53 protein-coding genes, 1 tRNA gene and 7 pseudogenes (1 of these 61 only partly in view) are annotated in these 55743 nt (G+C 62.5%); 25 read left to right on the forward strand and 36 right to left on the reverse strand.

Annotated features, from left to right (window positions below; genetic code table 11):
- Window positions 1–149 carry the start of a VOC family protein gene (locus AC0L39_RS16390; protein WP_473259458.1) on the reverse strand. The gene continues 385 nt to the left of window position 1, outside the view, so only the first 149 of its 534 coding nucleotides appear in the window; its start codon is at window positions 147–149; its stop codon lies beyond the left edge, outside the window.
- Window positions 150–254: 105 nt separating this feature from the next.
- Here AC0L39_RS16390 and AC0L39_RS16395 point away from each other — a divergent pair, with 105 nt between their 5' ends.
- Complete coding sequence (locus AC0L39_RS16395) at window positions 255–1682, forward strand: aromatic ring-hydroxylating oxygenase subunit alpha (protein ID WP_473259459.1); 1428 nt, start codon at window positions 255–257, stop codon at window positions 1680–1682.
- A gap of 9 nt (window positions 1683–1691) precedes the next feature.
- Window positions 1692–2444: an SDR family NAD(P)-dependent oxidoreductase gene (locus AC0L39_RS16400; protein ID WP_473259460.1), complete on the forward strand. Its 753-nt coding sequence runs from the start codon at window positions 1692–1694 to the stop codon at window positions 2442–2444.
- A 168-nt stretch (window positions 2445–2612) separates the two neighbouring features.
- Here AC0L39_RS16400 and AC0L39_RS16405 read toward each other — a convergent pair whose 3' ends face one another.
- The 7 genes from AC0L39_RS16405 to AC0L39_RS16435 all read right to left on the reverse strand — a co-directional run bounded on the left by AC0L39_RS16405 (window position 2613) and on the right by AC0L39_RS16435 (window position 7322).
- Complete coding sequence (locus tag AC0L39_RS16405) at window positions 2613–3542, reverse strand: SDR family oxidoreductase (protein WP_473259462.1); 930 nt, start codon at window positions 3540–3542, stop codon at window positions 2613–2615.
- Window positions 3542–3868: a nuclear transport factor 2 family protein gene (locus AC0L39_RS16410; RefSeq protein ID WP_473259463.1), complete on the reverse strand. Its 327-nt coding sequence runs from the start codon at window positions 3866–3868 to the stop codon at window positions 3542–3544. Before AC0L39_RS16410 ends, AC0L39_RS16405 begins: the two co-directional genes overlap by 1 nt.
- A 211-nt stretch (window positions 3869–4079) precedes the next feature.
- Window positions 4080–4310: a biotin/lipoyl-containing protein gene (locus AC0L39_RS16415; RefSeq protein ID WP_473259464.1), complete on the reverse strand. Its 231-nt coding sequence runs from the start codon at window positions 4308–4310 to the stop codon at window positions 4080–4082.
- A gap of 4 nt (window positions 4311–4314) precedes the next feature.
- Window positions 4315–5301 (reverse strand): alpha-ketoacid dehydrogenase subunit beta, encoded by a 987-nt coding sequence (locus tag AC0L39_RS16420; protein WP_473259465.1) that lies wholly within the window; start codon window positions 5299–5301, stop codon window positions 4315–4317.
- A complete protein-coding gene (locus AC0L39_RS16425) occupies window positions 5301–6269 on the reverse strand; it encodes a thiamine pyrophosphate-dependent dehydrogenase E1 component subunit alpha (RefSeq protein WP_473259466.1) in 969 nt (322 codons plus the stop codon). Before AC0L39_RS16425 ends, AC0L39_RS16420 begins: the two co-directional genes overlap by 1 nt.
- Window positions 6270–6299: 30 nt before the next feature.
- Window positions 6300–7064 carry an SDR family NAD(P)-dependent oxidoreductase gene (locus AC0L39_RS16430; RefSeq protein WP_473259467.1) on the reverse strand — a complete coding sequence of 255 codons (765 nt, stop codon included), beginning with the start codon at window positions 7062–7064 and terminating at the stop codon, window positions 6300–6302.
- A gap of 183 nt (window positions 7065–7247) precedes the next feature.
- Window positions 7248–7322, reverse strand: a tRNA-Thr gene (locus AC0L39_RS16435).
- A 90-nt stretch (window positions 7323–7412) separates the two neighbouring features.
- On the opposite strand from AC0L39_RS16435, the gene AC0L39_RS16440 reads away from it, so the two are divergent.
- The 11 genes from AC0L39_RS16440 (at window position 7413) to AC0L39_RS16490 (ending at window position 16396) form a co-directional block, all read left to right on the forward strand.
- On the forward strand, window positions 7413–7562 hold the full coding sequence (locus tag AC0L39_RS16440) for a hypothetical protein (RefSeq protein WP_473259468.1): 150 nt from the start codon (window positions 7413–7415) through the stop codon (window positions 7560–7562).
- A 60-nt stretch (window positions 7563–7622) separates the two neighbouring features.
- The gene (gene gpmA / locus AC0L39_RS16445) at window positions 7623–8309 is read left to right on the forward strand and encodes a 2,3-diphosphoglycerate-dependent phosphoglycerate mutase (protein ID WP_473259470.1); all 687 of its coding nucleotides are present in this window, start codon (window positions 7623–7625) and stop codon (window positions 8307–8309) included.
- 14 nt (window positions 8310–8323) lie between these two features.
- On the forward strand, window positions 8324–8818 hold the full coding sequence (gene purE / locus AC0L39_RS16450; RefSeq protein ID WP_473259472.1) for a 5-(carboxyamino)imidazole ribonucleotide mutase: 495 nt from the start codon (window positions 8324–8326) through the stop codon (window positions 8816–8818).
- Window positions 8818–9897: a 5-(carboxyamino)imidazole ribonucleotide synthase gene (locus AC0L39_RS16455; RefSeq protein WP_473259474.1), complete on the forward strand. Its 1080-nt coding sequence runs from the start codon at window positions 8818–8820 to the stop codon at window positions 9895–9897. Before purE ends, AC0L39_RS16455 begins: the two co-directional genes overlap by 1 nt.
- Window positions 9894–10427: a dihydrofolate reductase gene (locus tag AC0L39_RS16460; RefSeq protein ID WP_473259476.1), complete on the forward strand. Its 534-nt coding sequence runs from the start codon at window positions 9894–9896 to the stop codon at window positions 10425–10427. Before AC0L39_RS16455 ends, AC0L39_RS16460 begins: the two co-directional genes overlap by 4 nt.
- On the forward strand, window positions 10427–11353 hold the full coding sequence (locus tag AC0L39_RS16465; RefSeq protein ID WP_473259478.1) for a bifunctional riboflavin kinase/FAD synthetase: 927 nt from the start codon (window positions 10427–10429) through the stop codon (window positions 11351–11353). Before AC0L39_RS16460 ends, AC0L39_RS16465 begins: the two co-directional genes overlap by 1 nt.
- The gene (locus AC0L39_RS16470; protein WP_473259480.1) at window positions 11350–12186 is read left to right on the forward strand and encodes a glycerophosphodiester phosphodiesterase family protein; all 837 of its coding nucleotides are present in this window, start codon (window positions 11350–11352) and stop codon (window positions 12184–12186) included. Before AC0L39_RS16465 ends, AC0L39_RS16470 begins: the two co-directional genes overlap by 4 nt.
- The gene (locus tag AC0L39_RS16475; protein WP_473259482.1) at window positions 12167–12400 is read left to right on the forward strand and encodes a hypothetical protein; all 234 of its coding nucleotides are present in this window, start codon (window positions 12167–12169) and stop codon (window positions 12398–12400) included. Before AC0L39_RS16470 ends, AC0L39_RS16475 begins: the two co-directional genes overlap by 20 nt.
- Before the next feature lie 69 nt (window positions 12401–12469).
- On the forward strand, window positions 12470–15460 hold the full coding sequence (ileS, locus tag AC0L39_RS16480; RefSeq protein ID WP_473259484.1) for an isoleucine--tRNA ligase: 2991 nt from the start codon (window positions 12470–12472) through the stop codon (window positions 15458–15460).
- Entirely contained in the window at window positions 15453–15983 is a 531-nt protein-coding gene (gene lspA, locus AC0L39_RS16485) for a signal peptidase II (protein WP_473259486.1), read from the forward strand. Before ileS ends, lspA begins: the two co-directional genes overlap by 8 nt.
- 2 nt (window positions 15984–15985) lie before the next feature.
- Window positions 15986–16396 (forward strand): DUF3035 domain-containing protein, encoded by a 411-nt coding sequence (locus tag AC0L39_RS16490; RefSeq protein ID WP_473259488.1) that lies wholly within the window; start codon window positions 15986–15988, stop codon window positions 16394–16396.
- Between the two features lie 15 nt (window positions 16397–16411).
- Here the strand turns inward: AC0L39_RS16490 and AC0L39_RS16495 are convergent.
- Window positions 16412–17711, reverse strand: a pseudogene (locus tag AC0L39_RS16495) (hemolysin family protein).
- 172 nt (window positions 17712–17883) lie between these two features.
- Here AC0L39_RS16495 and AC0L39_RS16500 point away from each other — a divergent pair.
- A pseudogene (locus tag AC0L39_RS16500) lies at window positions 17884–18583 on the forward strand (YiaD family glycine zipper/OmpA-like lipoprotein).
- Between the two features lie 65 nt (window positions 18584–18648).
- Here the strand turns inward: AC0L39_RS16500 and AC0L39_RS16505 are convergent.
- Window positions 18649–19425 (reverse strand): 3'(2'),5'-bisphosphate nucleotidase CysQ, encoded by a 777-nt coding sequence (locus tag AC0L39_RS16505; RefSeq protein WP_473259490.1) that lies wholly within the window; start codon window positions 19423–19425, stop codon window positions 18649–18651.
- A gap of 114 nt (window positions 19426–19539) precedes the next feature.
- On the opposite strand from AC0L39_RS16505, the gene sucC reads away from it, so the two are divergent.
- A complete protein-coding gene (gene sucC, locus AC0L39_RS16510; RefSeq protein WP_473259493.1) occupies window positions 19540–20739 on the forward strand; it encodes an ADP-forming succinate--CoA ligase subunit beta in 1200 nt (399 codons plus the stop codon).
- 25 nt (window positions 20740–20764) lie between these two features.
- On the opposite strand, the gene AC0L39_RS16515 is transcribed toward sucC, so the two are convergent.
- On the reverse strand, window positions 20765–21316 hold the full coding sequence (locus AC0L39_RS16515; RefSeq protein ID WP_473259495.1) for a DUF6265 family protein: 552 nt from the start codon (window positions 21314–21316) through the stop codon (window positions 20765–20767).
- A gap of 203 nt (window positions 21317–21519) precedes the next feature.
- Here AC0L39_RS16515 and AC0L39_RS16520 point away from each other — a divergent pair, with 203 nt between their 5' ends.
- The 3 genes from AC0L39_RS16520 to AC0L39_RS16530 all read left to right on the forward strand — a co-directional run bounded on the left by AC0L39_RS16520 (window position 21520) and on the right by AC0L39_RS16530 (window position 24210).
- Window positions 21520–22266 carry an electron transfer flavoprotein subunit beta/FixA family protein gene (locus tag AC0L39_RS16520; RefSeq protein WP_473259497.1) on the forward strand — a complete coding sequence of 249 codons (747 nt, stop codon included), beginning with the start codon at window positions 21520–21522 and terminating at the stop codon, window positions 22264–22266.
- A 33-nt stretch (window positions 22267–22299) separates the two neighbouring features.
- A complete protein-coding gene (locus AC0L39_RS16525; protein ID WP_473259499.1) occupies window positions 22300–23232 on the forward strand; it encodes an electron transfer flavoprotein subunit alpha/FixB family protein in 933 nt (310 codons plus the stop codon).
- A 78-nt stretch (window positions 23233–23310) separates the two neighbouring features.
- Entirely contained in the window at window positions 23311–24210 is a 900-nt protein-coding gene (locus AC0L39_RS16530) for a TonB family protein (RefSeq protein ID WP_473259501.1), read from the forward strand.
- A gap of 6 nt (window positions 24211–24216) precedes the next feature.
- On the opposite strand, the gene AC0L39_RS16535 is transcribed toward AC0L39_RS16530, so the two are convergent.
- The 8 genes and pseudogenes from AC0L39_RS16535 to AC0L39_RS16570 form a co-directional block, all read right to left on the reverse strand.
- Complete coding sequence (locus AC0L39_RS16535) at window positions 24217–24882, reverse strand: sigma factor (RefSeq protein ID WP_473259503.1); 666 nt, start codon at window positions 24880–24882, stop codon at window positions 24217–24219.
- A 70-nt stretch (window positions 24883–24952) separates the two neighbouring features.
- Window positions 24953–25435, reverse strand: coding sequence for a hypothetical protein (locus AC0L39_RS16540; RefSeq protein ID WP_473259506.1), 483 nt, complete (start codon window positions 25433–25435; stop codon window positions 24953–24955).
- Window positions 25436–25523: 88 nt separating this feature from the next.
- Window positions 25524–26786, reverse strand: a complete 1263-nt coding sequence (locus AC0L39_RS16545; RefSeq protein ID WP_473262432.1) for a DUF445 domain-containing protein — start codon at window positions 26784–26786, stop codon at window positions 25524–25526.
- Between the two features lie 74 nt (window positions 26787–26860).
- Window positions 26861–30412: an efflux RND transporter permease subunit gene (locus tag AC0L39_RS16550; protein ID WP_473259508.1), complete on the reverse strand. Its 3552-nt coding sequence runs from the start codon at window positions 30410–30412 to the stop codon at window positions 26861–26863.
- An 87-nt stretch (window positions 30413–30499) separates the two neighbouring features.
- Window positions 30500–31691, reverse strand: a pseudogene (locus tag AC0L39_RS16555) (efflux RND transporter periplasmic adaptor subunit).
- A 265-nt stretch (window positions 31692–31956) separates the two neighbouring features.
- On the reverse strand, window positions 31957–32223 hold the full coding sequence (locus tag AC0L39_RS16560; RefSeq protein ID WP_473259509.1) for a GlsB/YeaQ/YmgE family stress response membrane protein: 267 nt from the start codon (window positions 32221–32223) through the stop codon (window positions 31957–31959).
- 191 nt (window positions 32224–32414) lie between these two features.
- On the reverse strand, window positions 32415–32714 hold the full coding sequence (gene sciP, locus AC0L39_RS16565; RefSeq protein WP_473259511.1) for a CtrA inhibitor SciP: 300 nt from the start codon (window positions 32712–32714) through the stop codon (window positions 32415–32417).
- Window positions 32714–33082 (reverse strand): hypothetical protein, encoded by a 369-nt coding sequence (locus tag AC0L39_RS16570; protein WP_473259513.1) that lies wholly within the window; start codon window positions 33080–33082, stop codon window positions 32714–32716. Before AC0L39_RS16570 ends, sciP begins: the two co-directional genes overlap by 1 nt.
- 178 nt (window positions 33083–33260) lie before the next feature.
- On the opposite strand from AC0L39_RS16570, the pseudogene mnmA reads away from it, so the two are divergent.
- Together mnmA and fcl are read left to right on the forward strand one after the other, a co-directional pair.
- A pseudogene (mnmA, locus tag AC0L39_RS16575) lies at window positions 33261–34446 on the forward strand (tRNA 2-thiouridine(34) synthase MnmA).
- Between the two features lie 35 nt (window positions 34447–34481).
- Window positions 34482–35411 (forward strand): GDP-L-fucose synthase, encoded by a 930-nt coding sequence (gene fcl, locus AC0L39_RS16580; RefSeq protein WP_473259515.1) that lies wholly within the window; start codon window positions 34482–34484, stop codon window positions 35409–35411.
- Window positions 35412–35432: 21 nt separating this feature from the next.
- Here the strand turns inward: fcl and AC0L39_RS16585 are convergent, their stop codons facing one another.
- The gene (locus AC0L39_RS16585; protein ID WP_473259517.1) at window positions 35433–35774 is read right to left on the reverse strand and encodes a hypothetical protein; all 342 of its coding nucleotides are present in this window, start codon (window positions 35772–35774) and stop codon (window positions 35433–35435) included.
- Between the two features lie 35 nt (window positions 35775–35809).
- Here AC0L39_RS16585 and AC0L39_RS16590 point away from each other — a divergent pair, with 35 nt between their 5' ends.
- Both AC0L39_RS16590 and AC0L39_RS16595 read left to right on the forward strand, forming a co-directional pair.
- The gene (locus tag AC0L39_RS16590; protein ID WP_473259519.1) at window positions 35810–36457 is read left to right on the forward strand and encodes a serine hydrolase domain-containing protein; all 648 of its coding nucleotides are present in this window, start codon (window positions 35810–35812) and stop codon (window positions 36455–36457) included.
- Window positions 36339–36947, forward strand: coding sequence for a serine hydrolase domain-containing protein (locus AC0L39_RS16595; protein WP_473259522.1), 609 nt, complete (start codon window positions 36339–36341; stop codon window positions 36945–36947). Before AC0L39_RS16590 ends, AC0L39_RS16595 begins: the two co-directional genes overlap by 119 nt.
- On the opposite strand, the gene AC0L39_RS16600 is transcribed toward AC0L39_RS16595, so the two are convergent.
- Both AC0L39_RS16600 and pdxH read right to left on the reverse strand, forming a co-directional pair.
- On the reverse strand, window positions 36938–37732 hold the full coding sequence (locus AC0L39_RS16600) for a PhzF family phenazine biosynthesis protein (RefSeq protein WP_473259523.1): 795 nt from the start codon (window positions 37730–37732) through the stop codon (window positions 36938–36940). The two genes, AC0L39_RS16595 and AC0L39_RS16600, sit on opposite strands and share 10 nt — an antisense overlap.
- Before the next feature lie 10 nt (window positions 37733–37742).
- Window positions 37743–38396, reverse strand: coding sequence for a pyridoxamine 5'-phosphate oxidase (gene pdxH / locus AC0L39_RS16605; protein WP_473262433.1), 654 nt, complete (start codon window positions 38394–38396; stop codon window positions 37743–37745).
- 231 nt (window positions 38397–38627) lie between these two features.
- Between pdxH and AC0L39_RS16610 the strand changes: the two are divergent.
- The 3 genes and pseudogenes from AC0L39_RS16610 (at window position 38628) to fabI (ending at window position 41504) form a co-directional block, all read left to right on the forward strand.
- Window positions 38628–39616 (forward strand): annotated as a pseudogene (locus AC0L39_RS16610) (DnaJ C-terminal domain-containing protein).
- Window positions 39617–39624: 8 nt separating this feature from the next.
- Complete coding sequence (locus tag AC0L39_RS16615; protein ID WP_473259524.1) at window positions 39625–40683, forward strand: YihY/virulence factor BrkB family protein; 1059 nt, start codon at window positions 39625–39627, stop codon at window positions 40681–40683.
- Entirely contained in the window at window positions 40680–41504 is an 825-nt protein-coding gene (gene fabI / locus AC0L39_RS16620; RefSeq protein WP_473259525.1) for an enoyl-ACP reductase FabI, read from the forward strand. The genes AC0L39_RS16615 and fabI overlap by 4 nt, the downstream gene beginning before the upstream one ends.
- A 25-nt stretch (window positions 41505–41529) precedes the next feature.
- On the opposite strand, the gene AC0L39_RS16625 is transcribed toward fabI, so the two are convergent.
- From AC0L39_RS16625 to AC0L39_RS16690, 14 genes and pseudogenes are all read right to left on the reverse strand, one after another.
- Window positions 41530–42699 (reverse strand): hypothetical protein, encoded by a 1170-nt coding sequence (locus AC0L39_RS16625; RefSeq protein ID WP_473259526.1) that lies wholly within the window; start codon window positions 42697–42699, stop codon window positions 41530–41532.
- Between the two features lie 84 nt (window positions 42700–42783).
- Entirely contained in the window at window positions 42784–43668 is an 885-nt protein-coding gene (locus tag AC0L39_RS16630) for a CpsD/CapB family tyrosine-protein kinase (RefSeq protein ID WP_473262435.1), read from the reverse strand.
- Window positions 43646–44944: pseudogene (locus AC0L39_RS16635) on the reverse strand (GumC family protein); the annotation flags it as partial. The pseudogene AC0L39_RS16635 and the gene AC0L39_RS16630, both read right to left, overlap by 23 nt.
- An 8-nt stretch (window positions 44945–44952) precedes the next feature.
- Window positions 44953–45666 carry a polysaccharide biosynthesis/export family protein gene (locus AC0L39_RS16640; RefSeq protein ID WP_473259528.1) on the reverse strand — a complete coding sequence of 238 codons (714 nt, stop codon included), beginning with the start codon at window positions 45664–45666 and terminating at the stop codon, window positions 44953–44955.
- Window positions 45667–45742: 76 nt separating this feature from the next.
- A complete protein-coding gene (locus AC0L39_RS16645) occupies window positions 45743–47149 on the reverse strand; it encodes an O-antigen ligase family protein (RefSeq protein ID WP_473259530.1) in 1407 nt (468 codons plus the stop codon).
- A gap of 28 nt (window positions 47150–47177) precedes the next feature.
- Window positions 47178–48299: a GDP-mannose 4,6-dehydratase gene (gene gmd, locus AC0L39_RS16650; protein ID WP_473259532.1), complete on the reverse strand. Its 1122-nt coding sequence runs from the start codon at window positions 48297–48299 to the stop codon at window positions 47178–47180.
- Window positions 48296–49057, reverse strand: coding sequence for a glycosyltransferase family 2 protein (locus AC0L39_RS16655; RefSeq protein WP_473259534.1), 762 nt, complete (start codon window positions 49055–49057; stop codon window positions 48296–48298). Before AC0L39_RS16655 ends, gmd begins: the two co-directional genes overlap by 4 nt.
- A 33-nt stretch (window positions 49058–49090) precedes the next feature.
- Window positions 49091–50403: pseudogene (locus AC0L39_RS16660) on the reverse strand (UDP-glucose dehydrogenase family protein).
- A gap of 27 nt (window positions 50404–50430) precedes the next feature.
- Window positions 50431–51402, reverse strand: a complete 972-nt coding sequence (locus AC0L39_RS16665; RefSeq protein ID WP_473259536.1) for a UDP-glucuronic acid decarboxylase family protein — start codon at window positions 51400–51402, stop codon at window positions 50431–50433.
- 86 nt (window positions 51403–51488) lie between these two features.
- Window positions 51489–52454: a UDP-glucose 4-epimerase GalE gene (galE, locus tag AC0L39_RS16670; protein WP_473259537.1), complete on the reverse strand. Its 966-nt coding sequence runs from the start codon at window positions 52452–52454 to the stop codon at window positions 51489–51491.
- Between the two features lie 48 nt (window positions 52455–52502).
- Complete coding sequence (locus AC0L39_RS16675) at window positions 52503–53336, reverse strand: glycosyltransferase family 2 protein (RefSeq protein WP_473259539.1); 834 nt, start codon at window positions 53334–53336, stop codon at window positions 52503–52505.
- Window positions 53333–53884, reverse strand: coding sequence for an LbetaH domain-containing protein (locus tag AC0L39_RS16680; RefSeq protein WP_473259541.1), 552 nt, complete (start codon window positions 53882–53884; stop codon window positions 53333–53335). The genes AC0L39_RS16675 and AC0L39_RS16680 overlap by 4 nt, the downstream gene beginning before the upstream one ends.
- A 20-nt stretch (window positions 53885–53904) precedes the next feature.
- Entirely contained in the window at window positions 53905–55080 is a 1176-nt protein-coding gene (locus AC0L39_RS16685) for an acyltransferase family protein (protein ID WP_473259542.1), read from the reverse strand.
- A gap of 10 nt (window positions 55081–55090) precedes the next feature.
- Window positions 55091–55594, reverse strand: a complete 504-nt coding sequence (locus AC0L39_RS16690; RefSeq protein WP_473259544.1) for a glycosyltransferase — start codon at window positions 55592–55594, stop codon at window positions 55091–55093.
- Window positions 55595–55743 lie beyond the last annotated feature (149 nt).

The raw sequence follows: 55743 nt of genomic DNA on the forward strand, positions 1-55743 counted from the left end.
ATGCCGTCGAGGTGGATGCCTTCCATCAGGAAGAATGGCCCCACGCCCATCGTCTGGGTCCAGTGCTTCACCGCCGCATCGAAATCCTGCGGCACAAATGCGAGCTGCATCACCTCGCCGAGCTGTGAGATGCCTTTTTGATGCGCCATCGATCCTCTCCAATCCGATAGTGTGATCCGGGGGCGAACCTGTGTGATATTGTCCCTTGCGAACACTGCACAAAGTGCGAGGAAAGGGATCGAAAGAGGCCTCTCATGAACGAGATCAAGAACGTCAGCGCCGAAGACCGCTGCCCCGGCATGAGCTACACCGACATGCTGGAGGGCGACACGCGCACTCCGCCCGATTACCTGTTCGAAGAAACCGTCGCGGACATGCCCGACGATCCGCTGCCGGTCGAACCGTATATCAGTGAGGATTTCGCTCGGCTCGAGCGCGAGAAGCTGTGGCCCAATGTGTGGCTGTTCGCCGCGCGCGAAGATGAAATGCCCGATCCCGGCGACACGGTCGTGTTCGAGATTGCGGGCCAGAGCTTCCTGCTGGTCCGGCAAAAGGATGGCGAGGTCAAAGCGTTCTACAATGCGTGCCTCCACCGCGGTCGCAAGCTGCGCACCGACGGCGGAAATTCGATCCAGCTGCGCTGCCCGTTCCACGGTTTCACCTGGCGCAATGACGGCAGCCTGAAGGAAATTCCCTCCGAGTGGGACTTCAAGCATCTCAAGGGCAAGGAAATGTGCCTGCCCGAGGCTCGCGTCGAGCTGTGGCAGGGCTTTATCATGATCACCGAGAACCACGACCTGCCCGATTTCAAGACATGGCTCGGCCCGGCAGCGGAGCATTACGAGCGCTACGATTTCGAGAACCGCTATACCGGGATGTGGGTGCAGAAGAAAATCCCTGCCAACTGGAAAGCCACCGCAGAGGCCTTCATGGAGGCGTGGCATTCGATCACCACTCACCCGCAGCTGCTGCCGTTCCTCGGCGATGCAAACACGCGCTACGACCACATCGGCGATCACTTCAACCGCGCGATCACGCCGTCCGGCGTGCTCAGCCCGCATATGAAGGGCAAGAATTCGGACTACGTGCTGGAGAAGATGAACGAGTTTTCCGGCGGCGAAGACGCGGACACCAATCGCCGCTTTGCCGCAGGCGATGAACCGGCGGAGGGCTACGATTCCGCCGATCCGCTGGGTGCTCGCAAAGTGCTCGCCGAAGCGGGGCGAAAGGGTTTCGCCGAGCAATATGGCTATGATTATTCGGACGCCTCGGACAGCGAAATCCTCGACAACTTCACGTACAATATCTTCCCCAATTTCGCGCCGTGGATCGGTTTCCTCCCTACGCTGACCTATCGCTGGCTGCCCGGAGATACGCCAGACTGGTGCATCATGGAAATCCGCCTGCTGTTCCCCACACCCAAGGGCGAGGAGCGGCCTCGCGCTGTCGAGATGACGTACATCCCGGACGAGGAGCCGTTTGCCTGGGCCGCCGACATTATGGGCCCGCAGCTCGCCAATGTGTTCGATCAGGACATGTCGAACCTGCCGCATGTCCAGACCGGCATGAAATCGATGAAGGAAGGGATGATGGAACTTGGCCATTACCAGGACAGCCGGGTCCGCCATTTCCAGACGACCCTGCGTAAATATATCACGGGTGAGCTGCCGAAAACGGCGTAAGCTGATCGCATGACCATTTCAGTCGACCTCACGGGGCGCACCGCGCTTATTACCGGCGCGTCTTCCGGCCTTGGCTCGCGATTTGGCCGCATCCTCGCGGGCAGCGGCGCAAATGTCGCGCTCGGGGCACGGCGCAAGGACCGGCTTGAAGCGCTCGCATCCGAGATCGGGAGTAAGGCAGCGGCGATCGAGATGGACGTCGCGAGAGAGGCCGATATCATCGCCGGGTTCGATGCCGCCGAGGACGCTTTCGGGACGGTCGATACCGTGATCGCCAATGCAGGCGTCGATGGGGCCGGCATGATGTCCGATATCTCCGAAGACGAAATCGAGCGCACACTTTCGATCAACCTCAAAGGCGCGATCCTGACCGCGCGGGAAGGCGCGCGCCGCATGATTGCCGCAGGCTCACCGAAGGGCCGCATCGTCATGATTGCCTCCATCACCGCGTTCGAGCCCTCGCCCGGCCTCGTCGCCTATTCCGCCAGCAAGGCAGGCGTGGTGCAGGCCGCGCGCAGCATGGCCCGCGAATGGGCGCGCGCCGGGATCTGCGTCAACACGATCTCGCCCGGCTATATCCGCACCGCGATCAACGATGCGTGGTTCGATACCGATCCGGGCAAGAAGCAGATCGCCCGCTTTCCCAAACGGCGCCTGATGGGCGAGGAAGGGCTGGACGGGCCGCTGCTGTTCCTGTGTTCGGATGCAGCGGAGTTTGTGACGGGCAGCGATTTCGTCTTGGATGACGGGCAGACCCTGTAGGGAACGGGTGACAAATCCGGCAGGTTGTCATCCGTATCATACACATCAAGCCATTGAATTGCCTATAGTTTGGTGTGTAGGATACGGGTGACACTTCTCCAACATTTTCGCGAGTCCGGTTTTCAGAAAACCTGCGTCGCCGTCGCATTTCGGGCGCGTGTAGGAAAGCTAGTTCATTCCTTCCAGGCCCGCCGTCCAGTCCTTCGACTTCGCCCATTCCAGATGCGAAGTGTGCTCCATGCCCAGCAGGTCGCGCGCATCCTGCGGGTCGACCAGCAGCGGTGAGACGGCTTGCGAATTGTAGAATGCGTAGAACTTCGCCATGCCGTCATAAATGCTCAAGGGCGCAATTTCGCGCGATCCGGTGACAAGCTCGCTCATGCGGGCGGCGAATTCTTCCGGAGCGAGGCTCTGGAAACGCACCGGCTTGCCAATCGCTTGCGACAGGTTGGCGGCGACCTGGTCCCCGACCAGCGCCTCCGGCCCGCCCAGCGGCACATGCTGCCCATCGGCGGCATCGGTCTGAAGCGCGCGGCGCATCGCCTGCGCTACGTCTTCGAGGCACACCCAGTTGATCTGAAGGTCGGGCTTGGCCGGATAGGCGAACACCCCGTCGCGCATGATCAGGGGCCGGGTCCAGATGCGGTACTGGTTGTCCATGAACACGGTCGGCTCGATGAAAACGCACGGTATGCCGGTCTCTTCCAGCGCCCGCTCGATATCGCGCCTTCCATCATGCGCGGACAGATCGAGATCGTGATCCGCGACATAGCAGGCGGTGTTGAAGACGATCTTCTTCAGCCCTGCGCGCTTCGCCCCGGCGGCAATTTGCTGGCCGAAATGCGCCGCCTTCGCGCGGTCGAATTCGAACGGCAGGTGAAACGCGGCGGCATCCTGTCCGGCAAAGGCGTTCGCCATCGCATCGGCATCGGTGATGTCGGCATGGACCGTCGGCAGACCAGGCCACGGCGTGTCCGCCATCGCATTTTCGCGCCGGACACCGGCAGTGACGTCGAACCCGGCGCCAAGCAGTTCTGCGACCAGCGGCTGGCCCTGATCGGCGGGCGCGCCCAGCGCGCAAACCTTTTCGATTGCCATCAACTGTCCGCCTTGGCTGCAACTTCAGCGGCATCGAAATAATGGATGCGCAGGCTCTTCATCAGGCCCCCTTCGAATTCGCCCATTTCGCACACGGTCTGGCTGAAGGTCTCGCCCTCTCCCTTGGGAGTCATGGTCAGGGTCAGCACGGTCACGGCGTGGGTATCGCCGCCGGTGATGTCGTGAATATCGACCTTCGCCTCGGCCCAGGTGCCATACATCGCTGCCGCGCAGCGTTGCAGCGCATCCTTGCCGCGCCATTCCCCTGCAAACGGAAGACAGTCGGCCTCATACAGCACGAAATCGGGGTGGAGGAGCGATTCCACGGTGTCCCAATCGCGCGCTCCGGCTGCGGCATAGACAGCAGCCTGAATTTCGCGCGGTGTGAGTTCGTTTTGCCCTACCGCTTTGCTACTTGAGGGCGTCTTTTCTTGTCCTATCGCTTTGCTACTTGAGGGCGACTTTTCTTGCCCTACCGCTTTGCTACTTGAGGGCGTCTTTTCTTGTCCTATCGCTTTGCTACTTGAGGACATGCGGCTACCCGATCGTGCCGATAACGTCGCCGACCTTGTATTTTGTGCCCTCTTCACCGGTCGGATGGATCGTGCCGGCTGCCTGCGCTTCGATCTCGACGGTCGTCTTGTCGGTTTCGGCGGTGTAGATGATGTCGCCCTTCGCGACCTGCTCGCCCTCACCGAACATCCATTCGGACAGGGTGACCTCGGTGGCGCTCATGCCGAGTTTCGGGATGCGGATTTCTTCGGCCAAAGGTTTAGTCCTTTCCTACCGACGCTTTGATCTGCTCGGCGATATCGCTCTTTTGCGGGATCCATGCCTGCTCCAGATGAGTCGCGAACGGCACGGCGGAGAATGTGCCCCCGATCCGGCGCACCGGACCTTTCAGATTGTCCCAGCATTTTTCCTGGATGTTCGCAGCGATTTCCGCACCCACGCCGAAGGGCCGGACCGCTTCGTGCAGGGTCAGTGCGCGGCCCGTCTTGTTGACCGATGCGAGCACTGTTTCCTCGTCGTAGGGCGCAATGGTGCGCAGGTCGACGACCTCGACGCTGACGCCTTCCTTCTCCAGCTCGCCCGCGACCTCCATCGCGTCGAGCACGGTGCGGCCATAGGTGATGAGCGAGAGGTCGCTGCCTTCCTTCGCCACCGCCGCCTTACCCAGCGGCGCGCGGTACCCCTCGCCCGGATCTTCGGATTCGAGCCCGTAACACAGGATGTTCTCGATAAAGACGACCGGGTCATTGGCATCGATGGCAGAGCGCATCAGCCCGCGCGCATCGGCGGCGTTGGACGGGGTGACCACGTGCATCCCGGCGACATGGGCGAACCACGCCTCCAGCATGTCGGAGTGCTGCCCCCCAAAGCCAACGCCGACGCCGGTGGTGGTGCGGATCACGATCGGGCACGGCGTCTGGCCGCCCGACATGAAGCGCAGCTTGGCCGCGTGATTGACGATCTGGTCCATGCACACGCCGACGAAGTTCATCAGCATGATCTCGGCAATCGGGCGCTGCCCGGCGAGCGCTGCACCTACCGCTGCGCCAATGATGGCGGTTTCGGAGATCGGCGTCGCGCGGATGCGGTGCTCGCCGTATTTCTCGCTCAAACCCTGCGTGACCTTGAACACGCCGCCGCCCTGTTTGGCGGAGACGTCCTCGCCCAGGCAGAACACGCCGTCATCTTCGGCCATCGCTTCGTCGATGGCGAGGTTGAGCGCCTGCGTCATGGTTATCTTGCCCATCAGGCCGTCTCCTCAAGCACGTCTTTGTAGATCTCGTCCGTATCCGGCAGCGGCGCGTCGAGCGCATGCTGGACCGCTGCGTCGATCTCGGCGTCGATATCGGCGACGATCTTGTCCAGCTCCTCTTCGGTGAACTGCCGCTCGAGCATGACCTTGCGCAGTTTGGGCAGCGGGTCTTCAGCCTTCATTTCTTCAATGTGCTCGGGCGGCATGTAGGAGAAATCGGAGCCGAAGAAGTGGCCCATCATGCGGTAGCACATGGCCTCGACCAGCACCGGCCCCTTGCCGCTGCGCGCGTGCTCGACCGCCTCTTCCATAGCGGGGTAAACCTCGTTGACGTTGTTGCCGTCGACCTTGATCCCCTTCATCCCGTAGCCTTCGGCGCGGCTGGAAATATCCGGGCTGTCGGTGTGATCGGCATAGGCGGTGTGCTCACCATAGCGGTTGTTCTGGCACAGGAAGACGACCGGCAGCTTGTAGAGCTGGGCCATGTTCATCGCCTCGTGAAAGCCGCCGATATTGGCCGCACCGTCGCCAAAACTGACCAGCGTTACGCGTCCATCGCCATTGTTCTGGCTCGCCATGGCAAGCCCGTTGGCGATGGGAATGCCGCTGCCGACCACGCCGGTCGTGACCATGATGCCGGTGTCGGGATCGGTGATGTGCATCGTGCCGCCCTTGCCCTTGCAGGTGCCGGTCGCCTTGCCGAGGCATTCGCCCCACCATTTCTCGATCGGAATGCCCTTGGCGGTTTGTTCGCCCTGCCCGCGATAGGTGCATACGACGTAATCGTCTTTCTCCAGCGCAGCCATAGCAGCAGCGGAGACCAGCTCCTGCCCGCGCACGCAGTAATACATGACGGCAACCTTGCCCTGCATCAGCAGCTCGCGGAATTTTTCGTCGGTGCGGTTCACCTTCATCGTGCGGGTGTAGATGTCGAGCAACTTGTCGCGTTCTATCTCAGCCATGGGATCGGGCCTTCCTGTTTTGAGGTGTGCTTAGAACTGGACGCGCTGGGTAAACCCGCCATCGACCACGATGTTCGCGCCGGTCATGTACGGAACGGCGGGGCTGGCGGTGAAGACGATGGCGTTGGCAACCTCGGTATCGTTGCCGAACCGGCCCATCGGCATTTTCGCCAGCGTGCCCTGGAACAGCTCGGGCATGGCGCCTTCGATGACCTCCCAGTTGCCGCCGGGATAATAGATCGCGCCGGGCGACACGCAGTTCACTCGGATGCCCTGCGGCGCGAGCGCCTGCGACAGCTGCGAGCCATAAGTGATCAGCGCGGCTTTCAAGGCATTGAAGGCTTGCGGTGCGATGAAGGTCTCGAGCGCGGCGGTCGAAGACATGAAGACAATCGATCCGCTGTCCGACTTGTCGAGATGCGGGGTCAGCGCCTCGACCCCGTTGACCGCGCCCATGATGTCGAAATCGAGCGCGTTCTGCCAATCGCCGGTGCCGCCCGTGCCGGAGCTGGATGCGGTGTGGATGAAGATGTCGCACCCGCCCAGCTCGCCAGCGGCCTTTTCCAGCCATGCTTTGTAGGCATCGCCGCCATCGTTCATGTCGAACACTTCGGCAAAGACCTTGCCCGGACCGGCGGCGTCGATCGCTTTCTTGGCGGCTTCGATCTTGTCGTCCTTGCGACTGAAGAACGCGACGTCGGCGCCCTCGGCTGCAAACAGTTTGAGCGAGGCAAGGCCCAGCCCGTGCGCGCCGCCGTTCATGATGACTTTCTTGCCCTTGAGTCCCAGATCCATCGCAAGCTCTCCCAATGCGTCCTGTGTGAAGGACAAGGGATAGCGGAGCGCAGCGGCAAAGCGCACTCGTCAAAAGTGGGGGTAGTGGAGGGAGAACGACTTGGAATGGTGCGAGCCGCAGGCCAATCCAAGCGGGCCGGATGGCTCGCGCCCGGCGTCTGAGGGTCAACAAATAAGGGAGAATGGTGCCACGAGAGAGAATTGAACTCTCGGCCTCGTCATTACCAATGACGCGCTCTACCACTGAGCTACCGCGGCACTCTCAAACAGGCGCGCGCTATTGTCGCGTCGGCCCGCAATGTCAAGCATGGCTTGAAGCCTGCCGCCGATAACGGCAAGGCATTTCGCATGAGTGAAGACAAGAGCAAGAATCTGTCGCGTGAAGAGCGTCTCGCAGCAAAACTGCGCGAGAACCTGCGCCGCCGTAAAGCGCAAGGGCGCGCATTGAGCAGCGAATCGGACGCGAGCGGGGTTTCCAAGGATGGCGACCAGGGCTAGTGGATCGGGCAGATGATCTTCTAGAAACCAATGCCCGAAGCTAAACAATTCGGAGAGCAAATGCCCAAACTGATCCTCGTGCGCCACGGGCAGAGCCAGTGGAACCTCGAAAACCGCTTCACCGGCTGGTGGGACGTCGACCTCACCGAAAAGGGCGTGGCCGAGGCCAAGGCGGCGGGCACGCTGATGAAGGAGAAGGGCGTCCTGCCCACCATCGCCTTCACCTCCTACCAGACCCGCGCGATCAAGACGCTCAATCTCGCGCTGGAAGAGATGGACCGGCTGTGGCTGCCGGTGATCAAGGACTGGCGCCTTAACGAACGTCATTATGGCGGGCTGACCGGGCTCAACAAGCAGGAAACGCGCGACAAGCACGGTGATGAACAGGTGCATATCTGGCGGCGCAGCTTCGACACCCCGCCCCCTCCGATGGAGCCGGGCAGCAAATACGATCCCGGTGCCGATCCGCGCTATGATGGCATCGCCGTCCCGAACACCGAAAGCCTGAAGCTCACGATCGAGCGCGTCCTGCCCTATTGGGAAAGCGACATCCTGCCGGTCCTGCGCAGCGGCGAGACGGTCATCATCTCCGCGCATGGCAACAGCCTGCGCGCGCTGGTCAAGCACCTGTCGAACATCTCCGACGAGGACATAACGGGGCTGGAGATTCCCACAGGCCAGCCGATCATCTATGACTTCGATAACGATATGGTGCCGGGCGAACGGTACTACCTGAAAGACAGCTGAGGATCGCACCGCTCATGGGGGCAGAAAACAAGGGACGGGTCGCAATCGTCATGGGCAGCCAATCGGACTGGCCGACGATGAAATGCGCCGCCGAAGTGCTGGGCGAACTGGAAGTCGAGCACGAGGCGCGGATCGTCTCCGCCCACCGCACGCCTGACCGCATGAGCGCCTTTGCAAAAGGCGCCGAAGGCGAAGGCTTCGACGTGATTATCGCAGGCGCAGGCGGAGCGGCGCACCTGCCCGGCATGATCGCGGCGATGACCCATCTGCCTGTCCTTGGCGTGCCCGTGCAGTCAAAGGCACTGTCGGGCTGGGACAGCCTGCTCTCCATCGTGCAGATGCCCGCCGGAATTCCTGTCGGCACTCTGGCCATCGGTGAAGCAGGTGCAAGGAATGCCGGCCTGATGGCGGCCGCGATCCTTGGCTTGTCAGATGAAGAGCTGTCCGAGCGGCTTCAGGATTGGCGCGCATCGCGCACCGCAGATGTCGGCGAGGCACCGGTAGACTGATGGCCAGCACACCACTTGCCCCCGGATCGACCATCGGCATCCTTGGCGGAGGTCAGCTTGGCCGGATGATGGCGATGTCCGCCGCGCAGCTCGGGTATCGCACCATCGGCTACGCCCCGCCGGGCGATAACATCGCGGCCTCTGCCTGCGCCGATTTCTTCGAAAATGGCTGGGGCGAGCGCGATGCGATTGCGGCGTTTGCTTCGCAGTGCGACATCGTCACGTGGGAATTCGAGAACGTCCCGCTATCCGCGGTCGAGGTCGTTCCGGAAACCATGCTCGCTCCGCATCCAAAGGCGCTGGGCATCGCGCAGGACCGGTTGCAGGAAAAGCAGTTCGTCGAGCAGCTCGGTGCCAGATGCGCGCCCTACATGCGGGTGGAAAGCGATGACGATTTCGCCCGCGCGGTCGAGCAGATCGGCGCGCCCGGCATCCTCAAGACCGCGCGCGATGGTTATGATGGCAAGGGCCAGTGGCGCATCGGCAATGCGCATGATGCACAGGGCGTCCGCTTTCCGGGTCGGCCCTGCATCTATGAAGGCATGGTCGCGTTCGAGACCGAATTCTCGGTCATCCTCGTGCGCGGACGGGATGGCGAAGTGCGCTTCTGGGATTCGACCGCGAACACACACCAGGGCGGCATGCTGGTCCATTGCGTACTGCCAGCAGGCGATCTGGTCGAAAGCCAGGTCGAGGCGGCGCGCAATATCGCCTCCAAGACCGCCGAAGCGCTCGATTATGTCGGCGTGCTGACGCTCGAATTCTTCGCCACGAAAAGCGGGCCGGTGTTCAACGAAATGGCACCGCGCGTGCACAATTCCGGGCACTGGACCATCGAAGGGGCTGCGACGAGCCAGTTCGAGAACCACATCCGCGCCATATGCGGCCTGCCGCTGGGCGAAACCGCCACCCGCTTTGCCAGCGTGGACATGCGCAATATCGTCGGCGAGGATGCGCTCACCGCGCACTCCATCCTCGCCGAGAGCGGCGAGCCGCACCTGCATCTCTACGGCAAGCGCGAGGCACGCTCCGGGCGCAAGATGGGCCATGTCACGCGAGTGAGCCACAACCTGCCGTGAACGCCCCTGCCGAGCCTGAAATCGTCCTCATTTACGCCCGCGCCGCCAACGGCGCGATCGGCTATGAAGGACGCCTGCCGTGGCACCTGCCCGACGATCTCAAGCGGTTCAAGGCGCTCACCATGGGCAAGCCCATGATCATGGGCCGCAAGACGTTCGAGAGCCTGCCCGGCCTGCTTCCCGGTCGCCGCCACATCGTGCTGTCGCGCCGCGACCATTGGGACAGCGAAGGGGCTGAGATCGCGCATTCGGTTGCCGAAGCGCTGGTGCTTGCACAGCGGGACAACGATACGGGCGAGATTTGCGTGGTTGGCGGTTCGGCGATCTACGACGTATTCCGCGCCCTCGCCCAGCGGATCGAGGTGACCGAAATCGACCGCGATTTTCCCGGCGACACCTTCATGAAACCGCTCGGCGAGGAATGGATCGTGACCGCGCGCGAGGATTTTGCGGCTGATGGCGACACACCCGCTTACGCTTTCGTCACCTATGAAAGAGCGACCGATCACAAGGCGCGGGGCATCGCCTGATGCGCTGGCTCGATCACCGCGAAGAGGTTGCCGGCGCGCTGCGCGGGGCGGTGATCGCGCTCGGGAATTTCGACGGTTTTCACTCGGGGCATCAGGCCGTCGCTGGCGAGGCGATCAAGTGGGCGCATGAAGAGGGCCGCCCTTCGATCATCGCCACGTTCGACCCGCATCCGGTGCGCTTTTTCAGGCCCGATGTGCCGCCCTTCCGCCTGACAACGCTCGAGCAGCGGCAGGAGCTCTACCTCGCGGCAGGCGCGACCGCGATGCTGGTGTTTCACTTCGACAAGGCACTGGCGAGCACCAGCGCGGAAGATTTCATCACCGAGATCCTGTGTGAGCGCTTCGGCGCGCATGGCGTGGTGACCGGCGGGGATTTCACGTTTGGCCAGGGAGCGAAGGGCAATGTCGACCTGCTGCGCGGCTTCGGCAGCGAACACGGCCTGAAAAGCCGCGTGGTCGAGCCAGTAAAAGGGCAAGGCGAGGTCGTCTCCTCCAGCCGAGTGCGCGAGGCGCTGCGCGAGGGTAATCCGCAGCTCGCCGCGCAGCTTCTCACCCGCCCCTTCGCGATCCGGGGCATTGTCGAGCACGGCGACAAGAATGGGCGCAAGCTTGGCTATCCCACCGCGAACGTCTCGGTCGAAAGCTATCTGCGCCCCCGGTACGGCGTCTATGCCGTGACGGGCCGTATCCTCAGCACCGGCGAGGAGCTGAAAGGCGCGGCCAATCTCGGCATCCGCCCGCAATTCGAGCCGCCCAAGGAGCTGCTTGAACCCTATTTCTTCGATTTCTCCGGCGATCTCTATGGCCAGGAAATCGAGGTCGCTTTCCACCACTTCCTGCGCGGCGAGGCGAAATTCGATACTCTGGATGCGCTGACGGAGCAGATGGAGCGCGATTGCGATGAGGCTAAACGGCTGCTTTCATGAGGAAATTTGCACTGTGGGGCGGGATGGCGTTCGCCGTCCTTTTCCTGATCCTGTCGGTCACCAATGCCAGCTGGCTCGCCCCCAATCCCGCTGGCGCGCCCAAGCTGATCGCGCACCGGGGCCTCGCGCAGGATTTCGACCGCACCGGGGTTGAGCGCGACACCTGCACCGCGACCCGTATCGAGCAGCCCTATCATGACTATCTCGAAAACACCGTCGCCGGGATCAAGCGCGCGCAGAAACTCGGCGCGTGGCTGGTCGAGGTCGATATCGCGCCCACCAGTGACGGAGAAATCGTGCTGTTCCATGACTGGACGCTCGATTGCCGCACCGATGGCAGCGGCGAAGTGCGCGGCGCGACGCTTGCGGAGCTGAAAGCGCTCGATATCGGCTATGGCTACACCGCCGATGGCGGCAGGACCTATCCCTTTCGCGGGCAGGGTGTGGGCGCAATGCCGACGCTGGAAGAAGGCGTGGAGGCGCTGCGGGTGCGCGACCGGCTGATGTACAATTTCAAATCGGGTGATGCGGGCGAGGCGGATCTTGTCGCGGCAAAACTCGCAGAACTGGGCCGCGACCCGGCGGCGCGCGGCGATGCGTTCTACGGGCACCCGGCCCCGGTGAACCGCATCCGCGAGCTTTACCCCGACGTGTGGGCGTGGAGCCCGGCACGAGGCGCGCACCTGCGCGGAAGATTACATCGCGGTCGGCTGGAGCGGCTACCTGCCCGAAAGCTGCCGCGGCAAGACGATGGTGATCCCGGTCAATTATCAATGGCCGTTCTGGGGCTGGCCCAACCGCCTGATCGCGCGGATGGAAGCCTATGGCGGTGAGGTCATCGTCACCGGGCCGTATGTGGAGGGCGAGCCCAATACCGGCCTCACCCTGCCCGAACAATTCACCGAAATCCCCAATTCCTTCAACGGTTACGTCTGGGTCGAGGACGGCTTTACCGCGATGCCGGCATTGTTTCCCAGCTTCGATGATCGCAGCCAGGAAGAAATCGACGCGGCGCAGGCGGCGCTGGAAAGACGCAGACAGGAATAGGGCGGTCAGAACCAAGCCGCTCAATTAGGGTTTATCGCAGCCGCGAGATGCCCTAACGCGCCTTCCGATATGTCAGACAGCAAACGCGACTTCAAAGATACGGTCTTCCTGCCCAAGACCGATTTCCCGATGAAAGCCGGCCTTCCGCAGAAGGAACCGGGTATCGAGGCGCGCTGGCGCGAGATCGATCTGTACGCGAAACTGCGTGAGGCGCGCGCGGGCCGCGAGAAGTTTATCCTCCATGACGGCCCGCCTTACGCCAATGGCGACATGCATATCGGCCATGCGCTCAACCACATCCTCAAGGACATGGTGTGCCGCGCGCAGAACCTGATGGGCAAGGACGCACCCTACGTGCCGGGCTGGGATTGCCACGGCCTGCCCATCGAGTGGAAGGTCGAGGAGCAGTACCGCAAGAAGAAGAAGAACAAGGACGAGGTTCCCGCAAAGGAATTCCGCGCCGAATGCCGCGCCTATGCGCAGCACTGGGTCGATACCCAGCGCGAGCAGCTGAAGCGTCTTGGCATCATGGGCGATTGGGCCAATCCCTATCTCACCATGGACCCGCAGGCCGAAGGCACGATCGTCGCCGAGCTGATGAAGTTTGCCGAAGCGGGGAACCTGTACCGCGGGTCCAAGCCGGTGATGTGGTCGCCGGTGGAGAAGACCGCGCTGGCCGAGGCTGAGGTTGAATATGAGGACCTGACGGACTCGCCGCAGATCGACGTGGCGTTCGAGATCACCGAAAGCCCGATTGAGGAGTTGGTCGGGGCGCACGCGGTGATCTGGACGACGACCCCTTGGACGATCCCGGTCAATCAGGCTTTGGCCTATGGGCCGGAGGTTGAATATGTAGCAGTCAAATACATTGAGCCACGTCTAGTCCAAACTTCAAGGCCTGGCGACCCGAACACAAATGCGAATTTTGATGAACGGACACAGACTTTTATCTTGGCGAGGGAACGGCTTGATCACCTAAGGAAAGGATTGGCGCAAACTGCTTCCACTCGGCTCGGCGGCGTTATGATGCTTGCCGAGCAGGTTACCTTCAAAGAAGCCTGGTCAGGCAAAGGCTCCGACCTGGCCGGAACCAAGGTCCGCCACCCGATGCACCATCTCGGCGGGTTCTACGCCACGCCGCGCCCGATGCTTGCGGGCGATTTCGTTACTACCGAGAGCGGCACCGGCATCGTCCACATGTCGCCCGATCACGGCGAGGACGATTTCGAGCTGTGCAAGGCGAACGGCATCAATCCGGTCTTCGCGGTCATGGACGATGGCCGCTATCGCGACGACTGGCTCTGGCTCGGCGGGGATGACGAGCGCCGCCGCAGCGTCATCAACAAGCCCTTCAACGCGCCCGACGGGCCGATCTGCAACGATCTGCGCGAAGCAGGCGCGCTGCTCAGTGCGAGTGCAGACTACGAACACTCCTACCCGCATTCATGGCGCTCCAAGGCCAAGGTCATCTATCGCTGCACGCCGCAATGGTTTGTGCCGATGGACAAGGACTTGCCGTGGCTCGAGCCGAAAACGCCCGAGGATCGCAGCTGGGAAAGCGAAGGCGGAGCCATCGACCAGAGCGAAGAGACACTCTGCGCCGCTCCGACCCTGCGCGAGCGTGCGATGGAGGAAATCGAGCGCGTGAAGTTCATCCCTGAAAAGGGCCGAAACCGCATCGGCTCGATGGTCGAAGGCCGCCCCGACTGGGTGCTGTCCCGCCAGCGCGCATGGGGCGTGCCGATCACGCTGTTCGTGCGTCCCGATGGCACGTACCTGCAGGACGAGGCGGTCAATGCGCGCATTGTCGCCGCCGTGCACAAGGACGGCGTCGATGCATGGGACGAGGCGCGCAAGGCCGAATTTCTCGGCGACGATCACAATCCGGACGACTACGAGATGGTCACCGACATCCTCGACGTGTGGTTCGATAGCGGTTGCACCCACGCCTTCGTGCTGGAATCAGGTCGCTGGCCGGACCTGCAATGGCCCGCCGATCTCTATCTCGAAGGGTCCGACCAGCATCGCGGCTGGTTCCAGTCCTCGCTGCTGCAAAGCTGTGCCACGCGGGGCCGTGCGCCCTACGATCAGGTGCTGACCCACGGCTTCACGATGGATGCCAAGGGCAAGAAGCAGTCGAAATCGCTCGGCAACACCACCGATCCGGTCAAGATGATGGAACAGACCGGCGCGGATATCATCCGGCTGTGGGCGCTGAGCGTCGATTTCACCGAAGATCACCGCATCGGCGATGAAATCATCAAGGGCGTGGGCGACCAGTATCGCCGCCTGCGCAACACCTTCCGCTACCTGCTCGGCGCGCTCGACGGATTCGTCGGGGACATGTCCGACAGCGGCGAGATTCCCGAACTGGAGCTGTATGTCCTGTCGCTGCTGAGCGAGCTTGATGGCAAGCTCAAGAAGGCAGCGATGGAGTACGACTTCAACACCTACACCCGCCTGCTGGTCGATTTCTGCAATGAGGACCTCAGCGCGTTCTTCTTCGATATTCGCAAGGACACGCTCTATTGCGACGGGCCGGAATCGACCGCTCGCAACGCCTATCGCACCGTGCTCGACCTGCTGTTCCACGCGCTGGTGCGCTATGCCGCGCCGGTGCTGGTCTTTACCGCTGAAGAAGTGTGGCAAACCCGCTATCCCGAGGACGGCGAGCAGGAGGGCAGCGTTCACCTGCTCGAATGGCCGAGCGTGCCCGCCGTGCCCGCCGACCGCGCGAAGTGGGAAAAGCTGCGCGCGCTCCGTGAACGCGTGACCGAGGCGATCGAGCCGCTGCGCCGCGACAAGGTCATCCGCTCAAGCAACGAAGCCGTCGTCACCGTGCCCGCCAGTGCCGTGCCCGAGGGTGTAAGCGATGAGCAGCTTGCCGAATTGTTCATCACCGGGACAGTGACGCGCGGGCAAGCGGACGAAGTGACTGTCGCCAAATCCACCGATGCCAAATGCGGGCGCTGCTGGCGCTTGCTGCCCGATGTGCCGGAAGACGGCGACCTGTGCGGGCGGTGCGCAAGCGTCGTCGGCGAGGAGCCCGTCAGTGGCTGATCTTTTCACCCGCAACCGGATCATCGGATTGGTGCTCGCCATCTTCATCGCGGTCGCCGACCAGGTGATCAAGTGGTATGTGATCGGCCCGCTCGCCTTGCGCGAAGTGCGCAATATCGAGCTGCTGCCGTTTTTCGATCTCACCTATACCGAGAACCGGGGCATATCGCTTGGCATGTTGCAGGCGACGAACATGGAAATGCGGTTTCTGCTGGTGGCGATGACCGCCGCCATCGCGCTGATCGTGTTCGTGTGGATGCTGCGCGAGAAAAAGCTCGGCGATATCGCCGGGCTGGCGATGATCCTGGGCGGGGCGATCGGCAATATCCGCGACCGCTGGGACCTGGGATATGTCATCGATTATGCCGACCTGCATTTCGGCACGTTCCGCCCCTTCCTCATTTTCAACGTCGCCGATGCGGCTATCACCATCGGCGTTGTCATCATCCTTGCGCGGAGCCTGTTCCTCAGCGAAAAGGATGATGACGAACTGGACGCCAAGACCGTCCCATCGGAGAATTGAATATGCGTATTGTAAAGACCGTCATCCTCCTGACCGCCGGCAGCGCCATGCTGGCCGCGTGCGGCGGCAACGGAATTTTCAACCGCGACCGTCCGGACGAGTTTGCCGTGCAGCGGCAGGCCCCGCTGGTGGTCCCGCCGGATTTCACGCTCACCCCGCCCGCACCCGGCGCACCGCGTCCGGTCGAGGGCACGGCGCAGGATCAGGCGCTTGAGGCGCTGTTCGGCGGCACGGCCCCGCGCAGCCAGATCGAAACCAGCGCGATCGACCGCGCGGGTGCGGCTGCTCCGGGAATTCGTTCACAGGTCGGCGATCCGGGCACGAATACCGTCGCCAAGGGCCGCGTAACCCGCGACATCATCGCCGCGCCCGAAGGTGACGGCCAGGCGGCGCAGGCGGTCATACCGGGCTGATTTTCCGCCCTCCGACTAGATAACTTCGCGGCGCACCAGCATCTGGTCGATCCGGCGGTTGTCCATGTCGACCACCTCAAACAGCCAGCCCTGGTCGCTGAAGGTTTCCCCCGCAACCGGCAGCCGTTTGAGCACTGACAGCGCATAGCCCGCCGCCGTGCCGAACTCGCGGTCTTCGCCGTAATCGAGGCCGAGCCGGTCGGCGAGCGCGTCCGCTGACAGAGCGCCCGATACGAGCAGCGACCCGTCCTTGCGTTCAACGATTTGCGGGATATCGCCTTGGTCGAGGTCGCTGGCGAAATTGCCTGCGATTGCAACCAGCAGGTCGACCGGGGTCACGATCCCTTCGAAATGGCCGTATTCGTCGTGGACCACGGCCATCGCGATATCGGAGGATTGCAGGACCCGCAGCGCATCGAGCGCGTCGAGCTGGTCGGGCACGACCTCGCCCTTGTGCATCATGTCGCGGATCACGACCGTCTCGCCCGCGACCAGCGCGGCAAGCACTTCGCGGACCTTGACGATGCCGAGGATCGCATCGGGCGCACCCTCGGCGACGGGGAGGAGTGAATGCGGGCTGTCGTCGATCGCTTGCTTGATCTGCTCATTGTCTGCATCGGCCTCGATCCAGTCGATCTCGGTGCGCGGCGTCATCATTTCGCGCACGGGCCGCTCGGCCAGGCGAACCACACCGGTCAGGATCTGGCGCTGTTCGACCTCGATCACGCCGGACCGGGTCGCTTCGGCAAAAATCATCTGCAGCTCTTGAGCCGTTAGCGAGCTTTGACCCTTCGACCGGATGCCGAAGAGCGCGATGAGCGTTGCCGACGATTTGTCGAGCAGCCACACCAGCGGCGCGGCAACGCGCGCCAGTAAGTCCATTGGCCGCGCCATGACCAGCGCAATCGGGACGAGCCGATTTGAGCGCAAGCTGCTTGGGCACCAGCTCGCCAACGACGAGCGTGAAGTAGGTTGTGAACGCGATGGCGATGATGAACCCGACATCGCCCGCAATGTCGGCAGGCACGCCGAGCAGCGCCAGTCGCTCGCCCAGTGGGCCGCCAAGGCTTGCACCCGAATAGGCACCGGCGATGATGCTGATGAGCGTGATGCCGATCTGCACCGTGCTCAGGAATTTGCCCGGCTCCTCCGCCAGCCGCAAAGCGATCCGGGCGCTCACGGAGCCATCCTCACGCCGGGCTTGCAGGCGCGAGGTCTTGGCCGAAACGATCGCCAGCTCGGACATGGCGAACACGCCGTTGAGCACGATGAGCCCGGCAATGATGAGCAGGTCTGTCCAGGGAAATGGTGTCACGCCCATCCCGCTAGCACAAATGGTCCGACTTGCCAGCCCGGCGATCGCTGCCAGCCGTGCGAAAACATGTGACGCACCACACGCAAGGCTGGGCGATATTTTCAGGAACGTGTTGCGCCGCCAGCAATTGATTGAGCACGGAGTTCAAGAATAATTTCTGGAGGATAATACAATGAAAACAACACGCATCCTGCTTTCGGGCACCGCCGCTCTCGCGCTTCTGGGCACCAGCGCCTGTGTCACCGACCCCAATACCGGCGAACAAAAGGTTTCGCGCACCGGAATCGGTGCTGCGGTGGGCGGCACGCTCGGCTACCTGCTTGGCGGCGTGGTCGGCGGCGACACCGCCCGCATCATCGGAGCAGGCATCGGCGGCAGCGCCGGCGCAGTGGTCGGCAAGCAATTCGATGACCAGATCAAGGAACTCGACGAGCAGACCGCAGGCAGCGGCGTCGATGTCGAGGAAATCGGCGATGGCGATGCGATTCTCGTGCGCCTGCCCGATGGCGTTACCTTCGCCAGCGGTTCGGCTCGACATCAATCCCGGCTTTTACGACACGCTCAACACCGTCGCAGACAGCCTGGTGCAGTATCCCAACAGCCTCATCAATATTTACGGCTTTACCGACACGACCGGTTCGGAAGCGCTCAACCAGCGCCTGTCCGAACAGCGCGCCGATGCGGTGGCGAACTATCTCGCCTCGCGCGGTGTCGCCCGCGCCCGGATGGAGACGGAAGGATACGGTGAACGCTATGACTATCTTCGCGTGAAGACCGGTGACGGGGTGAACGAGCCGCTCAACCGCCGCGTCGAAATCAAGATCATTCCGGTCACACAGGATGACGTTGCAGCCGCGCGCGCTGCCAACTGATTTCTTTGCGAACACCAATCAAGGGGGGCCGGTCCGCAGGGACTGGCCCCTTTTTTATCGGAACCCTATCGCAGCTGCGCCGCGCGCTCGGCCAGCCGTGCGACGGCTTCGGTGTGTATTCCGGGCGCGCAGACCAGCACCCCGAAATCGCGCGGATCGTGCTTGTTATAGGCGAGCGGCTGTCCAAAGGCGTCCGACACCACTGCGCCAGCTTCGCGCGCGATCAGTGTCGCCGCGGCAACATCCCACTCGAACCCCCAGCGCAGGGTAACGACAAGGTCGGCGCGGTTGTCTGCCACCATCGCGATGCGCAGGGCAATGGAATTGGGCTTTTCGACCGCGACGAGGTCCGAATCGGCGCTCGGAAGCTGGTCCACAGGCACGCGCGCACCGCTGAATTTCCGCCGCGCGCTGGCGGCAAGCGGTTTGTCGTTGAGCGTCGCTCCCTGTCCGGCGACCGCGCACCATTCCTCGCCGCGCGCAGGTGCCGCGAGTATCCCGATCAACGGCTTGCCCGCATTCACCAGCGCGACCGAAATCGCCCAGCCGGTGCGCCCGCGCACGAAATCGCGCGTTCCGTCGATCGGATCGACCAGCCATAACAGGTCGCTGCCCATGCGCGCCTTGTCATCCACGCTTTCCTCCGAAAGCCATCCGGCCGATGGCAGAAGCGCGGCCAGCTCCCGCCGCAGGAACCGGTCCACTTCGAGGTCGGATTCGCTCACCGGATCGCCCGGCGTCTTTTCCCAGCTGTGCAGCGCATGCCCTGCCCCCGGCCAGCGCGAATGGGCTATCCGGCCCGCTTCGCGGACGATTTCGAGAAGGCGAGACCTGTCAATCATGAGAGGTCCTGTCGTGAAGGCACACTCGCCACTTTTCAAGTCGTGCGAACCCCCTTAGGGCGGTCATCAACACGAGTCTCTCCCCAGCGATCAGAACAAAGGGATCACGCTGCCATGAACGTCCACGAATACCAGGCCAAGGAATTGCTCAAGGAACGCGGCATCGCTGTTCCCGATGGCCATGCCGCCCTTACCGTCGAAGAAGCGGTGGCCGCGGCCAAGCAGCTGCCCGGACCGCTCTATGTCGTGAAGGCACAAATCCACGCTGGCGGACGCGGCAAGGGCAAGTTCAAGGAGCTGCCCGAGGACGCGAAAGGCGGCGTGCGCCTCGCCCAGAGCATCGAAGACGTCGAATCCGACGCGCGCGACATGCTCGGCAACACACTGGTCACGATCCAGACCGGCGATGAGGGCAAGCAGGTCAACCGCCTCTATGTGACCGATGGCGTGGATATCGAAAGCGAATATTACCTTGCCATGCTGGTCGACCGCGCAACCGGACGGGTCGCGATGGTCGCCTCGACCGAAGGCGGCATGGATATCGAGGATGTCGCCCACAACACGCCCGAGAAGATCACGACGATCACGATCGACCCGGCGCAGGGCTTCATGCCGCATCATGGCCGCGCCGTGGCGTATGCGCTCGAGCTGGACGGCGCTGTGAACAAGGCGTGTCAGAAGCTGGCAAAACAGCTCTACACCGCGTTCATGTCGCTCGACTGCGAGATGCTGGAAATCAACCCGCTGGTCGAAACGAAAGATGGACAGCTGCTCGTGCTCGACACCAAGATGAGCTTCGATGGCAACGCGCTCTATCGCCACCCTAATGTCGAGGAAATGCGGGATGAAACCGAGGAAGACCCTGCCGAAGTTGAGGCGAGCGAATACGATCTCGCCTATATCAAGCTCGACGGGAACATCGGCTGCATGGTCAACGGCGCCGGTCTTGCAATGGCGACGATGGACATCATCAAGCTGAACGGAGCATTCCCGGCCAACTTCCTCGACGTGGGCGGCGGCGCGACCAAGGAAAAGGTCACAGCCGCCTTCAAGATCATCCTCAAGGACCCGGCGGTGGAAGGCATCCTCGTCAACATCTTTGGCGGCATCATGAAGTGCGACATCATCGCCGACGGCATCGTCGCCGCAGCGAAGGAAGTGAACTTGTCGGTTCCGCTGGTCGTTCGGCTCGAAGGCACCAATGTCCAGAAGGGCAAGGACATCCTTGCGGGTTCGGGCCTGCCCATCGTAGCGGCGGACGATCTGGGCGACGCGGCGAAAAAGATCGTCGCCGAGGTCAAGCAGGCGGCGTGATCGATGCGGTCGCGTGGGCGGAGGTTCAGTCTCCGCCTACGCGATCAAATCGAAAAACCAGCTCACTGATTTCCGGCTCGCTTTTCATGCGGACGGCGGCGACCAGTCCCTTGCCCGGAGCCTGTGGGTCGGCGCAGCGCAAGGTCAGCGCATGGAAATACGCCGCGCACGGCTCGACCGCGACGAGGCGAAAAGTGAGCATCTCGTCCTTTTCCTCCCAGCCGGTCAGGTCGGCGTTGAAATGCTTGAGCCGCAGCACCAGAGTGTCCTCTTCCTGCATGAGGTAGAGAATTTCGGTGAAGCGGATCGCGCCCTCCCCGGTTTCTTGCACGAACGTGCCGACCATCGTGCCGCCGCTCGGAGGAAGCCAGCTTTCCATTGCCGGGGCGCCGCCGATACCCTCGCCCGACCACTGCCCGGCAAGCCAGTCCATCTGGTCGAGCGTGGCAGGAGGCGATTCGAAACCATCCGCGCCCAGCCGGGTCTCCGGCCTGATCTCCTGTTCGGCCTCCTGCGCGTTTGCAGGGCCCGCCAGAATCGCTGCTGCCGCCAAGGCTGCGCTGAATAATTGCCGCATAAAATCCTCCAGGTGCCCGCTAATATAGCGCGCGCGGGCAAAATCACCTAGCGATGCTGGAACAGGCGCACCGCCCTGTTCGTTGCTATTTCGATAGGACGATCAACTTGACGTTTACGTAAACGCAATCTAGGTCGCGTCTCGAAAGTTTCGCCGTGCACGGCGCGTAACCGCGTCGCCACGCCAATGGGAAAGGAAATCACATGAAAATCCTCGTCCCCGTCAAACGGGTGATCGATTACAACGTGAAGCCGCGCGTGAAAGCCGATGGCTCGGGCGTTGATCTTGCAAACGTCAAGATGAGCATGAACCCGTTCGACGAGATCGCGGTCGAAGAAGCGATCCGGATCAAGGAATCGGGCAAGGCCGAAGAAATCGTCGCCGTTTCCATCGGCCCGGCAAAGGCGCAGGAAACGCTGCGCACCGCGCTCGCCATGGGTGCAGACCGCGCGATCCTTGTCGAGACCGATGAAGAGGTCGAACCGCTCGCCGTCGCCAAAATCCTCAAGGCGATTGCCGATGAAGAACAGCCTGGCCTCGTCCTGCTGGGCAAGCAGTCCATTTCGGATGACAGCAACCAGACTGGCCAGATGCTTGCCGCGTTGATGGGCCGTCCGCAGGGCACTTTCGCCAACACCGTCGAAGTGGACGGTGACAGCGTGTCGGTTAAGCGCGAAGTCGATGGGGGCCTCGAAACCGTCAAGCTGACGCTTCCGGCCATCGTCACCACCGACCTTCGCCTGAACGAGCCGCGCTATGCCTCGCTCCCGAACATCATGAAGGCGAAGAAGAAGCCGCTCGATAGCAAGACGCCGGCGGATTACGGCGTAGATATCGCCCCGCGTCTCACCACCACCAACGTTGCCGAACCGCCCGTCCGTCAGGCCGGTGAAAAGGTCGAAGACGTCGCCGCGCTGGTCGAGAAGATCAAGGCGCTCGGGATCGCTTGAGGCGCCCCGCGAGCAGGAAAGGATATTACGGACATGAACACTCTGGTTCTGGTCGAACACGACAATAACAGCGTCAATGACGCAACTCTCGCAGTGGTCACCGCTGCCTCGCAGATCGGCGAAGTGACCGCTCTGGTCGCCGGTCACGATTGCGGATCGGTCGCCGAGGAAGCCGCCAAGATCGCAGGCGTGGCCAAGGTGCTAAAGGCGGACGATGCCGCTTACGGCGAATTCCTCGCGGAAAACGTCGCACCGCTCGTCGCGGGTCTGATGGATGGCTACGACGCCTTCCTCGCGCCCGCCACGACTTCGGGCAAGAACATCGCCCCGCGCGTCGCTGCGCACCTCGATGTGATGCAGATTTCGGACATTCTTTCGGTCGAAGGCGACAAGACCTTCACCCGTCCGATCTATGCCGGGAACGCGATCGCAACCGTGCAGTCCTCCGATCCCAAGCTGGTCATCACCGTGCGCGGAACCGCGTTCGAGAAGGCCGAAACCGAGGGCGGCTCTGCGACAATCGAAGACGCGAGCGGTCCCGGCGACGCCGGTATCTCAAGCTTCGTCAGCCGTGAAGTCGCCGATGGCGGCGACCGGCCTGAACTTGCGAGCGCCAACGTCATCGTATCGGGCGGCCGCGCGCTGAAGGACAGCGAAACCTTCGAGCAGATCATCAACCCGCTCGCCGACAAGCTCGGCGCGGCCATCGGCGCATCGCGCGCTGCGGTCGATGCAGGCTATGTGCCAAACGATTACCAGGTCGGCCAGACCGGCAAGATTGTCGCACCGGAGGTCTACATCGCCATCGGCATTTCGGGCGCGATCCAGCACCTTGCCGGGATGAAGGATTCCAAGGTTATCATCGCCATCAACAAGGACGAAGACGCACCGATTTTCCAGGTCGCAGACATCGGCCTCGTCGCGGACCTTTACAATGCGGTCCCCGAACTGACGAACGCGCTGTAAGGGCGCGCGCCCTTTCGAAAAACTGAAGATTGTCAAAGGCCTCCGCTGCGCTAATCTGCGCAGCGGAGGTTTTTGTTTATGCGGTTTCACGCACTCGCCAGTCTCGCAGCAGCAGCCGGGCTGCTTGGCATTGCCCCAGTCAAGGCTGCGGTCGGTGACGAGCCGGTTGTCATTGAGCCCAGCACGAACTGGAACGTCGATTTCGGGGACAACAAGTGCCGCCTCGCGCGGGCTTACGGCAAAGGTGAAAACCGCCATCTGATCTTCTTCGATCAATGGGGACCGCGCAAGAAGTTCGGCTTCACCGCGGCTGGCCCCAGCTTCGACCGCTTTCGTGCGGGCCGCGAAGTTGAAGTCCAGTTCGGCGATGCTCAGGATATGCGGCCCACAACGCCCATGATTGGCGACGTGGAGGGCATCGGTGCGGCGGTGATCTACTCATCTTTATCATTCGAGGAGGATAATGATGACAGTGACGATAACTCCGAAGCCTCGGGCCAGCCGGTGCTTCCCTCGATCGACATCGATTACGCTCGCAGCGTGAACGCAATCACGCTCAAGCAGGGCAACCGCATGGTCAGGCTGATGATCGATGACTTGTCCGAAGCGTTAACGGTCATGAACAAATGCTCGGAAAACCTCATTACCGTATGGGGGCTCGATCTTGAGCAGCACAAGACGGCCATTCGCCGGGTAAAGTGGACAAACAGCAAGACGGTAAGTTCTCGGATAGCAGGCAAATATCCACGCACAGCTTTACGGCGCGGAGAGCAGGGCATCATGCGGATGCGGGTGAACGTAAACGCTGAGGGAAAGGTCACGCACTGCGCGATATACAAGGCGACGCTCACCGAATCGCTCGAATCGCCGGCTTGCAGGTCAATGGACAATGCGACATTCGCCCCGGCGCTCGATGCTGAAGGTCAACCCATGCCGTCCTATTATCTGACGAGTATCACCTACCGGATGAGCCGCTAGGCGGCTTCACACCCCCACTACCTTCGCGCAGTTCCGCATGGTCCGCCGCACGATCTGGCGGCGCTGTTCTGCGGTAAACTTGTGCCCCTCGCGCGCAGAAGAATCGCGGTCGAACAGGTGATCGAAGACAATCGCGCGCTCATGTTCGGGGGCCTCCAGCCGGTCGAGCATTCGGTCCATCATCGAGCGCGTCAGGCGGTCGCTGGCCGCGCGCTCCAACCGGGCCTGCGCGCCCTCATCGACGATCTCGAACACCCCTTCCTGCGCCAAGCCATCGACGCGCGCTCGCAGCCCTTCGAGCGAGGTGGTCGTGATACCGGCGGCGCGTGCGCTGCGCCTCTGGTCAAGCCGCACGCGGTGGCGCAGGCTCTGGAGCTCGCGGCGAATGTGCCATGTCACATGGGTCGAAAAGCTGGCCCTGGCAGGCTCGAAGCTGGCGAGTGCGCGGTGGACGCCAATCGCTGCCACCTGCTCTGCGTCCTCGCGGATATCGGTGAGGCCATATCGCCGGATGAGCCGCGCCGTTCGCGGGGCAAGCAGCGCCAGCAATCCGGCGAATTCACGCTCGCTCGCCGCCGCGCCGTCCGGCCAGCACTCCGCACTGCTTAGCTGCCGGGCAATTCGTTCGATTGCACCAGCGCTGCCGCTCGCTTCCCCCTGCGATCCGCCCATTGCTCGCACTCCCCCCACTCCCAGTGCGGAGGTCTTGCCCGGACGGTATTAGCGAGACGCTGACGGACGCCTAGGTTTCCACGCGTAGCTCATGGCCGATCCGGGATACACGCTGTCTGCGCGGTGTCCCCGGTACTCGCGCGCGGCGCTTGGCCGTATCCTTGTGGTCCGAGACAAGCCGGGCTGCGCTCGCAATCGCGTCCTGGATATTGCCTGCGTTCAGCGCCGAGGCGCAGCAAGCACATTCGCGCTGCGCCTCGTGGGTGCGGTCATAGGTCACGACCTGCGCGAGCAGCGCGAACAGTCGATACCGCGCCTCGGCGAAGGCTTCTGCATCGGCGCCAGCGTCGAGCACGGCGAAATACAGCTCCTCGTGCGGGGAATTCGAGCGTTTCTGAGGCCGCCACAGGGCGCGCCCCGCGATCACGCATCCGCCGGATCCGACGTCGAGCACGCACGGCGCGCGGGCGGTTACAAGCGCGCCATTGATGACGCATTGCGCACCGGCTTCCAGCTCAACCGTCTGCGGTTTCCTGACAATATTCTTGGTCATGCTTGTCGTTATAGACCGCAGCCACGGTTAACGGGCGCTCACGGACAGTGTTAGGGGGTCACGCGTAGGCCGGTGCCGGCGAGGCGCGTTACAGGAAGCTGGTGATGAAGTGCAGCGTCATGCCGACGAGCCCGCCGACCAGTGTTCCGTTGATACGGATGAACTGGAGGTCGCGGCCAACCGCGTTTTCGATCCGCCCGGTAATCGTGGTCGCGTCCCAGCGCTTCACCGTTTCCGAAACCAGCGTCACGATTTCGGAGCCATAGCGCGTCGCCACGCCAACAGCCGTGCGGCGCGCGAAGCGGTTGATCTGCATTTGCAGCCGCTCGTCCTGTTTGAGAGCCACGCCGAGATCGGCCAGACCCTTGCGCATCTCGGCGCCAATCCCGCTATCGCTTTCGCGCGCGCGGCGGATCAGCGATTGACGGATACGCTCCCACACGCCCATCCACCACTCGGCCACCGCCGGGTTCTCGATGAGATCGCGCTTCATTTCCTCGGCCCGCTCGCGCGTTGCAGGATCGTGCTGCAAGTCCTGGCTCAGCTTGGCGAGGCCCTCTTCGATCTTGTGGCGCAGCGGGTGCTCGGGATCGACCAGCACTTCGGCCAGCAGCTTGTAGAGACCGTCGAGCACACTCGAAGAGATGCGCTCGTCCAGCCCCGTCCAGCGCAGCACGGCATTGGCGCGTTTGTGGATGATGTCCTTGACCGTCTCTTCATTGTCTTCGAGCGTCAGGCCAGCCCAGCGGATGATCCCGTCGATCAGCGGCAAGTGCCGGGAGTCCGTCATCGCACTTTCAAGCATCCGGCCTGCGAGCGGCGAGACGTCGATCTTGGCAAACTGGCCCGCGAGACCGGAACGGACCTGGTTGCCGAGCCGGTCGGGGTCGAGCGATTCGAGCACTTCTGCCAGCAATTCCGCCGCGCCGCCGGTGATCCGCGAACGGGCGTCCGGACCGGAGCTCTCCGGGCTTGCGACGAGGAAATCGCCGACCGCCTTGGCGACATTCATGCCCGACATGCGCCGCGCGACGACCGCCGGGGTGAGGAAGTTTTCGCGCAGGAACTGCGCCATCGTGTCGGCGATACGGTCCTTGTTCTGCGGAATGATCGCGGTGTGCGGGATCGGCAGGCCAAGCGGGTGGCGGAACAGGGCCGTTACCGCGAACCAGTCGGCCAGACCGCCCACCATCGCCGCCTCGGCGAATGCGTTCACATACCCCCAGGCCGGGTGATTGCCGAGCAGGCCGTGGGTGGTGAAGAACAGCACCGCCATCGCGACGAGCATGCCGGTCGCGGTCCAGCGCATCCGCCGGGCGCGGTCCGCGCTTAGCGGCTCTCCGCCGAACATCAGGGGTACGGGACGCGCCTCAGTCATCGGCTCGCCCTCTGCCCGAAAAATGGGTGCGCGTCACCTCTGCAGGATTACTCCGCAGGTTCCGCTCCGGGCGGAAGTCGCGTGGCCGGGATAGCGCCCGTCGGGGCAGAGCCCGATGGTGCAGGGCCGCCGGGATACGGCCGGTCAGGCGAAGGCTCCCCCGCGCCCGGTCCATACGGCTTCGTATCGTCGCCCGGCTTGTAGGTCAGCATCCGCTCGCGCAGCCACGGACCGACGCGCCGCTCAAACGAATCGGCAAGGCTGAATCCGGCAGGCACGATCACGAGGGTGAGCATGGTCGAGAGGATCAGCCCGCCGATCACGACGATGCCCATCGGCTGCCGCCACGCACCATCGCCCGACAGCGAGATCGCGGTCGGTACCATACCGGCGGTCATTGCGACGGTGGTCATCACGATCGGCTGCGCGCGCTTGTGCCCGGCTTCCATGATCGCCTCGATCTGTTCCGTCCCACGCGCCATTTCCTCGATCGCGAAATCGATCAGCAGGATCGAGTTTTTCGACACGATCCCGAGCAACAGCAAGATCCCGATATAGACCGGCATCGATTGCGCCATGCCCAGCAGCCATACGAGCAGGATACCGCCCAGCGGTGCGAGCGCCAGCGAGGTCATGTTGACCAGTGGGCTCATCAGGCGCTTGTAGAGCAGGACGAGGCAGGCAAACACCAGCAGCACGCCGGCGATGATTGCGACGATCAGGTTCTGCACCAACTCCTGTTGCCATTCATCTTCGCCCACGACATCGCGGATGACGCCTGTGGGCAGCTCTTGAAGGACGGGTAGCGCGTCGACCTGCGCCTGTGCTTCGCCCTTCAGCGCGCCGGCGGCCAGATCGGCCCCGACCAGGACGCGGCGGCTCTGGTTGTAGCGCTGGATCGCGGTTGGCCCCGATCCGAAGCTGATATAGGCCACCCGCCTGAGCGGGACGGTCCCGCCGCTTGCGGTCTGGACGGGCAGGTTCTCGATCGTTGTAAGGTCGGTGCGCGCATCCTCCGACAATTTGACGCTGATCGGGATCTGCCGATCCGCAAGCGAGAAGCGCGCGGCGTTTTGCTCGATTTCGCCAAGCGTCGCGATGCGGATCGTCTGGCTCAGCGCAATCGTCGTGACGCCAAGCTCCGCGGCGATTTCCTCACGCGGGGTGATGATGATCTCGGGCCGGTTGAGATCGGCGCTGATGCGCGGCGCGACCAGCGAATTCAGACCCTTCATCTGCTCGACCAGGGTTGCTGCGGTTTCGTCGAGCAATTCGGGATCGGACCCTGCCAGCATGACGGTGAGATCGCGGCCCGACCCGAACCCGCCGCTTTGCGAACGGAACCGGACGCGCGCATCGGCAACCTGCGCAAGCTGCGGGGCAAGCTCGCGTTCAAATTCAATCGAAGTGCGTTCGCGGTCATCGGTCAGCTTGATGAAGATGGTCGAATTGCCGATCCGGATGCGTTGCAGCATGCGTTCGACTTCGGGTTGCTGATCGAGCAGGTCATAGACCCTGTCGGACACGATTTTCGTGTCGTCCAGCGTCGTTCCCGGCACCATCTCGATTTCGACCGAGGAGTTTTCATCGTCGATGGTCGGCTGAAACTGCGGCGGGATCTGGCCGAACAGCAGGATCGTGACAAGGAACGAGAACCAGCCGACGCCCAGCATCCAGATCCGGTGATCGTAGAACCGTGCCGAGAGGTATTTCGCGCTTTGACCGAACCGGCTGTCAAAATTTGTCGGCAACTCGAAAAGCTTGAAAGTGAGCCAGCCCGCGACGAAGGAAATGATCGATACGAACACCAGAAGCACGATGTCGAACAGTTTGAACGCGAGGAAATGGGCCCAGCTGTTGGGGTCGCTGGACACTGCCTCGGCGGCGCGTTTCGGGATATCGAATTCCGACAATGCGCCGTAGCTGAGGAACATCGCCGCAGCGGTTGCCGCGAGGATCGCGAGCGTCGCGGCGAGCAACATGATCGTATAGAGCAACCGCGAGCGCGGCGGCTCCACACCCTCACGCCGGTCCACCATCTTGCCGCGATTGAGCGTCCATCCCAGCACGCTCATATAGCGGTCCATCCACGGACCCTCGCCATGCGAGGCGTGGCCTTTGGAGGCGAGGAAATAGGCGGCCATCAGCGGCGTTATCATGCGCGCGACTGCCAGCGACATCAGCACCGCGACCACAACGGTCAGGCCGAAATTCTGGAAGAATTGCCCGGAAATGCCCGGCATCAGGCCGACCGGCAGGAACACCGCGACGATGCAGAAACTGGTCGCGACCACAGGCAGGCCGATCTCGTCGGCGGCGTCGATGCTTGCCTGATAAGGCGTCTTGCCCATCCGCATGTGCCGCACGATGTTCTCGATCTCCACGATCGCATCATCGACCAGCACGCCTGCCACCAGCGCAAGCGCAAGCAGCGACAGGAAGTTCAAATTGAACCCGAGCAGGTCCATGAAAAAGAAGGTCGGGATCGCCGAAAGCGGGATTGCAACCGCGCTGATGAAGGTCGCGCGCCAATCGCGCAGGAACAACAGCACCACGACGATGGCAAGCACCGCGCCTTCGATCAGCGCCTTGATCGAGCTTTTGTACTGGCTGTCGGTATAGGTCGTGCTGGTGAACATCCTGATGAAGCGGACGCCGTCGGTTTCCGCCTCGATCTTGTCCATTTCCGCCAGCGCGGCCTCGTAGACCGTAAGGTCGGACGCCCCGCGCGCGCGGTTCATGAAGAAGTTCACAACTTCGCGGTCGCCAACCTCGCTGATCGAATTGCGCTCTGCAAAACCGTCGCGCACGCGCGCCACGTCGGCGAGGCGAACGGTGCGCCCGCCGCCAAGCTGGATCTGCCGCTGCGACAACTCGAACGCGGTATCGTCATTGCCGAGGACGCGCAGCGACTGGCGGGTGCCGCCCACCTCTGCAAGACCGCCAGCAGCGTTCACGTTCGACACGCGCAGCACCGAATTGATTTGCGAAGCAGTCACGCCCAGCGCCTGCATCTTGGCCGGGTCGAGGATCACTTCGATCTCGCGGTTGACCCCGCCGAAACGCTGGACTTCGGCCATGCCCTCGATCTTGAGCAAGCGTTTCGCGACCGTGTCGTCGATGAACCAGCTGAGCTGTTCGATGGTCATGTCGTCCGCTTCGACGGCGATATAGCCGATCGCCTCTCCGGCGACGTTGACCTTGGAAACACGCGGTTCGAGGATGCCGTCGGGCAGGCTGCCGCGCACGCTGTCGATCGCGGTTTCAACCTCGTTCACCGCTTCGATGATTTCGGTGCCGATCTCGAATTCGACGAAGGTCTGCGAATTGCCTTCGCTCGCGGTGGACTGGATCGAGTTGACCCCGTTGATCGAGCGCAGCGCGCTTTCGACGCGCTGGGTGATCTGGTTCTCGATTTCGGTCGGGGCTGCGCCGGGCTGCGAGATGTTGACGATCACGGCAGGGAAATCGACGTCGGGATTGTTGGTGACGTCCATGCGCAGAAAACTGACGATCCCGGCGAACAGCAGCGCTGTGAACAGCACAAGCGGGATCACCGGGTTCCGGATTGACCAGGCAGAGAGATTTCTGAAATTCATGTCGTTCCTGTCAGTCTCTTCGCTTCGCTACGCCTGTCGTCGCCTCGTATCAGCTACGCCGTACATCAATAACGGGATGAGCCTGCATCAGGCAGTCTCGCGGCGCGGCTTGATGGTTTCACCCGGATTGAGGAAGCCGCCGGCCCGCAGGACGACGAGTTCGTTGCCTGAAAGCCCTTCCATGATCGCGATGCCCTGCGGTGTGGACATGCCCGTGATGACGTCGCGGCGTGTGGCTTTATTGTCCTCGCCCACGATGTAGACGAAGCTGCCAGCCTCGTCCGAGAGCACCGCGCTTTCGGGCAGGACCGTCGCTGTGAGCGAACCGCTGTTGATCCGCGCCGTGGCAAAACCGCCGGGCCGCAGTTCAGGCGCGTAGGAGAGCGCGATGCGCGCCGTGCCTTGGCGGCTTTGCGGGTCGATCACGGGGGAAAGCTGCCACACCTGACCCTCGAACGATTTCTCGGTTCCGGTCGGGATCACATTCGCGACGACGCCTTGCGAAAGGCTGGCGAGCTGCGTTTCGCCCAGTTGCGCAAGCATTTCCATCTCGCCGCCGCGCGCGATGCGGAAAAGCGGGGGGCTGCCGCCGCCGACGGTCTGGCCGGGTTCGACATTGCGTTCGAGGACATAGCCCGATGCCGGGGCAACCACGCTGAGGCGCGCGTTGCGTGCGCGCAGTTCGGACAGCTGGGCCTGCGCCACCTTGACGCGGGCTGCGGTCGAGATCGCGCGTTGCGGTGAGCCTGTCGACGTCGGCCTTGGACACGAAGCCGCGCTCCACCAATTGCAGCGCGCGGTCGAGATTGGCCTGCGCAAGGCTGGCATCGGCCTTCGCCACTTCGATCTGGGCCGCCTGCGCTACGGTCTGCTGGCTCTGGACCGAGCGGTCGATCACGGCGAGCACCTCGCCCTGGCGGACCCAGTCACCGGCATCGACCGGCACGGACACGACGCGGCCGCCTTCGCCGACGACGCCAACCGGCATTTCGCGGCGAGCGGCGATCGTGCCTGGCGCTTCGATAACGCCGTCTATCGTCGTCTTGCCCGGAGCGATGACAGTCACGACCGGAGCTTGCTCATTATCGTCGCCCACGCCCGCGGGCTCGCCGCCAGCAAGGGCGAAATAGGCGGCAATGGCCAGCAGCAGGCCGAAGATGATCGCGCCGATGATCAGGAACGTGCGACCCCTGCCGGACAAGCGCTCCCGGCGCGCCTCTGCCACTTCCGCAGGAACGTTATCGGCGACTTCCGCCCTTATGGTTGTCTCGTAATTCATTGCCTGCGGCCTTTTACGGGGCTTGAGAGCGCCATTCTCCGTCGATGCGAGTGTATTACCGGTATAAGTCACCAAGTGCAAGAGCGCTTAGACCCGGCGCAACTCGAGAACAATCGGCGGTTCGACTGACGACTTGCAGGCTAGACGAAGGGCGAGCCGTATTGGTTCCCCGCCCACAAACCAAAGGGCGGCGCAGCCTGATGCCGCGCCGCCCTTATGGTGTGTAATGTGCGCGCATTTGCGCGCCTTATGCGACCTTTGTGGTTTAGCGGACGCGGCCGCGCTGGATGAGGTTCACGACGCCGAGCAGCACGACCGCACCGATAACGGCAACGACCAGCCCGATGATCGAGAATTCCTGCACGCTGCCGGTGATCCCGAGCAGCGGGCCGGCAATCATATTGCCGATGATGGAGCCGACGCAGCCGACAACGATGTTCCAGAAAATGCCCATCGAGGCATCACGGTTCATCACGAGACTGGCCAGCCAGCCCGCGACACCGCCTACGATCAGTGCAATAATCCATCCCATAACCCATTTCCTCCTGTATATTTTTCAAACGCTTGCGACCCTGAAACGAGCAGGGGGCAGGCCTGTTCCCGCCATTTTTCGGCCGGGATGGAGGATGGTCTAGGTCAGATCGGTTCGAAACGCCAAATAGCGACTGCACCGGGCAGGCGCGCGCGGATATGCTTGCGGCCAGCAAGCCGGCGCTGCTCCGATCAGTATTTGAGTTGGCGCTCGTAAAGGTCGCGGTAGTGCTGAATACGCGTCACGCGCAGGCCTTGCATACCCGAACGGTCGACCGCGCGCTGCCAGGACGCGAATTCCTCCAGCGTGAGGCCGTAGCGCTCCAGCACTTCGTCGATGGTGAGCAAACCGCCATTGACGGCAGCCACCACCTCGGCCTTGCGGCGCACGACCCAGCGCTTCGTCTTGGGCGAAGGCAAGTCGTCGAGCGTCAGCGGCTCGCCCAAGGGGCCGATCACATGTGCTGGGCGGATGTCCTGGTTTTCAATCATCAATTATCTCTTGCATCGCCTTCTTGCGCGTTCTCCGCGGAGATACGGCCTATGTCTCCCGAAGATTTGCAGTGCTCTAAAGCATCAGGGTTAACAGTCGGTTCGCCTTCGCTACGGAACCGGAAATAGGTCGCTGCGGCATCCCCGAAACTTGCTGCGCCGCCTTCGATATTCAACCGCGCATCGCGGCTGAGAACCCGGCGCAGATCGCGCGCTGCATTAAGCTTTGCTGTCAGTTCACTCCATTCGAGAGCCCGCAGCGCATCGCCGCCGCTGGAGGGCACGGCATCATGGCTTCCGACCAGCATTTCGCCGTCGAAATCATCACCGCTCAATTCGCGGGCAATGGGCCTTGTTTTCTCGAACATGACCTATGCTCTAAGGCGCGAGATTAAAAATGTGGTAAAACCGCTGTTTACCGGACCTTAGGATTAGCACGGCTCGTCCCGGCTGCACCGTCGCTTCACCGCGAATGGCCCGAAAAGCGGCGGGACTGGCGCAATACCGCCATTGTTCCTATATGGCCGCCCTACAGAATCGCGATCCATGACCATTACGAAATCCCTTGAAGCCAGCCCGACCTTCGGGCTCGATACCGCCGCCCTGTTCGATTTGCCGCGCCCGGCATCCGAATGCCGGATCGTCGTCGCGATGAGCGGCGGGGTCGATTCGTCGGTGGTCGCGGCCCTTGCCGCCGATACCGGGGCGGAGGTGATCGGGATTACCTTGCAGCTTTACGATTATGGCGCAGCAACGGGCCGCAAGGGCGCGTGCTGCGCGGGCGACGATATCGCCGATGCGCGCGCGGTCTCGGACCGGCTCGGCATTGCGCATTACGTCTTCGACCATGAAAGCGCCTTTCGCGAAGACGTGGTCGAGCAGTTTGCCGACGAATATCTTGCCGGGCGCACACCGGTGCCCTGCATCCGCTGCAATATGGGGCCGAAATTCACCGACCTGTTCCGCATGGCGCGCGAGCTGGGGGCAGACTGCCTCGCCACCGGCCATTACGTCCGCAGGGTTGAAGCGGAAGGAGGCCCGCACCTATACCGCGCGCTCGATCCGGCGCGCGACCAGTCATACTTCCTTTATGCGACCACGCAGGAACAGCTGGACTATATCCGTTTCCCGCTGGGCGGCCTGCCCAAGGCGCAGGTGCGCGAGCTGGCCGAGGCGGCGGGGCTGCGCAATGCGGCCAAGCCCGATAGCCAGGACATCTGCTTTGTGCCCGACGGCAACTACGCCAAGATCGTGACCAAGCTGCGTCCCGAAGGCGGCGTGCCGGGCGATATCGTCCATGCCGAAACCGGCGCAGTGCTGGGCCAGCACAAGGGGATCATCCATTTCACCGTCGGCCAGCGCAAGGGCCTCGACATTGGCGGCCAGCCCGAGCCGCTCTATGTCATCGCGCTCGACGCCGAAACGCGCGAGGTTCGGGTCGGGCCCAAGCGGCTGCTCGGCGTGGAAAGCGCTGCCGTGATCGAGACGAGATCGGATCGGCGCGCTGCCGGACGAACCGCTGAGCGCCAAGGTCCGCAGCCTGGCAAAGCCGGTTCCGGTCACGCTCGAAGGGCGCCTCGGCGATGGCGGGACAGTGCGGCTGCATTTCGCGACCCCCGAATTTGGCGTCGCTCCGGGACAGGCGGCGGTCATCTATGCCGGTGAGCGCGTGATCGGTGGGGGGTGGCTCGATTCCACGCGCTCGGTTGCGCAGAGCGAAGCTGCCGCTTAGAGCGCCGGCTCGGTTGCAGTCGGCAAGGGCTTTTCATGTACGATCTGAGTAACAAGCGCATCTATGTCGCCGGACATCGCGGCATGGTCGGCGGCGCGATCGTGCGCCAGCTGGAGGCTCGCGGCGCGCGGGTGCTGACCGCGCCGCGCGCGGTCGACCTGCGCGAACAGGCGGCGGTGCGCGACTGGTTTGCCGCGAACCGCCCCGATGCGGTTATCGTTGCTGCGGCCAAGGTGGGCGGGATCCTTGCCAATGACAGCTATCCGGCGGAGTTTCTCTACGACAACCTCATGATCGAGGCGAACCTGATCGAGGCAGCGCACCGGCACGATGCTGAAAAGCTGCTGTTCCTCGGCTCCTCGTGCATCTACCCCAAGCAGGCGCCGCAGCCGATCCCCGAAGAGGCGCTGCTGACCGGCCCGCTGGAGCCGACCAATGAATGGTACGCGATAGCGAAGATCACTGGGATCAAGCTGTGCCAGGCCTATCGCCGCCAATATGGCCGCGACTATATCAGCGCGATGCCGACCAATCTTTACGGCCCCGGCGACAATTTCGACCTTCGATCCTCCCACGTCCTTCCCGCTCTGATCCGCAAGGCGCACGAAGCGAAGCTGGCAGGCGATGACAGTATCACGATCTGGGGCACGGGTACGCCGCGCCGCGAATTCCTCCATGTCGACGATCTGGCGGCGGGCTGCATCTTCCTGCTCGAAAACTACTCGGGCGAGCAACACGTCAATCTCGGCTCGGGCACCGATCTCACGATCAACGAGCTGGTCGCGGCAGTGTGCAAGGTCGTCGGCTTCGAAGGCGAGGTCGTGCGCGACACCTCCAAGCCGGACGGCACGCCGCGCAAGCTGATGGACGGATCGAAGATCGCCGCGATGGGGTGGAAACCGACGATCGCGCTCGAAGACGGCATCAAGGATGCCTATCGCTGGTTCCTCGAAAACGTCGCCTAGGCACAGCGCGGGTCGGGCGCGTTAGCCCTCCCACTTCTCCAGCACGCAGCCATAGCCATCTCGGTATGTCGCGGTGTTGCTGGTGACGAGCGGGAAGCGCGCGGTCACGCTTTGAGCCTCGGGATCGTCGGACAAGGTGACCAACTCCATCCCTGCAAGCTTGTCCTTCTCGCAATCCTCCATGCTGCGCCCGGCGACGAAGCGGCACGAGCACGCAACCCGCGCGGCATAGGACGAGCCGACATCGGCATAGCCGCCAATCGGCGTACGATAGGTGTAAAGCGCTGCGGCAATCGCTGCGGCGATAACGAGCAACGCCCACGGGAGGATACGGGATTTCGCCGGATGCTTGGAATTTGCCATTGCCACGGCGATATCCTTGGGGAATTGAGAGCGCAATGACCGATCGACCCGCACCGCTTCGTTTTGCCGCTCTTGCTGTTCTGCCTGCCCTGCTGGCTGCCTGCGGACCGGCCCCGGATACCGCGCCGACGCCGCTAAGCGAGGACGCTCTGGCTGCGGTGAAGGCCGATGCGGGCGCGCCCAGGGACCAGCTTGCCCGCGAGATCGACGAGGTGTTTACCGGCGATGACCTGGGTGAGACGCGCGCGCTCGTGCTGATGGCGGACGGCGAGCTCGCAGCCGAGCGCTATGCGCCCGGATACGATGCAGACACGCGCTTTGTCAGCTGGTCGATGGCCAAGACGGTCACCGCCGTGCTGATCGGGATGCTGGTCGCCGATGGCAAGCTGACGGTGGATGACCCCGCGCCCGTCCCGATGTGGCAGCGCCCCGGCGATCCGCGATCCGAGATCACCTTGCGCCACCTGCTCCAGATGCGCAGCGGCCTGCGCCACACCGAAGCGGGCGATCCGCCTTACGAGTCCTCCGAGGTGCGGATGCTGTTCCTCGACGAGCCGCGACGATATGGCGCGCTGGGCGAAGGAACAGCCGCTCGAGGCCGAGCCGGGCGAGCGGTTCGAGTATTCGTCAAACACCACCGTCATCCTCGCCGACATCGCCGCGCGGGCGCTGACCGGCAGTGACGATCCGGAGATCCGGCGCGCGGCGGTCGACGACTTCCTGCAAGAGCGGTTGTTCGAACCGCTCGGCATGAAGAGCATGGTGCTTGAATACGATGCCTCGGGTACGCTGGTCGGCGGCAGCCTGATGCACGCCACGGCGCGGGATTGGGCAAGATTCGGCGAATTCATGCGCCGCGGCGGGCGCTCGGTGCAAGGCGAGCAATTGGTGCCGACCCGCTGGATCACCGCGATGACCACGCCAAGCCCGGCGAGCGGTTTCTACGGCTTCCAGACATGGCTCAACCGCGAAAGCGGGATCGACCGCGACGAGGACATCCCCGACCGCGGTCCGGACACGATGTTCGCCGCCGTCGGCCATATGGGCCAGTATGTGCTCGTCAGCCCCGACCAGCGCATCACGCTTGCGAGGCTGGGGCATTCGGACCGGTCGCAGCGCTACAAGATGCTGGGGCAATTGTTCGATATCGTGGAGCTTTATCCTCAGAGGTAGAATGCACCTTCTACCACGGTCACGCATGGCCCGCCGAGCCATGCGCGGTCGCCCTCCAGCCGCAAGGTGAGGTCGCCGCCGCGCTTGCTCGCCTGATGCGCCGTCAAGCTTTCGCGCCCCAGTTTTGCAGCCCAATACGGTGTCAGCGCCGCGTGGGCCGAGCCGGTCACACTGTCCTCGTCCACGCCCCCGCCCGGCACGAAGACGCGGCTGACGATATCGGTGTTTTCGCCCGGTGCGGTGCAGATGAACTGGTCCGCGCCCAGCTTTTCAAGGCCGCGAATGTCCGGATCGAGCGCCCGTACCGCCGCCTCATCCTCGAACAGGAAGATGTTGTAGCCATCCGGATTGCGGTGGACCGCCTGAGGCATGGCCCCGAGCAGGTGCACCGCCTCGGCATGTTCGGCTGGCTGTGCCGGGATCGCGGGCAGGCCCAGCGCGTATTCAACGCCATCGCGGCGCACGTCGAGGATGCCCGCCTTGCGCGTGCGAAACGTGACCCGCTCGCCGCCATCCCGGCCCAGCAGAACGTGCCCGCTCGCCAGCGTTGCATGGCCGCATAATCGCACCTCCTCGGTCGGTGTGCACCAGCGCAGCTCCCAGTCCGCCTCGCCCGTATCGTCGCGCACGACGAAGGCGGTTTCGGCAAACAGGTTCTCCGCCGCGATCGCCACCAGCACATCGTCCGGAAGCCATTCCTCCAGCACCATCACTGCCGCCTGATTGCCGCCAAAGGGCTCGTTTGCAAAGGCATCGACGTGCCAATAGGGGATTTGCTGGGTCATGGCGTGCACCTCACGGATAGAGGAGCGTGTCGGACCAGCCCAAGGCGTCGCCCGCACCCTCCAGAGTGAACATCCGGCGATCATGCAGCCGGTTGTCCCTGTCCATCCAGAACTCAATTCTTTCAGGCATCAAAGTGAAACCTGTCCAGTGATCCGGACGCGGCACCTTGCCCTCCTGCTCATGCTGTGCCCACAGCTCGGCCACGCGGTCGAGGTAATCCTGCCGGTCCGCAAGCGCACGCGACTGGTCGCTGGCAGCAGAGCCGACCTGGCTCTTGTACGGGCGCGAGTGGAAATACGCATCGGCGCGCTCCGCTGAGACTTCCTCCAGCGGGCCTTCGATGCGGATCTGGCGGCGCAGGCTCTTCCAGTGGAAGAGCAATGCGGCCTGCATGTTGGCGCGAATTTCCTCGCCCTTGCGGCTGTCTGCATTGGTGAAGAAGGTGAAGCCACCGCCGGGCGCTTCCTCTGCGCCATGCCCCTTGAGCAGCACCATCCGCACCGACGGTGCGCCGCCGGGCGTCGCTGTCGCAAGCGCCATCGCATTGGGATCGTTGGGCTCGCTTTCCCGTGCAAGCGCGAACCATTGATCGAACAGCGCAAACGGATCGGCTCCGGCGGGGATCTGGCTGTCCGCCAGCTGGCTGTCGTCGAGATCAGGCATATCGGGCATGTCGGTTCACTGCGCTCCTTCATGAGACACATGAGACAGTGTCCTGGGGTGAAAGTCCCGCCCCCCTGCCGAGGTTCCTCGAAGCGATGGCAATGGATCGGCGAATTCGTGCGTCATCCTCGCGCGATAGACCCCCCGGGCGCAGTAGGAAAGCGTCCCATGGCAAGGCGATACGGCAAGTCATGCTTGCACCTGTGCACTGTCTCACCTAGCTAACACGCCATGGGCGATCCGTACAAAACACTTGGTGTCGCGCGCACTGCGTCCGAAAAGGACATCAAGAGCGCCTATCGCAAGCTCGCCAAGGAGCTGCATCCCGACAAGAACAAGGACAATCCGAAAGCGCCGGAGAGATTCTCCGACGTGACCAAGGCGTATGACCTGTTGTCGGACAAGGACAAGCGCGCGCAGTTCGATCGCGGCGAGATCGATGCCGAGGGCAATCCGCTCAATCCCTTTGCCGGGATGGGCGGCGGTTTCGGTCGCGGCGGATATGGCGGACGGCCCGGCGGCGGCTTTCGCGATCCGGAATTCAGCGGTGCCACACCCGAAGACATCGACCTTGGCGATCTGTTCGAGGGGCTGTTTGGCGGCGGGCGAGCGCGCACCGCTGGCGACGGCGCGGGCGGCGCGCGGCGCGGGTTCGGCCAGCGCCCCCCGCCCCCAAGAAACGCGGCGCCGATATCCAGTACCGGCTCGCGGTTCCGTTCGTCGATGCGGCAGCCGGGCGCGACCAGCGCATCACGCTCGCCGATGGCAAGGCGATCAATCTGAAACTGCCCGGCGGTGTCGAGGACGGCACACAGATGCGGCTCAAGGGCAAGGGTCACGAAGGTCCCGGCGGGTCAGGCGACGGCATTGTCGTGATCGAAGTGGGGAGCCATCCGTTCTTCCGCCGCGATGGCGATCATATCCGCATGGACCTGCCGATCACGCTGGACGAGGCGATTCGCGGCGCCCAGGTGAAATGCCCGACGGTCGACGGCCCGGTCATGCTGACCATCAAGCCCGGGACCAATGGCGGCACGGTGATGCGGCTCGCGGGCAAGGGCTGGTCGAAGAAAGGCGCGAAGGCCAAGGACGGCAAGCCGGCGCGCGGAGACCAGCTGGTGACGCTGGAGATTCAGCTGCCCGAAGACCTCGGCCCGCTTGAGGAAAAGCTCGGCGATTGGGTGGATCTGGCACGGCCACGCGAGAAATTCGGGCTATAGCGCACGGGATGATCTCCCCGACAAACCTTCCCCCACCCTCAGAACGCGAAGTCCAATCGCTTTCGCCCGAGGCGCGCCGGATGAAACGGCGGCGAGGGATCGTGCCTCCGGCTCACTTGACATCCGGCCCGCTCACGAATCGCAAACTGCCAAGCTGGCGCGCGGCGTTATCTGCCGCCGCCGGTCCGATGGCGCCGGGCACGCGCATTTTCGAAGTGATCAAGCGTACGGCTGTTGGCACCTATAATGACGGCTTCATCCACGCCGGGAACCTTGCCTACCTGTCGATGCTGGCGATCTTTCCGTTCTTCATCATCAGCGGGGCACTGTTCCAGCTGATCGGCGAGGTCGCGGAACGCCGGATGATGATCGACGCGGTGCTGCTGTCGATGCCACCAACCGTGGCGCGGGTGATCGGGCCGGTCGCCTCCGACGTAGTCGATGCGCGGTCGGGCTGGCTGCTGTGGGTCGGCGTGGCCATCGGTCTGTGGACCGTGTCGAGCCTGATCGAGACTATTCGCGACATCCTGCGCCGCGCTTACGGCACGAAAGCCAGCCATGCGTTCTGGAAATATCGGCTGTTTTCCGCAGGGTTGATCCTTGGCGCGGTGATCCTGCTGATGGTGTCGCTGTTCGCAACAGTTTCGATCGGCGCTGCGCAGCAAGTGATCGATGCGCGCTTTCCGCAGCTGAACGAAGCAGTTTCGACCTTGCGGATAACGCGTATCATCCCGGCTCTTGGCCTCACCGGATCGCTCTACCTGCTGTTCTACACGTTGACGCCGGGCGAATATCGCCCCCGGCGCTACCCCAAATGGCCCGGCGCGCTGTTCACAGCGGCGTGGTGGCTGGGCGTGACCACCGCCCTGCCCGCCGTGCTCGGACGGTTTTTCACATACGACCTCACCTATGGCAGCCTTGCGGGGATCATCATCGCTCTGCTGTTTTTCTGGCTCGTCGGGCTGGGACTGGTTATCGGTGCGGAATTGAACGCCGCTCTCGCCGAACCCGACGAGTGCACGGGCACGGCGGCGGACACGGACTGCGATGAGGAGGACACTGCATGAGCGATCTGATGAAGGGCAAACGCGGGCTGATAATGGGCCTTGCGAACGACAAGTCGCTCGCATGGGGCATCGCCAAACAACTGGCGGATAATGGCGCCGAGCTGGCATTCTCCTATCAGGGCGAGGCGCTGGCCAAGCGGGTGAAGCCCCTGGCAGAACAGCTCGGCAGCGACTTCACCTTCGAATGCGATGTATCCGACATGGCATCGCTCGATGCTGCCTTTGCGACATTGAAAGAGCGCTGGGACACGCTCGACTTCGTGGTCCACGCCATCGGCTTTTCCGACAAAAGCGAGCTGCGCGGCAAATATGTCGATACCAGCCTCGACAATTTCCTGATGACGATGAACATCTCGGCCTATTCGCTGGTCGCCGTGACCAAGCGCGCAGCGGAGATGATGCCGCCGCTGGGCGAAGACGGCAGCGGGGGCGGCAGCATCGTCACCCTTACCTATTACGGGGCCGAGAAGGTCGTCCCGCACTACAACGTCATGGGCGTGGCCAAGGCGGCTCTCGAGACCAGCGTGAAATATCTCGCCAACGATCTGGGGCCGCGCGGCATCCGGGTGAATGCGATCAGCGCCGGACCGGTGAAGACGCTCGCGGCGAGCGGGATCGGCGATTTCCGCTACATCCTCAAATGGAACGAACTGAATTCGCCTCTCCGGCGCAACATCACGATCGACGATGTCGGCGGTGCGGGGCTGTATTTCTGCTCACCCCTGTCATCGGGCGTGACCGGCGAGACGCACCATGTCGACGGCGGTTATCACATAGTCGGGATGAAGCAGGAAGACGCACCGGATATCGCGCTGGGCTGATTGCGCTGGGCTGAAGGCACTGGGCTTAGCGCTCGGTGATCTCGATCCGGCTGAGCGCGGTGCGCAGGGACTGTTGACCGCTGAATGCCCGCGCATTGATGCCAAGCTGCATCTGCTCACACGGTGCATTCTCAATCGTCAAAACGTTGGCGCCCGCCTCCAGCGCCTGCGCGAAGAACGGCGCTTCCTGCCCTGGGCAGCGCAGCTCGATCCGCACCGCCTCTGCCCGCGCAGAGCTCTCCGGCGTTTGCGTCAGCCGTAACTCGAACGGAGCTGCAGGTGTTGGCAGGATGCGCTGCGCGATGATCCCGCCCTGACCGGGCCGCGCAAACACCTCGAGCTGGTCGCCGCTCAGACTTTGTTGAGCGCGAAAATCGCCTTCGTCGACGAAGCGCCAGTCGAAGGGCGGAAAGTCCGAAGTCCAGTCGAGCCGGGCCATGTCGGCAGGCCTGCCCTCGCCTTCGGTCAACGCCAAAAACAGCGCGCCCGCCACTTCGAGCTCGCCCGCATTGACGAGCGCGCTCACGAGCCTGCGGTCGAATTCGCCGTCCACGAGCTCACGCTCCGCACGCAGCCGGGCGATGCTAAGGAGAAGGTCCGGCTTGTGTATTGCATACGCAGTGAAGAAATACTCGTGCCAGATCGATGATCCGTCGAGCATGCGCGCAAATACCGGGATCGTCCGCTCGTCTAGCAGCGCTTCCCCCAGAACCGGGAAGAACTCGCGTTGATAGGTGGGGTGCGCGCGCAGGATCTGGTCGAGCGTCGCAATCGCCGGCTCGTACTCGCCGCTTGCGAGATGCTTCTCAAGCACGACGCCCTGCAGCGTCAGGTCGCGGCGGTTGAGACGCGATGCTGTGAGCGCAATTTTGTTGCGCTGTGCCTCATCTTCCTGCGCCAGCGCAAGCAGCGCGTGCGATTTGGCGCTGGACGGGTCGCGGCGAAGTGCATCTAGCGACAGGTCGCTCACCGCAGCGGCGGCAGGCTGCACCATTGCCGGATCGGTGAGGCCTTCACGAAAACGCTCGAACGCGGCCTTTTCATACGCCTCGCCATTGGGCGGAAACAGGGCCATCGCGGTTTCAGGCGCCGTGTCGGTCGCGATCATGCTGATGGTCTGAAGCCCGGCGAATACACTTATGGCAAGGCCAGCCGCGACGCTGAGTGCGAGCCGACCAGGATTGAGCACGGCCATCAGGCAGATTTCCTGGAATGACTGCGCGCACGGCCAAACCCGACCACTTCAGTCAGCAAGACCTCATCCATGCCGCGGCGCTGCCTAGATGGCCTCGTCTGCGGACTTCTGCCCATAGCCATATCCATAACCGTAGCCGTAGCCATAGCCGTAGGACGAATTCTTCTCGTCCAGCTTGGTAACGAGTGCGCCGTAGACATGCGCGCCGGTGCTCTTGAGCCGGTCAAGCGCGCGTTCGATAGCCCGCAATTTGATCCGGTCATGTTCGATCGCGTAGACCACGCCGTCGACCGAGCGCGCCAATTCGATCGCATCGGCAAGCGCCAGCATGGGCGCGCTGTCGATAATGACCTGGTCGTATTGCTGTTTCGCCAGCTCGACAATTTCCCGCATCCTCGCGCTGGCAAGCAGCTCGACCGGGTTCGGCGGAGTGCGTCCGTGCGGCAGGAAGTCGAAGCCATGTCCATCCACGGTCACGACTTCGCTGGCGATACTGCCAGCAGCCCCGGTGAGCAACGCGGTCAGACCGCCATTCTTGTTGGCGACATCGCCGACCAGGTCGCTCATGCGTGAGTTGCGCAAATCGGCATCGATGAGCAGCGTTCTCTTGCCCAGCTGCGTAAAGCTGCTGGCCAGCGCGAACGAGGAAATCGACTTGCCCTCTGCCGGTACCGACGAGGTGAGCATGAGCGCCCTTGGCGCACCGTCCGGAGTGAGGAAGCCGAGATTGGTCCGCACGGACTTGTAGGATTCGCTGAGTTCGGACGAACGCTCGAGCAGGTTCTCGCCGAGCGAGATCGCTGTCGATGTGCGGGATGGCACCGAGCACCGGCAGACCAAGCCTCCGCGATACTTCCTGCGGATCCTTGAGCGTCTGGCTAAGGGCAACACGAAGGTAAACAAGCACTGCAACCAGAGCGAGGCCGAACGCCGTGGCGACCAGCAGATTCTGGAACAGCGACGGAGCATAGGGCGATCCCGGCGGCAAAGCACGGTCGATCAGCGTAATGTTGTTCTGACCGGCGCCCGATGCCTCGAGCCCCTTGTAACGCTGCAAGAGCGCATCATAGAGCTCGCGGTTGGTTTCGACCTCGCGCTTGAGGATGCCGTAATTGATGCTCTGGCCCTGCTGGCTCAGGAAGCGGCCCCGGGCCGCTTCGAAACGGTCGCGCAGGCTCGCCTCGCGCATTTCCGCAGATTGCTCGATCGAAGCGGTTTCACGGGCGATCGCTTCCTGCAGCACTTGCACTTCGGTCTGCTTGTCGACCAGCGCGGGATAGCGCGGGCCGAAGTTTGCCTGCAGCTGGGCCAGCTCGGCCTGCGCGGCAACCAGATCGGAGCGGAGCTCGTTGCGCGGGTCCGATGCCGGGAAATCTCCGGTCAATGTCGAGGCACGCGCGGCAATCCTGTCGGATGTCGCCTGCGCCAGTTCCGCGTTGAGCGCGGAGAGATCGTTGGCGATGAGGGTCTGCGTGGCGCTTTCGGAGCCCGCTTCACCGTCATTGTTTTCAAGGATGAGAATGCCATTGGCATTGGCATATTCGATCAGTTCGGTTTCCGACTGGGCGAGCCGCTCGCGCAGCTCGGCGATCTGGTCGTTCAGGTAATCGCGTGCCTGGATATTGTCACCGAACCGCTTTTCGTAATTGGCTGCGATGAATTCCTCGGCCCAGAGATTGGCCAGCCTCGCCGAAACGGTGGGCGAGGGGCTCGAAAAGCGCAAATCGACCAGGTTCGATTGCGTAATCGGGGCAATCGAGATCCCGCCCAGCAGGATATTCTGCAGCCGGCGATCGGTGAGGCTGGCTGCGTTCTTAAGCTTGAAGGCTTCGAGAAATTCCTCGTCGCGAGACAAATTGCCGGCTTCGATAACGCGCGCAGCCATGAACCGCGATTCGAGCAGTTCGTATTGCGTGTTGAGATAGTTCATCTCAGACAGGCGCGAGGTCCGCTCGAGCGGATCGACATTCGTGATATTGGAGGTTTCGTTCTGAATCTCGAGCCGCGCGTCGGCGCGAAACAATTCGGTCGAAAGCAGGGTGATGACGACGCCCGCCAGAATGCACAGCGCAATAATACCGGCAATCCAGTATTTCAGCGCCCGCGCCTCGCTCAGATAGCGCTCGATATCCAGGCTGAAGCGGTCGTCCGCCTGCTCGGGATAACCCTTTTCCACAAATCCCTGATCGGAATAGCCTGCGGACAAGGGATCCCGACCGGCAATAATAGATTTTGTCTCGTTCATGATTACTTTTATCGAACAGCCTGTGAAATGATGACCGCAGCGGTCGAGAGGAACGGCGCACCGATGGCGACCAACCGGTCGACCCGGCGACGTTCAGGCGAATCGCCCACCATCACGATGTCATCTGGATAAAGAGCAGGATCGGCGTAATTGCCGCGCTGGATTGCGCCGATATTGTACACGCCGATATAGCTTTGCCCATCGACAGTGCGCATGATCAGCACGTCGTCGTGCCGGGCATAATCACCGAGACCCCCCGCCATATTGATCGCGCGCAGCAGCGTGATCTTGCCGTTGGCCGGATAGGCACCCGGCTGCTCGATCTCGCCGCCGATCGAAATCGAGGTCTTGGGCAGCTCTTGCGGAATGATGCGCACCTGCGGACTGCGCAGATATTCGCCGCGCAGGCCGTCTTCGATCATGCGCGAAGCTTCGCCAGGCGACATGCCCGCGACCGGCAGGAGGCCGAGCAGCGGATATTGCAGGTTGCCATTGGCATCGGTCAGGAAAGTTCCGCTGAGGGTCTCCGCCCCCACCACGGCAATATCGACCCGCTCTTGCGGACCGATCGTGTAGATGTCGTTTGTCGCGGGCGCAGGCAGTGAGGTAAGATCGGCAACCTCGATACCAGGCGCAGCACCAAAAGTGCGATCAGTGCTGGCGCATCCGGCCAACATCATTGATCCTGCAACCGCGAACACATGCAATTTCGTAAACTTCATTTCAGTCCCCATCATGCCAAGGTGATGCCATACTGCATTTTTCTGCCGATCCAACCGTTTTGCGATTGAATTCATTTCATTTCTTGTGGTTTCCTGGCCCTGCTTCACTCGCATCGAAGGCAAGAGCGACAATGAGCCAAACGCCAATCACCTGAAATAACGGCGTTCTCAGCGGATAATCCACCAACGACGCCGCAGCCAGGATAGCCAAGACTGTAGCCCAAAACACACAACGTGCAAAAGCCGCAGGTTCGCGGGCAAAGATAGTGCGTATGGCTACCGATGCCCAGAGAATCAGGGCGAGCAATATTGCGACGGCCGGCACCCCGCCCTCTATCACCAGCTGCGCCCAGTCGTTATGCGCCTGGTTGAGGTATGCCGGGCCCTGGAACACGGTCGGCTCGACCTCCATGAAGACAGCATCGAACGATCCGAAGCCGCTTCCGAGCAGCCAGTGCGTCGCCATCAAGTCATTCAGGATCGGCACGATGCGCCAGCGCAGATCCTCGAACGCGTTCTGGTTCATCGCATCGATCACGCCGGGCACACGCTCGAACTGGAAAAGCGCAGTGAAAAGCGCGGCAATCGCAGCGAAACCGATGGCGAGCACGGTGCGCGGCCGCTGCGCGATCAGGGCAATGGGCGAAGCGGCTTCGCCCTGCAATTGCGGCCGCGCAAGGCAGAGCCATGCGATCAGGGCGCTCGATACCAGCGCGACAAGCCCAAGGCCGAGACCCGCGCGCGATCCGCTGACCAGCACGGCAAGCAGGACAATCACGAAGGCTGCAGCAAGCGCGATGCTGAGCACCGGGCTGCGTCCGGGTTTGCGCTCCAGAAAGGCAACCCGCGCGATGATCAGCAGCACCAGCGCCGACAGCATCGCCGAGTGGTTTTCGTTAGCAAAAAGGCCGACCGGCGATCCGGCATTCGTGACCGAATACAGGTAAAGCGGCCCTCCGGCCTCTCCCAAGCTCTGGAGCAGGCCGAGCACGGCATCGGCGAAGCCGATTGCGATGATGATCAGCATCAGCGTCCGCAGGCTTGGCCGCAGCGCTGCGGCGAGCAACGCCGCCGTAACGGGGATGGCCAATGCCGCGAGCGCATTCCAGCCGCGCATCGGAACCCATGCTATCGGCCGCCACGTATCGCCAATGCCGTGGATCGCATCAAGCTCGGCAATGGTTTCACGCCCCGGCAGCGCCTGCCACATTGACGGCGGCAAAGGCACCAGTTGCAGCGCGGTCCATGCGGTCAGTGCCGCAAGTAGGATGAGCGGCACGGCAGCCAGTCTTACGCGTTCGGTCGTAAGATAATACAGCGCCGGGATCAGGAACAGCGCACCAAGCGGCCTGAGCGCGGCATTCTGCACCATGTCGAACCGCGCGCTGCCGCCCAGCAGCGCGGCGAGCGCGGCAAACAGCCCAAGCCAGATTACCGCTTGCAAGCCGGTTCGGCTCGGGTTGGTTCGCGCAAAACTGCTCATGCCGGGTGCCATTCGCCGCAGCCGGCGCTCAGTTCTCGATGCTCACGGGAATTTCGAAACCGTTTTTAGCCATGAACGCGTGGCGCTGTGCGTCCCTGAGGTCGGCAGCCACCATTTCGTTGCACATCTCGCGCGCGGTGATCTCGGGCTCCCAGCCGAGCTTGTCGTGCGCCTTGGTCGGGTCGCCAAGCAGCGTCTCCACTTCGATCGGGCGGAAATAGCGCGGGTCGATCCGCATCATCACATCGCCAACCTTGAGCGCGGGCGCCTTGTCGCCTTCGATCGCCGCAACTGTCGCGGTTTCCTTGAGATCATTTCCGCTAAACTCGAGCGTGATGCCCAGTTCCTCTGCGGTCCAGCGGATGAACTCGCGCACCGAATATTGCTGCCCCGTGGCTATGACGAAGTCCTCTGCCGTGTCCTGCTGCAGCATCAGCCACTGCATCCGCACATAGTCATGCGCATGACCCCAATCGCGCAGCGCGTCGATATTGCCCATGTAAAGGCAATCCTCGAGCCCCTGTGCGATATTGGCGAGGCCGCGCGTGATCTTGCGCGTCACGAAGGTCTCGCCCCGGCGGGGGCTTTCATGATTGAACAGGATGCCATTGCAGGCATACATCCCGTAGGCCTCGCGGTAATTGACCGTGATCCAGTAGGAATACAGCTTTGCCACCGCGTAGGGCGAGCGCGGGTAGAACGGCGTCGTCTCCTTTTGCGGAGTTTCCTGCACCAGCCCGTACAGCTCCGAAGTCGACGCCTGATAGAACCGCGTCTTGTTCTCGAGGCCCGAAAAGCGGATCGCCTCGAGCATGCGCAGCGCGCCGATGGCATCGACATCGGCGGTGTATTCGGGCGCTTCGAAGCTGACCGCGACGTGGCTCTGCGCAGCGAGGTTGTAGACCTCGTCCGGCTGCACCTCGTTGATGATCCGCGTCAGGTTGGATGTGTCGGTCAGGTCGCCGTAATGCAGTTTCAACCGCCGGCCTTGCTCGTGCGGATCCTGGTAGATGTGGTCGATCCGCTGGGTGTTGAAAGACGAAGCGCGGCGCTTGATCCCGTGGACCTCATAGCCCTTTTCCAGCAGAAATTCCGCCAGATAGGACCCGTCCTGTCCTGTAATGCCGGTGATGAGTGCAGTCTTCGTCATGGTTGTGTTTTTTCTCTTGCGATGAATTGGCCGAGTTTGCTCGTGTTCTTGCGGATCAGGACGCCGATCCCCCCGACACCGTTATTGCGCAGCGCGCGCAGGTCTTCGCGGCTCTTGCGGATGATGCGTTCAATCGAACGGTTGCTTTCGCCGCCCACGCGCATTTTGACAAGCACTTGCGGAATGTAGGCGAGCCGAATGCGGCCCTTTACCAGATAACGCAACATTGCATCGTAATCGGCGGCTATATCGAAACTTGTGTCATAGAGCCCGTGGCGCTCGAACACTTCGCGGCGCAGGTACAAGGTCGGATGCGGCGGCATCCAGCCGCGTCTCAGCACGTCCGGCGTGTACTCGCCCGAGCGCCAGTGGCGGATCACGCGGTCGGGATTGTCGGCGGCGACATATTGCAGGTCGCCGTAGACCCCGTCGACCGCCGGGTCAGCGAAGCGTTCCGCCACTTTTTCGAGCACGTCGTCGCGCGCGAACATGTCGTCCGAATGCATCAGGCCGATAACGTCGCCGCTCGCGCGGGTGATGCCGCGATTGATCGCGTCGTAAATGCCGTCATCGCGCTCGGACACGAGCACGGTCGCGCCGTCTGCCGCCTCGCGCACGGCTTCCAGCGTGCCGTCGGTCGAGCCGCCGTCCTGAATGACATGCTCGACCGCGCCGCAGGTCTGCGCCTGCACGCTATCTATCGCCTCGCGGATCGTGTTCACGCGGTTGTAGACGGCGGTGACGACGGAAACCTTCATTGCAGACCCGGTGTGCTTGCGAGGCGCTGCGCCTCAGACGCGTCCGATACTGGTGTATTCGAAGCCCTGACCGCGCACATCGTCCGGCGTGTAGATGTTGCGCAGGTCGACCAGCACCGGCTCTTTCGCGGTGGCCTTCACCTTGGCCAGATCGAGCGCGCGAAACGCATCCCACTCGGTCACGATCACGGTTGCATCGGCGCCTTCGATCGCTTCGTAGGGATCGTCGCACATGGTCACCTCGGGCATCAGCGGAGCGGCAAGCTCCATGCCTTCGGGATCGTAAGCCGACACTTTCACGCCCGCATCGGTCAGCGTCTGCGCCACGGCAATCGCAGGCGAGATCGCGCATGTCGTCGGTGTTCGGCTTGAAGGTCAGGCCCAGCAGCGCCGCCTTCTTGCCGCGCGCCTTGTCCGCCCCGCCCAGCGCTTCCAGAACCTTGCGGCCCATTGCGCGCTTGCGGCTCTCATTGACGTTCACCACCGCCTCGATGATGCGTGTCGGGCTGTCGTAATCCTCGTACCGTCTTGAGCAGCGCGAGCGTGTCCTTGGGGAAGCAGGATCCGCCATAGCCCGGTCCTGCGTGGAGGAATTTCGGACCGATGCGGCCATCCATGCCGATACCGCGGCTCACATCCTGCACATTCGCGCCGACTTTCTCGCACAGATCGGCCATCTCGTTGATGAAGGTGATCTTGGTCGCGAGGAAGGCGTTGGCGGCGTATTTGATCAATTCGCTCGTGCGCCGCTCTGTGAAGAGAATCGGCGATTCGTTGAGGAATAGCGGGCGGTAGACCTCGCGCATGACTTCGCGGTCGAAATCGTCCTCGGCTCCGATCACGATGCGGTCGGGATGCTTGAAATCGCCGATTGCCGCGCCCTCGCGCAGGAATTCGGGATTGGAGACGACCGCGAACTTGTGCGACGTGCCCGTGGCGGCGATGATCCGTTCGACTTCGTCGCCCGTGCCGACAGGGACGGTCGATTTGGTCACGACGACGGCGTCATTCGCAAGGTTCTCTCCCACCTCTTTCGCGACCGCGTAGACAAAGGAGAGGTCCGCATGGCCATCGCCCCGACGGCTCGGCGTGCCGACCGCGATGAAGATGGCGCTCGCATCCTTGATGCCTTCGGCCAGCGAGGTGGTGAAGCTTAGCCGTCCGGCCTTCACATTGCTTTCGACCAGCGCATCGAGGCCCGGCTCATAGATCGGCATGATCCCGTCATGCAGACGGTCGATCTTGCTCTGGTCCTTGTCGATGCAGACGACATCATGGCCGAAATCGGCGAAACATGCCCCCGAAACCAGCCCAACATAGCCCGATCCTACCATCGCGATTTTCATGTCATCGGTTCCTTTCGATGGGCCTGATCAGCGGCCCAGAATTTCCGGCAAGCGTTGTTCGAAATAGGCAATCGTCTTGGCCAGCCCGTTCTCGAGCTGGACCTGCGGCTGCCAATCGAGCAGCTCTTTCGCCTTGGTGATATCGGGGCGGCGCTGCTTGGGATCGTCCGCCGGCAGGTCGAGGAAGGTCAGCGTCGATTTCGCCCCGGTCATTTCGATCACCTTCTCGGCCAGCTCCTTGATCGTGAACTCGCCCGGATTGCCGAGATTGATCGGCCCGGTGACGTCCTTGTCCGTGTCCATCAGGCGCAGGAATCCTTCGACCAGGTCGTCCACATAGCAGAACGAACGGGTCTGCGAGCCGTCGCCGTAGATCGTGATGTCCTCGCCCTGCAGCGCCTGCACGATGAAGTTCGACACCACGCGGCCATCGGCATGGTGCATGCGCGGGCCATAGGTGTTGAAGATGCGCGCAACCTTGATCTCGAGATCGTGCTGACGGTGGTAATCGAAGAACAGCGTCTCGGCGCAGCGCTTGCCCTCGTCATAGCACGAGCGCGGTCCGATCGGGTTGACATTGCCCCAGTATTCTTCCGGCTGCGGATGGACATGAGGATCGCCGTAAACCTCGCTGGTCGAAGCCTGAAAGATCTTGCACTTCAGCCGCTTGGCAAGGCCCAGCATGTTGATCGCGCCGTGCACGCTCGTCTTGGTCGTCTGCACCGGATCGTGCTGGTAATGGATCGGCGAGGCCGGGCAGGCGAGGTTGTAAATCTCGTCGACCTCGATCACGAGCGGCATGGTGACGTCATGCCGCATGAATTCGAAGCGCGGTTCATCATGCAGGTGATCGATATTGCGCTTGGTCCCGGTGAACAGGTTGTCCACGCACAGAACCTCGTGCCCCTGTCCCAACAGCCGGTCGATCAGGTGCGAGCCGAGGAAACCAGCCCCGCCCGTCACCAGGATGCGTTTGCGGCTTTCGTAAATGCGGGTCATTTTTGTGTTTGCCCAAAATCGCTCATGTTAAGATGTACCGGACACCGTTTGACGGCTCCTTAGCCAATCCCGCCAGAATATCCAGATCACGAATTGGTGTGCCACCGCCATGCGGACTCAATTAATGTTTCGACATCCGAATATTTCGGCTCGAAATTCAGGCGAGCTCGCGCCAGAGAAGGGTCCGAGACAAGTGTTGGCGGGTCGCCAGGCCTGCGTTCGCATAGATCGACGTCGATCTTGCTGCCGGTCACCGATCGGACAGCGTCAATGATTTCGAGGACGCTGATCCCCGATCCCGTGCCAAGATTGAACCGGTCGGCCTGGCCAGGCGTGCAGTTTTCCAGTGCAGAGATATGCGCATTCGCCAGATCGGTTACGTGAATGTAATCCCGGATGCAGGTGCCGTCGGGCGTGGGATAATCGGTGCCCAGCACCTTGATGCTGTCACGGTCGCCCGACGCCACTTCCAGGACAAGCGGGATCAGATGGGTTTCCGGATCGTGCGCTTCTCCGATTTCGCCATCGAGATCGGCGCCCGCAGCGTTGAAGTACCTGAGCGCCACCGATCCGATCCCGTAGGCTGCGGCGTGATCGGCAAGCACCTGCTCGCACATTAACTTGGAATGGCCATAAGGATTGATCGGTGAGCAGCGAATGTCTTCGGTAATGGGCAGCGTTTCCGGCACCCCGTAAACAGCGCAAGTGCTGGAAAACACAATCCTGTCCAGGCCACACTTTGCCATCGCGTCAAGAACCGACACCACCCCGCCGACATTCGTGCGGTAATACAGGTTCGGCTGCTCCATGGACTCGCCAACATAGGCGAGCGCCGCGAAGTGTATGACGCTTTCGATATCGAATTCTTCGATCGCCGCTCGCACGCTGCTGGTGTCGCAGATATCACCGTGGACGAGTGGCCCCCACTTCACCGCATTGCGGTGACCAGTGCGCAGGTTGTCGAAAGCCACGGGTTCATGCCCCGCAGCAGCCAGCGCCTTGCAAGCATGGCTTCCAATATAACCGGCCCCGCCGGTTACCATGACCTTCATTTACCTACACTCCGAGAAATTGTGGATTTTTAGCGCATTGGCCGGAAATCAAGGGGCTCGCTTCGTCTTCTCGTACGTCAAGATTGACGTCATTCCTTCGTATACCGAAAGCATACAGGCATACGCGAAGCCTGCCGCGCCATCGCGAAAGCCCTGCCTATAGATATAAACATACAAAAATCTAGCGAAAGGACGCAGCGCCAAAGGTAGCCGGGCCGCCTGTTCCTTGGCCCGCCGACGTCCCGCCGATGCGCTGGCTGAAGCGCCTGGCTGGACTGCTGACGATCCGCTCTTGTTGCTGCGAACCTGGGAAATCAGGAGCGCTTCGTCTGCGGCATAGCGGACATGTTTTTCGAGCCATTTTCGCAGTCCGTGCGAGAACGAGAAATGCAGATAGGGCTCCTCGATCTGTCCAACCCGGCTCGCAGGCAGGTCTTCTCTCTGGCCATGCCCGACCTGGATGAACCGAAGGCGATCACGGTGACCAAGCCGCACCTGGTAACTCGGATACATGCCGGCATGCTTCAACCATTGACCGAACAGCATGGTCTTTGACGGAATATTGTACCCATCGATGCCCGCCTCGGGCTCAAGCTCGCGCAGCACTTCGAGCAGCTCCGACGTGACGACTTCATCAGCATCGAGATGCAGCACCCACTCATTCGCAAACGAACCATTCTCAAGGCCGTAATTTCGTTGATTTGCGAAATTATCGAATGGCCGCTCAAGTACGCGAGCGCCAAAGTTTCTGGCCATCTCCACAGTTCGATCGGTACTTCCCGAATCGATTATGACGATATCGTCGCACCATTCAAGCGAAGCCAGGCATCGCGCGATATTGATTTCTTCGTTGTAGGTCAGGATCAGGCAGGACAGCTTCACCGTTCGGAATCCTTCATTCGTATCTGGATCAATTGCGCCGGATTCCCGCCGAAGATTGCATCCGGTTCGATATCCTTCATTGCCACGGATCGGGCACCAAGAATGGCATTGTTGCCAACGGTCACGCCCGGCCCGACAAACGCATCGGCACAAACCCAGGCATCCTTGCCGATTACGATAGGGGTCTTGACCAGCGGCATGGCCGTATCGCGCCAGTCGTGCGTTCCCGCACACAAATGCGCATATTGCGATATGGTCGCGCGCGGTCCGATGTGGATCGGGCCGAGCGCATAGAGGATCGCGTGGTCGCCCACCGCCGCCTCGTCCGCGATGTCGAGGTTCCAAGGGATCGTGATCCGCGCCGTAGGATAGACATGCACATTGGCACCGATCCTGGCGCCAAACATCCGCAGCAGCATCCGTCGCCAACCCCACGCCACACGCGGGCTGAAGCGCCACAGCGGCGCGGCCAGCGTCCACAGCACGCGCCCGATCTGCTCGGAGCAGCTCCATTTCTTCGCCGCGCGGTTGGTTGTGACGTCGGTCATCTCGCTGCTGCCTTCCATCTCTATCGCTGCTCGCCCGTGCTTGGCGCCGCCACGCTTACCCGCGACCGGCGCAGTCGCGCCGACAGCTTCAGCGAGGCGCGCTCGACGAGGGTGTAGAAACCATAGGCGAACAGGATTGCCGCGATCGTCGCAAGGATGAATTTGAGGATGGAAGTGCTCTGCCCGTCCAGTCCCGCCGCGTTGATGATGCCAAATGTCACGCGGTGTGTGGCGTAAAGCGAATAGCTGATGGCCCCGAGCCACACCAAGGGCGGAAGGACGCGCGGCGTCATGCGCGGCCAGCGCAGTTCAGCAGACTTCAGCCAGTGCACAAGGCCTGCTGCGCCGATTGCGAGCGGTACCGCGCTGACCACCTCGTCGGTTACCATGTGCAGAGCAAACCCGCCGAAGAGCGCACCGACCCAGGTGAGCGTCCATAAGAGACCGGCAAGCGGCGGAGCGCGCCCGGCTTCGACGTCGGCCAGATAGGCACCTGCGGCCCACATAAATACGAACGGCAGGAAGATCGGTCCCCCGCCATGTCCATGCGGGAACAACCTGCCCAAATCGAAGATCAGGTAAAGCGCGACATAGGCAGCGCTGACCGCAAACGAGAAAGCCAACGCACCGCTTGCGCCCCGACGGCGATTCATTTCGAATATGAGTGGATAGAAGAGATACAGGTGAATCTCGATCGACAGCGTCCAGAACACCGTATTGCTGCCGAACATCGGTGCCACGATCCCCTGCCCGGTCAGGATGGAGGCGGCAAAGGCCGTCCAGCTCAACTCTCCGACCGCGATATCGCCGCCTTGTAAAACATACAGATAATCCACCAGCGCGGTGCAGATCAGCGCCCCGATATAGACTGGATAGATACGGATGAAGCGGCGAATGAAGAACCGCCGCCAGTCAATCGTGACATCCCTCGAGGCCTTCAATTCAAGCGCGAACCGGCGGTGGATGCAATATCCGCTCAAAACGAAGAAGATCTGCACGCCGAACCAGCCGTAGGAAAAAGGATAGCTCGCATACCCGGCAAGGACTGCCGGATTGGCGGTCAGGCCATGCTGAGCCCAGGCATTGCCGACACCTACCCAGAATTCGGCGCGCGCATGATAGACGACGACCATCAGCGCCGCGATGCCGCGCAACGCGTCGATCGTGTTCAGCCTGGTCTCCGCCGGCGGCTTCATAAGTCCCTTCTCAATCGACAACAACACAATCGGGCCGGGCTGCGCCGCGACAAAGCCAGTCGTAAACCTGCCTGTGTTCGGTCGCAATCCGGTCCCACGAGAAGTCACTTTCGACCAGGTGCCGCCCGGCAGCACCGATCGCATCCAGATCATCGCGGTCAAGGGATCGAAGGATAGTGGCGGCCATTTCGACCGGATCGGTATTTATCTCGATCGCCGCCCCGCTCTGAAAGCCGGACGGAAGGTTGCAGTGGCGCGTCATGATTACGGGCAGGTCGTAGGCCCACGCTTCGAGCACCGACATGGGCAGTCCCTCAGAATGGGACGGCAGAATGAATGCGTGCGCGCCTCTGAGCAACCGGTCCTTGTCCTCGCCAAAGGCCGGCCCGGAAAAGGTCACACCGCGCCGCAGTCCGAGCCCCGCAACCTCGGCTTTCAGGGTTTCGAGGTGGCCGCCATCGTCCCACCCGGCGATGACCAGTTCCCACCGCTCGAACAGGTCCGGCTCGGCCACTGGCAGCCATCGCCCATGCCTGCACCAGCTCCATCAGGCCTTTCTTGGGATGAATCCGGCTGAGAAACAACACAGTGCGGCGGTCTTTTGCCGCTCCGCGCGTCATCCGCTCGGGCAGTTCGGCGCCGTTCGGAATGATCGCAATCGGA

This window comes from Erythrobacter sp. K21-9, assembly GCF_055808355.1.

Bases quoted from the DNA above. Each gene is read 5' to 3' on its own strand.
- AC0L39_RS16395 (WP_473259459.1), top strand. From the start codon at position 255: ATGAACGAGATCAAGAACGTCAGCGCCGAAGACCGCTGCCCCGGCATG.
- AC0L39_RS16400 (WP_473259460.1), top strand. From the start codon at position 1,692: ATGACCATTTCAGTCGACCTCACGGGGCGCACCGCGCTTATTACCGGC.
- AC0L39_RS16405 (WP_473259462.1), bottom strand. From the start codon at position 3,542: ATGGCAATCGAAAAGGTTTGCGCGCTGGGCGCGCCCGCCGATCAGGGC.
- AC0L39_RS16420 (WP_473259465.1), bottom strand. From the start codon at position 5,301: ATGGGCAAGATAACCATGACGCAGGCGCTCAACCTCGCCATCGACGAA.
- AC0L39_RS16425 (WP_473259466.1), bottom strand. From the start codon at position 6,269: ATGGCTGAGATAGAACGCGACAAGTTGCTCGACATCTACACCCGCACG.
- AC0L39_RS16430 (WP_473259467.1), bottom strand. From the start codon at position 7,064: ATGGATCTGGGACTCAAGGGCAAGAAAGTCATCATGAACGGCGGCGCG.
- AC0L39_RS16440 (WP_473259468.1), top strand. From the start codon at position 7,413: ATGAGTGAAGACAAGAGCAAGAATCTGTCGCGTGAAGAGCGTCTCGCA.
- gpmA (WP_473259470.1), top strand. From the start codon at position 7,623: ATGCCCAAACTGATCCTCGTGCGCCACGGGCAGAGCCAGTGGAACCTC.
- purE (WP_473259472.1), top strand. From the start codon at position 8,324: ATGGGGGCAGAAAACAAGGGACGGGTCGCAATCGTCATGGGCAGCCAA.
- AC0L39_RS16455 (WP_473259474.1), top strand. From the start codon at position 8,818: ATGGCCAGCACACCACTTGCCCCCGGATCGACCATCGGCATCCTTGGC.
- AC0L39_RS16465 (WP_473259478.1), top strand. From the start codon at position 10,427: ATGCGCTGGCTCGATCACCGCGAAGAGGTTGCCGGCGCGCTGCGCGGG.
- AC0L39_RS16470 (WP_473259480.1), top strand. From the start codon at position 11,350: ATGAGGAAATTTGCACTGTGGGGCGGGATGGCGTTCGCCGTCCTTTTC.
- AC0L39_RS16475 (WP_473259482.1), top strand. From the start codon at position 12,167: ATGGAAGCCTATGGCGGTGAGGTCATCGTCACCGGGCCGTATGTGGAG.
- ileS (WP_473259484.1), top strand. From the start codon at position 12,470: ATGTCAGACAGCAAACGCGACTTCAAAGATACGGTCTTCCTGCCCAAG.
- AC0L39_RS16490 (WP_473259488.1), top strand. From the start codon at position 15,986: ATGCGTATTGTAAAGACCGTCATCCTCCTGACCGCCGGCAGCGCCATG.
- AC0L39_RS16505 (WP_473259490.1), bottom strand. From the start codon at position 19,425: ATGATTGACAGGTCTCGCCTTCTCGAAATCGTCCGCGAAGCGGGCCGG.
- sucC (WP_473259493.1), top strand. From the start codon at position 19,540: ATGAACGTCCACGAATACCAGGCCAAGGAATTGCTCAAGGAACGCGGC.
- AC0L39_RS16515 (WP_473259495.1), bottom strand. From the start codon at position 21,316: ATGCGGCAATTATTCAGCGCAGCCTTGGCGGCAGCAGCGATTCTGGCG.
- AC0L39_RS16520 (WP_473259497.1), top strand. From the start codon at position 21,520: ATGAAAATCCTCGTCCCCGTCAAACGGGTGATCGATTACAACGTGAAG.
- AC0L39_RS16525 (WP_473259499.1), top strand. From the start codon at position 22,300: ATGAACACTCTGGTTCTGGTCGAACACGACAATAACAGCGTCAATGAC.
- AC0L39_RS16530 (WP_473259501.1), top strand. From the start codon at position 23,311: ATGCGGTTTCACGCACTCGCCAGTCTCGCAGCAGCAGCCGGGCTGCTT.
- AC0L39_RS16535 (WP_473259503.1), bottom strand. From the start codon at position 24,882: ATGGGCGGATCGCAGGGGGAAGCGAGCGGCAGCGCTGGTGCAATCGAA.
- AC0L39_RS16540 (WP_473259506.1), bottom strand. From the start codon at position 25,435: ATGACCAAGAATATTGTCAGGAAACCGCAGACGGTTGAGCTGGAAGCC.
- AC0L39_RS16545 (WP_473262432.1), bottom strand. From the start codon at position 26,786: ATGTTCGGCGGAGAGCCGCTAAGCGCGGACCGCGCCCGGCGGATGCGC.
- AC0L39_RS16550 (WP_473259508.1), bottom strand. From the start codon at position 30,412: ATGAATTTCAGAAATCTCTCTGCCTGGTCAATCCGGAACCCGGTGATC.
- AC0L39_RS16560 (WP_473259509.1), bottom strand. From the start codon at position 32,223: ATGGGATGGATTATTGCACTGATCGTAGGCGGTGTCGCGGGCTGGCTG.
- sciP (WP_473259511.1), bottom strand. From the start codon at position 32,714: ATGATTGAAAACCAGGACATCCGCCCAGCACATGTGATCGGCCCCTTG.
- AC0L39_RS16570 (WP_473259513.1), bottom strand. From the start codon at position 33,082: ATGTTCGAGAAAACAAGGCCCATTGCCCGCGAATTGAGCGGTGATGAT.
- fcl (WP_473259515.1), top strand. From the start codon at position 34,482: ATGTACGATCTGAGTAACAAGCGCATCTATGTCGCCGGACATCGCGGC.
- AC0L39_RS16585 (WP_473259517.1), bottom strand. From the start codon at position 35,774: ATGGCAAATTCCAAGCATCCGGCGAAATCCCGTATCCTCCCGTGGGCG.
- AC0L39_RS16590 (WP_473259519.1), top strand. From the start codon at position 35,810: ATGACCGATCGACCCGCACCGCTTCGTTTTGCCGCTCTTGCTGTTCTG.
- AC0L39_RS16595 (WP_473259522.1), top strand. From the start codon at position 36,339: ATGGCGCGCTGGGCGAAGGAACAGCCGCTCGAGGCCGAGCCGGGCGAG.
- AC0L39_RS16600 (WP_473259523.1), bottom strand. From the start codon at position 37,732: ATGACCCAGCAAATCCCCTATTGGCACGTCGATGCCTTTGCAAACGAG.
- pdxH (WP_473262433.1), bottom strand. From the start codon at position 38,396: ATGCCTGATCTCGACGACAGCCAGCTGGCGGACAGCCAGATCCCCGCC.
- AC0L39_RS16615 (WP_473259524.1), top strand. From the start codon at position 39,625: ATGATCTCCCCGACAAACCTTCCCCCACCCTCAGAACGCGAAGTCCAA.
- fabI (WP_473259525.1), top strand. From the start codon at position 40,680: ATGAGCGATCTGATGAAGGGCAAACGCGGGCTGATAATGGGCCTTGCG.
- AC0L39_RS16625 (WP_473259526.1), bottom strand. From the start codon at position 42,699: ATGGCCGTGCTCAATCCTGGTCGGCTCGCACTCAGCGTCGCGGCTGGC.
- AC0L39_RS16630 (WP_473262435.1), bottom strand. From the start codon at position 43,668: ATGCTCCGTCGCTGTTCCAGAATCTGCTGGTCGCCACGGCGTTCGGCC.
- AC0L39_RS16640 (WP_473259528.1), bottom strand. From the start codon at position 45,666: ATGAAGTTTACGAAATTGCATGTGTTCGCGGTTGCAGGATCAATGATG.
- AC0L39_RS16645 (WP_473259530.1), bottom strand. From the start codon at position 47,149: ATGAGCAGTTTTGCGCGAACCAACCCGAGCCGAACCGGCTTGCAAGCG.
- gmd (WP_473259532.1), bottom strand. From the start codon at position 48,299: ATGACGAAGACTGCACTCATCACCGGCATTACAGGACAGGACGGGTCC.
- AC0L39_RS16655 (WP_473259534.1), bottom strand. From the start codon at position 49,057: ATGAAGGTTTCCGTCGTCACCGCCGTCTACAACCGCGTGAACACGATC.
- AC0L39_RS16665 (WP_473259536.1), bottom strand. From the start codon at position 51,402: ATGACCCGCATTTACGAAAGCCGCAAACGCATCCTGGTGACGGGCGGG.
- galE (WP_473259537.1), bottom strand. From the start codon at position 52,454: ATGAAGGTCATGGTAACCGGCGGGGCCGGTTATATTGGAAGCCATGCT.
- AC0L39_RS16680 (WP_473259541.1), bottom strand. From the start codon at position 53,884: ATGACCGACGTCACAACCAACCGCGCGGCGAAGAAATGGAGCTGCTCC.
- AC0L39_RS16685 (WP_473259542.1), bottom strand. From the start codon at position 55,080: ATGAAGCCGCCGGCGGAGACCAGGCTGAACACGATCGACGCGTTGCGC.